The sequence below is a fragment of the Citrobacter sp. Ce129 genome, from assembly GCF_030334545.1.
Taxonomy (GTDB): Bacteria; Pseudomonadota; Gammaproteobacteria; order Enterobacterales; family Enterobacteriaceae; genus Citrobacter; species Citrobacter europaeus.
The window spans coordinates 1-56,633 of the sequence record NZ_JAOWDS010000072.1; the positions used below are offsets into that span (position 1 = coordinate 1).

Here is a 56,633-nt window from a genome sequence, read left to right on the forward strand (position 1 = left end):
CATGATATTAACGTCGACAGCAACGGCAAGGCCAGCGCGGGCGAGCGCGTTCTGCCAGAAACGCTGCCGGCAAATCCGCATCCGATACTGAAAGAGTTCTTCGATTACTATCGCATGCCGCGCGGCTTCCACGAGCGTTCCGTTAACTCGACCGGGGCGTGGACGGCAACGATGCCACTGTCGTTTATGAATATGCCGCTGCTGAGCTACGCCAGTGAAATCACCATCCCAACGCTTATTGTGACCGGTGAGAAAGCGCATTCACGCTATTTTGCTGAAGATGCTTTCAAGGCGATTGGCAGTAAAGACAAAGAACTGGTAGTGGTGCCAGGGGCAAATCATGTGGACCTCTACGATAACGTGGCCGGAAAAATACCTTTCGCGAAGTTCGAACAATTTTTCCAGACCAAACTGAAATAAACCCTCTCCTGAATTGATGCAAAGCCACCGGCCTCTGGCGGGTGGCTTTTATCCTGATCTTCGTGAAATTTCACTATGTCGACGCTAAACCAAACACCATCATCTCATCATCAGCGCGCATACTGGGGCGGTATTTTTGCCATGACCCTGTGCGTGTTTGTGCTGATTGCTTCTGAATTTATGCCCGTCAGCCTGCTCACGCCGATTGCCCGCGATTTAGGCGTGACGGAGGGGCTGGCAGGGCAGGGGATTGCCATCTCCGGCGCGCTGGCGGTCCTGACCAGCCTGACGCTTTCGACGCTTGCCGGAAATGCGAATCGTAAGTCCCTGCTGCTGGGGATGACGATTCTGATGGCTGTGTCGGGGCTTATTATTGCGCTGGCTTCCAGTTATCTGGTGTATATGGTCGGTCGTGCGATGATTGGTGTGGCCATTGGCGGATTCTGGTCGATGTCTGCGGCAACGGCGATTCGTCTGGTGCCGCAGCATCAGGTCACGCGTGCGCTGGCGATTTTCAACGGCGGTAATGCGCTGGCGACGGTTGTGGCAGCTCCGCTGGGAAGCTATCTTGGGGCCACGGTCGGATGGCGAGGCGCTTTCTTGTGCCTGGTCCCCATCGCGGTTGTCGCCTTTATCTGGCAGTGCGTCAGCCTGCCCAGTATGGATGCTCATAAAATCCGCACGCCACGTGGCGCTGTATTCCATTTACTTAGTCGCCGCAGAGTTGCGGTTGGCATGCTGGCTTGTGGCCTGTTCTTTATGGGCCAGTTTGCGTTATTTACCTATGTACGCCCGTTCCTGGAGTCGGTGACGCGGGTTGACTCTTCAGGTTTGTCGTTGATTTTACTGGTTATCGGCGTGGCCGGTTTTATTGGCACGCTGGCTGTCTCGACGTTTCTTAACCGAAAATTCTATCCCACGCTGATGACCATACCCGGACTGATGGCCGTTATTGCCATCAGTCTGATGCTTACCGGGCATCACGTCTGGACGGTTTCTCTGCTGTTAGGCCTCTGGGGCATGCTGGCAACCGCCGCGCCAACCGGGTGGTGGGCATGGATTGCGCGTACGCTGCCCGACAACGCGGAAGCCGGAGGCGGGCTAATGGGCGCGGTGATTCAGCTCTCAATCGCCCTTGGGTCAACGGCAGGAGGCATCGTGTTTGACCACCTCGGCTGGCAGAGCGCGTTTGCCATGAGCAGCGTACTGCTCTTTTGCGCCGGGATACTGACCTTTTTCACCGCACGCCAGAAGGCCGGTGTGCTTTAGTCCGGTGAAGGTCCGCGCTCCAGAAACGTGGAAAGTGCGATATCGCCGCAGACGGATCATACGCCTTCAAGGCTCTGAAAATATGGGCGCTTTTTTTGCGGCATAACGCTTTCCCTGCGCTATTTAAAAATATAACTCGCAGAATTCTCATATATCATACATCTGGCTCTTATTGGAAACCTCTTACATTTTCTTCTGAAAGCGACTTTTCAGTGCATGTCTATATTAAAATTCTAAATAAAATACTACAGAACATATATTAACAACTATGTGCTAACAATAAAATATCCTTGCAAGCGAATTTATAATGTTAACTATTTCATGTTGTTATAGTTGATTAAGGTTAGGGTTTAGAGTATCTTTAATCTAATCTTACATTCTTAAGTAAAAGCAGATAATGACAATATGAAAGCCAGACTCTATAATTTTTCAGAAGATGCAAATGATACTTTTGTTTTTAGATGGACCAGAAAACATTATGAGTTTTGCATGGATAACAATATCTTTTTAAATCACAGGGGGAAGAAAGTTTATAAAGAAAGGAATTTGCTACTATTATCTAAAGGTGACAAAATTAGAATTGAAGCTGATGTTATTGTTGAGCAATATTCAACAATGCCAGTAAAAAGTTTTTCCAGCGTAGGCGCATTTTCATTTCCAACCTGTCAATTGCCGGGTAATGTACGAATCGGCAGATTTTGTAGCATTGCATCAAATGTAAAAATCATGGGTGGGAACCATCCAATGAATCGTTTTACTACTCATATGCTTACTTATAATGGCGAGTTTGATAAATATGCTGCCAGCGAGTTTGGACAAAACTGGACGTTGAAACCATTTATCACAAAACCTAAGGATTTAACGATTGGCAATGATGTCTGGATTGGTAATGATGTTGTTTTAAAGGGGGGGATTTCAATTGGCGATGGCGCTGTTGTTGCTGCAAATTCTGTGGTTACTAAAGATGTGCCTCCATATGCTATTGTCGCAGGGGTTCCAGCAAAAATTATCAAATACAGATTTGAGTCAGGTATTATCGAAGAGTTGTTAAAAATAAAATGGTGGAACTATAATTACACCGATTTGCCTGATAACAGCAAATGCGACGATATCATAAATTTCGTCACTGAAATGAATAAGTTGATATCAAATGGTAGTATTCAACAAAAGATATATAAAAAATTCAATCTTACCGAAACATTCACAACTCTTTAGTTTACTATGCGATTGTTGGCGTTGAGCGTCTTACCATTGACAGCATACGCAGCAACGATCGGACCAGGCAGCCCGGCACCGGGTGTGTTATGCGACAAAACTTTCTGTGCCGACGAGCACGGACTGTCGCTGGCGTTAACCACAAAGTATCCTGGGAAGAGGCAAGGGGGCAGGCAGGCTGCTGCCGGAGAGTTTGACTCCACTGCCTTTACCTTTCGTGGCGACTCGTTTGGCGACACCACCGAGCGCCAGTATCGGAACGATCGCTATTTCGCACCAGATGGTAAGTGTAGCGGCAAAGTGAATACGCGTTACACCGTACTGTTGTTCGGGCAGAAGGATAACTTCTGACAGCCCCGGCGTTTTCCCTGTCTGCGCGGCGGGGATGCCGTTTTCCTCTTACCTGCACCACTAACTCTCAAAATTGAGAGGCCGATCCTCTGAGCAGGACTTTTGTCCTCAATCCTCTGCAAACGTCTGGTTACAATCCCTGCATATCTTCAATACCCATAATTCAGGAATTGTTATGACTGCACATATTAATGCCAAAGCGGGTGATTTTGCGCCAACCGTAATTATGCCGGGCGATCCGCTCCGTGCTAAGTTTATTGCCGAAAATTATCTTATTGATTACCGCGAAGTCACCAATGTACGCAATATGCTGGGCTATACCGGTTTATATTTTGGGCAACCTGTTTCGGTGATGGGACACGGAATGGGCATTCCTTCAATGACGCTTTATGCCCATGAGCTGGTACATGATTTTGGTGTGCAGAGAATTATTCGTGTTGGTAGCCTGGGGGCAACACAACATCATGTCAAAATGCGAGATATTATTCTTGCCGTCGCCGCTGGAACCGATTCTGTCACGAATTTAAAACGTAGCGCGGGCTACGCAATGGCGGCATCTGCTCATTTTCCATTATTGCAGCAGGCGTGGACATTGGCACAGAAGGCTGGCATCGATATTAAAGTCGGCAATGTCTTCAGTGGTGATCTTTATTACGATCCTGACGAAAATTTAATACCGGCACTGGAAAAGTTTGGTGTGCTGGGTGTGGATATGGAAGTGGCAGGGTTATACGCTTTAGCGCATCAGTTTAATATTGAAGCGTTGGCTATATTAACCGTATCCGATCATTGCCTGACAGGAGAAGAAACGACGGCAGAAGAACGGCAGTTAACGTTTAAAAATATGATAGAGCTGGCGCTAAATACAGCTGTTACGGCTTAGCATCAGCATTTAGATGAACCAATCAGAGATGGCATTATATGAAGAATAAAATAGCACTTACGCTGATTAGTTTTCTGGCAAATTTTATTATGGCGGGGTTTGCCAGTCAGTTTGGCATGCTGATTGAACCGATTGCACTACGCTACAGTGCCGATGTGAATACCGTTGCTTCGATATTTTCGTTGCTTAACGGTGGAGCATTAGCCGGAACCGTCGCCGCCTTTTTCTTGATTGAGAAAATCGGTGTTAAGCGTATGACGTTCATTATCTATTCGATAGTGTTCCTCTGCGCTCTGGCAATGCACTTAAGCCCAGGATTATGGCCGGTGATGGTCGCCATGACCCTGGTGGGTTTCTGCGGCGGGATTGGTCTGTGCGTAGCGGGAACGATCGTGGTATCAGTTTGGCAGGATCGCATTCAAAGTACGATGCTGGTGGTGCAGGATGCCACCTTTAACGTTGCGGGCGTAGTTTTTCCGCTGATCACTACCTTCGCCCTGACGCACAATATGTCGTGGAGTTATAGCTATCTGAGCGTAGGTATGGTGGCTCTACTCACGCTGGGCGTTGTGGCTCTCACCCGTTTTTCCGCCTGTGAAACGGCTCCTGCAGCGGATAGCGCGGACGTGGCGAAATCGGAGTGGAACCCAGGGATTATCAGCGGCGGTATAGGTCTGTTTTTAGGCATGCTGGCGCTGTATACCTTCCTGACCTGGGCACCATTGTTTGTGAAGAACAAATTTGGTATTCCCTTTGAAGAAGCAGGAAATATTATTACGCAATATTGGGGGGCTGCGCTGGTCGGCGCGTTAGTCTCAACCGTTATTGTTTCCCGAGTGAAAATACATTATTTCCTGCTAAGTATTATTCTGCTGGCTTGCGTAATTACAACCATTATTGTCACGAAGGAAAAAATCTCCGGGCTTGATTATCTGGCTTACAGTTACGGATTTGTCTGCGCAGCATTGTATAACTCCTTTATTGCCTACGGTGTTTCTTTCGTGAAGCGCGCGAGTAGCCAGAACGTATCTTATATTTTAATTAGCGGCAGTGCCGGGGCGATGTTTAGTCCGGCGATCAGTGCGCTAATGGAAAAAACTATGGGATTACAGAAAATTATGTACGCAATACCGGTGTTGTATTTAATCATCTTTATCATGTTGATGGGTACATTGAAACTTAAACGTAATTAAACACAGTAATAACGCTTACCTTTTTAATTAGATAGCCAGTCGTCACGCCATTTATTTGGTGGGGCGACACTCAACCTTGCTCAAAGGAATTGAAAATGCTGAAGAAAAATAAATCAATGATGAAAAAAACAGTTCTGGGTGCGGTAATTGCGATGTGCTGTACGCAAGCGCTTGCGGCTGATTATACCGATGGCAACATCCGCAAAAATGATTTTAACTGGATGCAGATGAACTTAATGCAAAGTGTGGATGCGAAAGTGCCTTATGGCATTCGTAATGACACCTATCTGGAACTGGAGTTTGGCGCGCGTTCCGGAATTATCGATCTGTACGGTTATGTGGATTTCTTTGATATTTTGGATCGCGAGCAGGACGATCGTCATGGTGGTGATAACTTTTTTGCCAAGATATCTCCGCGTTTTTCCCTGGACGCCATTTTTAATAAAGATTTATCCGTTGGTCCGTTTAATGAATTCTATATCGCAACGGTAAATAACATTGGTGACCGGGAATTATTTGAGCATTACGTCGGTCTGGGCACGGATGTTAAGGTGCCGTGGTTTGGTCTGGTGGGAATGAACATCTATGCGCACTATGTTCGTGAAAACTACGGTGCGGATAACGAAGGCAAGTGGGATGGCTACATGTTCTCGACCAACTGGTCGACGCCGTTCTATACCTTTTCCAACGGCAGTTACTTGAACTATCAGGGTTACTTTGACTACCAGTTCGCCGCTAATAAGATTGCTAATCAACCGTTATACAGCAATAACGCGATTGAATGGTATAACGGCATCTACTGGCATTCAGAGCATTATGCGGTAGGTTATGGCTTGAAGTACTTCCGCAACATGGCACTGATGGAAAACCACGGCGGAGCAGGGCGTACCACCGGGCTAGGCCACTATTTCAACCTCACCTACAAGTTCTGATTGCACCGAAATGACACACCAATGCTCTGTTTGCGAGAGTTGGTGTGTCAGTCAATGATGTCGTTGCCGAGAAATTTACGCAGCCCATCCAGATCCTTAATTTCCAGTCCTTGCTTCGTACGCGTTACCAGCCCGGCATCCGTCAGCGCTTTAACTGCCCGCCGATAAACCCGGTCAGTGGTGCCGAATCGCTCAGCTTCCTGGTATTTTTTATCAAAACCATCCATTGGCTGCTTGTTCTGATGCTGGCGATACAGGTCATACGCCACGTTATGAACGATAGGGTAGAGCATCCGGTGCAGGAAGATTTCTAGCATATCCTGATAATCAACGGCCATTGCGCTGGCGAAAAATATCGCCAGCCTGGGATGCTGGTTCAGCGCTTCTTCCAGACGATCACAGGTGCACACCGCCACGGTAAGCGGTTCTTCAGCTACGATGTCAAGCTGGCAGCGATACCCGGTAAAAAACTCCATTTCACCAAACAATTGCTCATCACATTCCATTGCGCCCAACTGAAAACGGCGACCATTCTCCGCGCTATACCGTAGAGAAATTCGCCCTGATTGCACCATAATCAGTCGATCGACTACCTGTCCCTGACGGTATAGATACTCATCTTCCTGGATAATCTGCGTTTCAGAGAGTAGCTCCTGAAATATCTTCTCAATTAAGGCATCATCCTGTTGCCAGATATTGTGAAAACGACCTTTAGTGAGGGGCTTAAGCTGCATGGCTCAACGTCTTATTGTTTGAGAAAATTCCTATCGCTGACTGTATGCCATCTGCTGAGCAATGTCATTAAGAGCGGGTTGGAGATAATAAAAGGACCAGCACGCTGCTGGCCCTGTCACACTAAGGATGGCTGATAAAGCGAGACAGCCGCTGGCGCAGCAGGCGGTTTTCCTGTCGTAAATGTGCATTCTCATCCAGCAACGTTAGCGCAACGGCAATTCCCGGCCAGTCAAGTTCCAGCTCCTGACGCAGGCGCACCGCGCGACGCATTACGGTCAGCGCATGGTCGTCAAACGTCTTGTCTTCATGAGGCTCAATTACCCCTAAGCCGACAATCTCATGGAGCTCCTCTTCTGATACACCGGTGTACAGACAAAATTCGGTAATGGTAAAGGTGACGGTGACGTTAGCCATTATGCTTTCCCCCACTCTTTGCGCGGATCAAAGGTCTTATGTGCATCCGCCAGCTGTTGCCACAGGGCGGCGCTGGCATCGTCAGGTTTCGGCGGCATGACTATTTTGATCACCGCATACAAATCGCCGGTATGTTTTTTACTTACCAGACCCTTGCCCTTAATGCGTAGTCGCTGTCCGGCCTGGCTTCCCGCGGGAATGGTCAGCAGGATGCTCTCTTTTAGCGTCGGAACGGTGACTTTCGCCCCTAACGCGGCTTCCCATGGTGCCAGGGGAACGACCACTTCCAGATCCTGATTAACGATATCGAACAGTGGATGCGGCGCAATATGAATCACCAGCCACAAATCACCGTTCGGCCCACCGTTTTCGCCGGGGGTGCCCTGGCCTTTCAGACGGATACGCTGACCGTTACCGACGCCAGCCGGAATTTTCACATTCAGTGTTTTGGGAATTTCACGTTCAACCATGCCGAATGCATTGTAGACCGGCAGGTTGTAACTGATCGTTCGGCTATGCTCAGTAAGCGTTTCTTCGAGGAATACGGCAACTTCAATTTCGATGTCGTGCCCGCGGCTGGCAGGGCGCTGGCGCGACTGGTGCGCACGCTGACCAAAAATGGAAGAGAAGATATCGTCGAAATCTTCGGCGCTGTAGCTTTGATTCTCTCCTTGCTGGAATTGACGACTGAACTGTGGATCGTTGCGGTGCTGCCACAGCTGGTCGTACTCGGCGCGTCGCTGCTCATCACTCAGTACTTCCCAGGCTTCAGCAACCTCTTTAAACCGGGCCTCCGCGTCAGTCTCTTTACTGACATCAGGATGGTATTTACGGGCGAGTCGACGATAGGCGGTCTTGATTGTCTTGAGATCGTCTGTCGGTTTCACGCCCATAATGGCGTAATAATCCTTTAATTCCATAGCGTTCTCTCGTGTAAATCAACACTTGCAGAAGGTGAACCGTGACAACTGGTATCACCGCTTAGTTTAGGGTAATCCTGATAACGGCGAATGCCAACCGTGAAGGAGGGATATTGCTATAAACGATGCGGTTGCGCACCACCAACAGCGCTTTTGACGTTATGGCGTCTGTTGTGTGGTGCGAATAGTGAGATTAGCTGAACATCAGGATTTGGTTATCAGGAAGCGGACCGTATCAGCATAGTTTTGCACGAACGCGTTAAGATCATCAGATTTCAGTCCTTTCGGATTGATCATATATTTACCGTTGATAAAAATGGCGGGTACGCCGGTTAAATCTACCGCTTTAGCCATTTCTTGCTGTTTGGCAGTCAATGATTTCACAGCAAAACTATTCCATGCGGCATCATAATCACTGGCGCTGACGCCTGCGCTGATAAATACATTACGAATATCGTCCGCTGTTTTAATGGTTTGTTTTTTCTGAACAGCATCAAAAAGCATCGGTTTAACTTTATCTTGTACGTTCAACAGCATGGCGACGGACCAGGCGTGCGTCATGTCCTGCCCCAGAGGGCCTAAAAAGTCGACGTGGTATTCCGTGAGTTTGACATCAGCAGGCAAGACTTTTTTTACGTTATCAGTGATTTCAAAAACTTCATCGTACTGATAACAGGAAGGGCAATAGAATGAGAAAAACTTCAGCGCCGCCGGGGCTGAAACGACGGGTTTTTCCAGCGAGATATACTCTTTGCCGTCGGTAAATGATGCTGCCTGAGCGCTAACTGTAAAAAGTAACCCAATCAGGGGTAATAAATATTTTTTCATTTCCATATACTCTAAATAACATTTAATAAACAAATTAACTGCTAATGAATACGCCATGCACTGCGTCAGTCTATAATACGATAATCCCATTAAAATGCGCTGACACTTACTTTCATTTACGCAGTAATACGTGTTGGGACGTTATTTATGTAGTGTCACGGAAATATCTTTTGGCACTCTTCGTAAATAGCGAATGATAACTTCCGTGATATTTCCTCGTTTATTTCGGCAATGTTATATTGTAATAACCAAACATAAAAATATGATTAATTCTCATTTCGTTTATAAAGGTGAGCTGCAAGACGATGCGCTATGTTCTGCCAACGTCCTCTACAATTTTCTTTCTCTTGTCGCGCGTGAACGAATAGGGCAACTGTCAGACAAAACGGTGCGACGGGACCCATTCGCTCGGTTTATGTCAGGGAGCCCGACCTCAATCTGATTAAAATCGCGGTATACCCAGCAGATAGCAGGACATAACTTTACAGCGGAAAGGTTGCCAAAACCCGGCGAGTGGTTAAGATAACTCGCATCAATTAGCGAGGGTGTAATGGCGAAACGTCAACGGATGGGATGGTGGTTCCTCTGTCTGGCATGTGTTGTGGTGATGGTTTGTACCGCACAACGCATGGCGGGCCTGCACGCGTTGCAAATGGACACCGTTGCCACAAGCGTTGTTGTCAGCGCACAAGCGCAGACCGACGAGACTTCACCCGTTACCCCTTGTGAACTGAGCGCAAAGTCATTACTGGCCGCGCCTCCTGTACTGTTTGAAGGCGCTATTCTGGTTCTGTGTCTGCTGCTGTCGCTGTTGGCGCCAGTGCGGGCGTTTCGTTTGCCTTTTTTCCCTCCGCGAGCCATCTCGCCGCCCACTCTCAGGGTACATCTGCGATTTTGCGTCTTCCGTGAATGACAGAACAGCCGTTGCTGACTGTTAAATAATTATTCACGGAGAAAAACTATGATGACTGTTTTCAGACAGGCGCTGCTCTGTCTGTTATTGCTATGGCTGCCCGTATCCTGGGCGGTTCAACCCGGCTGGCTACGTTCACCCGATAACGATCACGCCAGCGTGCGGCTACGCGCAGATACGTCCACAGGCGGTGAAACGCGTCTGTTACTGGATGTCAAACTGGAGGACGGCTGGAAAACCTACTGGCGTTCGCCGGGCGAGGGCGGCGTCGCGCCTGCTATCGCCTGGAAAGACGAAATGCCAACGGTCGACTGGTTTTGGCCAACCCCTGCGCGCTTTGAGGTCGCCAATATCTCTACCCAGGGTTATCACGATAAGGTGACGTTCCCGATGGTTGTGCGCGGTAGATCGCCGGCCACGCTTAGTGGCGTTTTGACGCTATCCACCTGTAGCAACGTTTGCCTGTTGACGGATTTTCCTTTTTCCGTGACGCCCACAGCTCAGGATCCGACTTTTGCGCATGACTATGCTCAGGCGATGGGGCAGATCCCGCTTGCCAGCGGTCTGACCGATACTCTGCACGCCGGAGCGAGGGCCGGAGAGTTGGTCGTCGAGGCTCACCGCGCGGGAGGCTGGAATGCACCAGGGCTATATCTGGACGCCGTTAATGATGCGGATTTTGGCATGCCGCAAATTCACGTTGCAGGAGAGACGTTACGCGCCACGGTACCTGTTCATGATGGTTGGGGGGAAGGCGCGCCGGATTTACGCGGGAAGTCGGTCACGCTGGTGCTGGCAGATAACGGCGTTGCCCAGGAAAGTCGTCTTGTGATTGGCGAAGCCCCGGTTATTGAAAACGCCTCGCTCCCGTTGTGGCAGGTGGTGCTAATGGCGCTGTTGGGCGGCTTAATCCTCAATCTGATGCCCTGTGTGTTACCGGTTCTGGGTATGAAGCTGGGCTCTATTTTGCTGGTCGAGGAAAAAAAACGTCACCAGATCCGCCGTCAGTTCCTCGCATCGGTAGCCGGAATTCTGGTCTCGTTTATGGCCCTGGCGCTATTGATGACGGTGCTGCGTTTAACTAATCAGGCACTTGGCTGGGGGATTCAGTTTCAGAATCCGTGGTTTATTGGCGTCATGGTGTTGGTGATGCTGACGTTCAGCGCCAGCTTGTTCGGGTGGTTCGAATTCCGTCTGCCGTCGGCGATGACCACCACGCTGGCGACTCACGGCGGCAATGGTTTGTCGGGACATTTCTGGCAAGGCGCATTTGCGACTTTGCTTGCTACGCCGTGCAGCGCCCCGTTTCTGGGCACGGCGGTGGCGGTGGCATTGACCGCTTCGCTGCCGACATTGTGGGGGCTATTTTTCGCCCTTGGGCTGGGGATGAGCTTGCCGTGGCTGCTGGTGGCTCTGCGTCCCGGTCTGGCGCTGCGTTTGCCGCGTCCAGGACGCTGGATGAATATTTTGCGGCGTCTTCTCGGCATGATGATGCTGGGGTCGGCTATCTGGCTTGCGACGTTGCTGCTCCCACATATAGGGCTTGGTGGACAAGGTAGCGCGAAAGAAAGCGTGAACTGGCAACCGCTCAGCGAGCAGGCGATTGAGGATGCGCTGGCGCAACATAAGCGTGTATTCATTGACGTCACTGCTGACTGGTGCATCACCTGTAAAGTAAATAAATACAACGTATTGCATAAAGATGACGTCCAGGCCGCTTTGCAACAGCCGGACGTGGTGGCGTTACGCGGCGACTGGACGCTGCCATCTGAAGCTATCACCGAATTTCTGAAAAAACGCGGCCAGGTTGCTGTGCCGTATAACCAAATTTATGGCCCCGGTCTGCCGGAAGGTCAGGCGTTGCCCACGTTGTTAACCCGCGATGCGGTACTGCAAATGTTGAACGATGCCAAAGGAGTCACCCCATGAAGATGATGATTGTTCTGCTGTTAACCCTGTTTTCAGCCGTCAGCGTAGCGAAAGAGCCTGCACCGTTTACCCCGGAACAGGAAAAGCAAATTGAAGCATTAATTCAGGAAGCCCTGTTTAACGATCCCAATAGCCCGCGGATTGGCGCCAGGCAGGCGAAACTGACCCTGATAAACTTCACTGATTACAACTGTCCATACTGTAAACAGTTAGATCCCATGCTGGAAAAAATAGTGCAGAAATATCCCGATGTGGCGGTGGTGATTAAACCGCTGCCGTTTAAAGGGGAAAGTTCGGAACTGGCGGCGCGGACCGTGCTGACCACCTGGCATCAGCATCCGCAGCAGTTTCTGGCGCTACATGAAAAACTGATGCAGAAGAAGGGGTATCATACCGACGTCAGTATTAAACAGGCGCAGGAAAAATCGGGGGCCAGTCCGGTTACGCTGGACGCCCAAAGTGCTGAAACGCTGAGCACTAACCTGCAACTGGCGAGACTGGTGGGAGTGCAGGGAACCCCCGCAACGATTATTGGTGATGAACTTATTCCTGGTGCGGTGCCGTGGGAAACCCTTGAGGAAGTGGTAAAAGAAAAACTGGCGGCGGCCAATGCTCAGTAAATTGCGCCGCTGGCTGCGCGAAGGACTGATCTTACTGGCGCTGTTAGCGGGGGTGATGCTGCTGATGGATGCCTGGCGCGCGCCGCAGCTACCTGCCTCTTTTGACAGCACGCCTTTACAAACGCTGGATGGTGAAACCGTCACGCTGGCAGCACTCAGCAAAGACGAGCCGGTGCTGCTTTATTTCTGGGCAAGCTGGTGCGGCGTATGCCGCTTCACGACGCCGGAAGTCGCCAGGCTGCGCTCGGAAGGGCAAAACGTGATGACCATTGCGCTACGCTCCGGGAGTGAAGCGGAAGTCTCGCACTGGCTGTCGCGTAAAGGCGTGGACTTTCCGGTCATCAATGATGCTAACGGGGCAATCTCCCGTAGTTGGGCGATCAGCGTTACGCCCACGTTGGTGGTGATGTCCCAGGGCCGGGTGGTATCAACAACCAGCGGCTGGACCAGCTACTGGGGCATGAAACTTCGGCTGTGGTGGGCAACAACGTTCTGATATTTATGCCGGGGGAACCCGGCATTTTCTTACGATAAAAAGGTAATAAAAACAGGTTGTTCTGATATTAAATCCCTAAACCATATACTAATGGCTATATATTTTTGATTTTTTCTGTAGTTGCAAATCTACAAAGGTAATGGCATATCTGATGGTGTTTTAAATATCTTATTTCTTACAGGGATTATAGAATAATGGGCAAGGGTAAAATTATTGTTGCATCAATGATGGTGTTTTGTGTCCTTATTTTTATTGCTGCTATTGCCTTTTTTATGATGTATCAGGGGGAACTAACTGAACCAACCAGTGAAGAGAAACATGCTGCTATTCTGCATGCCGCGGGTCTGCTGAAATCAGACGTGCAGGATGAAAAAACAATAAAAAATTTATTTCAACGTTATATTTTGTCGCGTAAGGTAAATCTGGATTCTGGTGAATGGGTGGCAGACGATGCCGTGACGCAGGAATGTAAAAAGCTCGCTCCGGAACATGATCCCGCGAAGATTTATCAGCGCTGTGCAATTGCAGATGTTTATCTGGTCAAGAATAAAAACAATAAAATTCAACAAATTATACTACCCATTTTCGGTAAGGGCGCGAAGTCGATGATGCATGCCTTTCTGGTCCTTGACCCAGACGGACGTACGGTTAAAAACCTGTATTACTACCAACAGCGGGAAACTCCATTTTTGGGTGCCAGAGTGGAAGATGAGAGCTGGCGTAAGCAGTGGCCGGGTAAAAAAGTGGTTGATAATAACGGGAAGCCAGTGCTGAGAATAACTCAGGAAAAATCGGGAAATATCGATGAATATACGGTAGATGGTATTTCTGGTGCAACTCTGACATCGATGGGGGTAGAGAACAGTATCAACTACTGGACAGGTGAGCAGGGCTATGGCCGTTTTCTGCAACGGATTACTCGTGATCCTGATATAATAGCGCCCTAATTATTTTTTGTATTAAATAATATTTGTCCTCATGCTCGCTGTCGACTTCATTTGCGTCAGCGAGTATTGGGCGAGTTCTATTCCTTAGAGTCTATAAATACTCCTGTCTTAACGTCTGCATCAATAAATCCAGACTGTCTCAATTCTGTATTCATCACATTTTCATGAAATAAATTTACATAACTTGTCACCTGTTGACATTTTTATGATCCAGGTCATGTACAGCACAATCAAAAATCGGTAATGATAATAATTATCATTTGTATTTTACGGGATGCGTGCCGTGCGTAAGTTCAGTTTTTTCCTGCTGACCACTTTCTGTAGCTTGTTTGTAAGCCTTCACGTATGGGCTGCTACAAACTATGCGCCGTTTATTGAGGATATTGAGCAACGTCTTGATAAAACGGCAGAACTTTACTCTCAACAGCAAACAGATGAGGCGCGACGCACGGTGCAAATGGCCTACTTTGAGGTATTTGAAAACCTTGAAGGTCCTATTCGAATCAACATTTCCGCCAGCAAAAGTTATGAGATGGAAAGCGCTTTTGGTGAGATCCGACGCATGATTGGCGAAAAAAAATCTTTCTCAGACGTGCAGGCCAAAATTGACTGGCTTAAAGCTTCGTTGCGTGAAGTTGAACCCGTGTTAGATGGCGGGCATCGTCTGGTTGCCGAAGAGCAGCACAATGCGTTTTCCAGAACGGATATCGCCGTACACTGGCAAGAGAGTTTTCGCATTATCGACGATTTGCTGGCCCAGGCGGTAAATAACTATCAGGCTGGGAATTTAAGCGTAGCCAGCCAGAACGTCCAGCAAGCTCACTATCAGGGTTTCAAAAACTCAGAGATGGAAATGTCGGTCAGACAGAATCGATCGGCAAAAGACGCAGCTGCGATCAATCAGCAATTTTCTGCGCTGATTGCGCTCACCGCGCAGCCGGATCGCCTGAATGATGTTTCATATCAGGTCACTACTTTGTTACAGGATATTGAGGATCTTCTGCCAGGTCTGCCCACTACCCGTGACGAACAGCAGGTTACAGCGGAACAAAATACGGGAAGTGCTCCAGTGGCTGAGGATGACAAAGCTCGCGCAGACTGGACTGCCGTGTCTTTAGGTATCCATCAAAGTATTCAGGACGCGATTGCCCGCTATCAGCAGGGCGATGCGAAGAATGCCATTCTGGATGTTCAAGATAGTTATTTTGACCGCTTTGAAGCCAGCGGTATGGAAAACAAGATTGGTTCTCGCGATTTGGCGTTTAAGACCTCGCTGGAGGCTTACTTTACGCGTCTGGTTAGTCTGATGAAAGCTGGTCAGCCAGTGGAAAGACTCAACGCCGAAGCCAGCGCGCTGGAGCAGGACTTACAAAAAGCGGTGGCGATGTTGGGGGAAGGAGAAGAGACCCAGTGGAGTCTGCTGCTCTATAGCCTGATGATCATTGTCCGCGAAGGTCTGGAGGCACTGCTTATCGTGGCGGCCATCGTAGCTTATATGGTGAAAAACAATCACCAGGATAAGTTGCCGCTGATTCGCCAGTCGGTGGTTGTCGCACTAATCGCAAGCGTCATTACCGCTGCGATATTCCAGCTCCTGTTCACTAATTCCGGTGCCAGTCGTGAATTGCTGGAAGGCGTAACGATGCTGATTGCCGTCGTTATGCTGTTCTTTATGAGCTACTGGTTACTGTCAAAAGTCGAGGCACGCCATTGGAAAGCCTGGCTGGAAGGAAAGCTGTCTCACTCACTTTCCCGCGGTTCACTGGTTGGACTCTGGCTGACAAGCTTCCTGGCTGTTTACCGTGAAGGGGCGGAGACGGTGCTGTTTTACTATGCCCTGGTCGGGGACGCGAATGATATTTCTGGCCATATGGCGATTGCAGCAGGTTTTGTTATCGGCTGTGTTGTCCTGCTGGCCGCCTGGCTCCTCATGCGCTACTCGGTCGTACGTCTGCCGTTGAAGCCATTCTTTATGTTTACCGGCAGTTTTATGTACCTGATGGCTTTTGTATTTGCGGGCAAAGGGGTTCTGGAACTGGTGGAAGGCAAACTGTTCCAGCCAACGTTGATTAACGGCATGCCTGAAATCAGCTGGTTGGGAATTTATCCCTACGTGGAAACGTTATTACCGCAGATTGTATTACTGCTTGCGGCGCTGGTGGCGCTGTGGGTGATGCGGCGGAAAAGCTCTGTTCCAGGGGAAACGATAAAAAATAATCTATAGCTGTTATTTAAGACGAGAGGATATGTCTGATGACCATGAAGAAAACCCTGATTGCCAGTGCAGTGATGGCGGGTATTTTCACTGCTCCGGCCGCGTTTGCCTTTAAGGAGTATCCGGCGGGCGAGCCTGTCACCATGAATGAGATGGAACTGGCCGCTGTGTATCTGCAGCCAATCGATATGGAACCGCGCGGCATGGGGTTACCGGCAGCAAAAGCCGATATTCACCTTGAGGCGGATATTCATGCAGTAGAAGGCAGTAAAAATGGTTTTGGCGCAGGCGAGTGGATCCCTTATCTGACCATCAGTTACACCTTAATTAACAGTGATACAGGTGAAAAACAAGAAGGTACTTTCATGCCGATGGTCGCCAGCGATGGCCCTCATTACGGCGCTAACATCAAGATGATGGGGGTGGGTAACTATAAAGTGACCTACCACATCGAGCCGCCGTCAAAAGCGGGAATGCATCGTCATACAGACAGTGAAACAGGCGTTGGCCGCTGGTGGAAACCATTTGATGTGAGCTATGAATTTAAATACGTCGGCCTGAACTAAGCGCTTTTTCCATCAGGCTGCTTTATTTGCCATGTTGGGCCGGGCAGTGCTCCCAATCCTATGTACGAGGTGTACCTATGATTTGTTTTGCGCTGCCCACATCCCACCTGACTGCAAACTATTCCCTCTGATGGGCAGGCTCTAAATTATCGATATATCTGGATAGTTACATCATTCAATCCGCCGTACAGAGTCGATGTTATGAGTTATTTTTTTGTCACGACACTACAGGTTTTTTTCTGCGTTGCGTTGCTCTCCGGGGGTCTCTGGAGTCGCAACGATCCCCCTTCTTTGCGCCCACTTGTCTGGACCTTACTCACAGGCTTAATCGTTGGTGTGTTGGTGGGGCTCACCCTCCGTGGTTCGCAGCCAGTGCAATTACTGCTGGTCGGTACAGAAGTGATGATTACGCTGTTGTTTGTGTTGAGCTTCTGGTGGGTATCAAACCGCATTCGCTACCTGTGGCAGGGGATTCTGGTGTTTGGCGCTGCCCGACACTGGGCACTGGATCCTAATCTCGGCGGATTAACCAGCACCCATGTACTCAATACCGATCTGCTGTTGAATTTGACGGCAATGCTATTGGCATTTGCGATTCTCTGCCTGGCGGGAGTGCTTTGCGCCATGCTATTGCGTCGGATTCGTGGACTTTACTGGCCGTTAACCCTGATTCTGATGGTAATGATTTGGCTGCCCTTAAGCGGCAATCTGTTGCTGTTATTAATGAAACTGCAGGTACTGCCGCTGGCGAAATCGCTATTGAGCTTCGTGGCCAAAGTGACAAACAACGCGGCGATGTATAACTGGTTGGGGGCCGCTCTGTTACTTGTTCTGGCGCTGTGTTGGATACCGGCGTTGCTTCGCGCTATCCGACAGACGCGTGAAGCCGATGAGCCGATAGCACATCGACTGGCGTTGGCGCATCGTCGAAATGCGTTTCGTCTTTGGCTGGTGGCGTTAGGGTGTGCGGGGGTCGTGATCGCCGGACAGCTTTGGTGGGAAAAAGTCGCCTCTCAGCCTCCGCAATTGTCAGAGGCAATTCCGGTACAACTTGCCAGTGATGGCATGGTTCATCTGCCAATAGAACAACTCCGTGATGGCAAATTGCACCGCTTTGTCTGGGTAGCAGATGATGGTAAAGCTGTACGTTTTTTCGTGATTAACCGTTATCCCGACAAGTTGCGTTTGGGTGTGGTTTTTGATGCCTGTTTGCTGTGTGGCGATCAGGGCTACGTGATGGAAGGGAATCAGGTTATTTGCGTGGCCTGCGGGGTACACATTTTCATTCCTTCGATTGGTAAACCTGGTGGTTGCAATCCGGTGCCGATTGAAAACTGGCGTAATGATGAGAAAGAGCTGGTGATCCCGGGTAAAGAACTGGCTGCTGGCGTGAATTATTTCTCGACGGTAATGACCATCAAGGTGACCGACCCGGTTGACGGCTCCACGTTGACAAATACCTCTGCTGACTACAAATACAGCTATGGCGGCAAAACCTGGTTCTTCTCATCTGAGGCAAATTACGACCGCTTCCGTAAAACACCGGAACAGTTCGTTCCTGCCGAATTGAGGGAGGAGTAACAATGTTGTGGCGAATGTTACGACAATCCTGGGGGCGCAATCTCCGGCGCAAGGGGCTGGCTATTGTAACCGTCTTTCTTGCTTCCAGCCTGATCTCCGCACTGCTGGCGGTGTCGATTGATATTGGCGATAAAATGTCCAGAGAGCTGAAGTCTTATGGTGCCAATATTTTGATTGAACCAGCCGGGCAGGCGGCACTGCCTGCGCTTTTCAGTGAAAACAGTAATCCACTCTCAGAACAGGATTTCCTGGATGAAGTGGAACTACCAAACATCAAGGATATTTTCTGGCGTAACAACATTGTCGGCTTTGCTCCTATGCTCGGCGGTGATATCGACATCGACGGCAAAAAAATACGTATTCTTGGCACCTTCTTCAGTCAGCCGGTGGATATTCCAGATGAAGAAGGGTTTGAAACGGGGCAGAAAACGGTAAGCCCGTTCTGGCAGGTTACTGGCCAATGGCCACAGGAGCCTGTTGGTGATGTCCCTCAAACATTGGTTGGCCATGCGTTGGCACGACAAACGGGCTGGAAGCCAGGCGATCAACTGGTAATTCGTACCAGTAAAACAGCGTTGAACGTGACCGTCAGCGGAATCCTCTCTAGCGGCGGGGATGAGGATAACCAACTGGTTATGCCGTTGCGCACGGCGCAAGCGCTGCTTGGTTTACCCGGTAAAGTGCAGGCTATTCGTGTCTCGGCGCTGACGGTACCGGAAAATGAGCTGTCGCGCCGGGCGCGTGAAAATCTTGACGCATTGAATGCTGAAGAATACGACCTTTGGTACTGCACGGCCTATGTCTCGTCCATTGCACATCAACTGGAGGAGGCTATTTCTGGTGCAGAAGTCCGTCCAGTGTGGCAGGTTGCTGCATCCGAAGGGGTCGTTATCGATAAAATTCAGTTGCTGATGGCGGTCGTGACCGTCGCAGCACTGGCGGCTTCGGCGATGGGAATTGCGTCCCTGATGACCAGCACCATTATGGAACGCGCTAAAGAGATCGGCCTGATGAAGGCGCTTGGCGCGCATCAATGGCAAATCATGCTGCTGTTCTATCTTGAAGCCGCTTCCAGTGGACTGGCCGGGGGAGCATTGGGATGTATAGCTGGTTGGGGAATGGCGAAAGCGATTGGCTTGATGCTATTTGCTGCACCACTGAATTTTGCCTGGATTGTGGTGCCATGTGTACTGGTGATTGCGGTCCTGATTGCCCTGATTGGCACCTGGTTCCCGGCTCGGCGTATTGCCCGCCTGTATCCTGTGGAGGTGCTGTATGGCCGCTAAACGGACAATGCTCTGGTTACTGGTATGGCGGGCGCTGCGTCTGCGCTTTCAGCGGGTTAGCGTGGTATTTGCCGCATTGATGGTGGGGGCGACCATTGTGACCGCGCTGTCAGCGGTGTGGTTCGACATCAATACCAAAATGAGTGAGGAATTACGAACTTTTGGCGCAAATTTCTATATCGGGCCAAGCCATGGCTCCAGTATGCCGCAGCAAGAGCTGCAGACCATTTTAGATCAGGCGCCACAAGGCCTGGTTCATGGAGCCAGCCCATGGCTATACGGTATGGCGCGCACCGAGCTGGAAAAGGTGGTGATTGTCGGCGTGTGGTTTGAATCCTTACAAAAGCTGGTGCCGTACTGGCAGGTTCAAGGGAGTTGGATTGGCGTCAGTTTCGACGATCGCAATGCGATGATAGGCGTCAAACTGGCAGAGCGCCTTAATGTCCAGCCGGGCGATAGCATTATTCTGGTGGATCACAATCAGCGTAAAAACTTACAGATTAAAGGCATTGTTGAAGCCGGTGATGCGACAGATAACATGTTGATTGTGAGTCTTGATGTGGCGCAGGCGTGGCTGCATCAGCCCGATAAAATCAGCCATGGACTCATGAGTGTCAGTAATGATGTCGGCCAGGTGGAAAACTTTGCCAGCCGTTTACAGGTTCAATACCCGGACCTGGAAATACGCCCAATCCGGAAAGTCTCTGCTTCAGAAGGACAGGTGCTGGATAAGATAAAAGGCTTAATGGGGCTGGTTTCGGTCGTGATCCTTGCACTGTCATCTTTGTGTGTGAATACCACGTTGATGGCCATTGTTGGTGAGCGAGCCCGGGAGTTTGCGCTGCAAAAAGCGTTGGGAGCCAGCAACGGCGATATTGTCCGGCAAATCCTTCTGGAAACCTGCATTATCGCGCTGGCAGCAGTGGTTTGTGGGTGGTTATTAGGGTACGTGTTAGCCCAATTGCTTGGGCTGACCGTATTTAATGCCGCTATTTCACTACGCTGGCCAGTGCTGCCGGTCACCCTGACATTATCTTTACTGGTCGCCATTCTGGCGGCGATTGTCCCGGTCCGTCGTGCGGTCAGCGTCGAACCCGCAAAAGTGTTGAAAGGAGAGTAACGCCATGTCCGTTATGCAGACCCCGTCAATGGCAATAGAAACCCGCCATTTATATAAACGGTTCGGCGATGTTACCGCCTTAGATAATATCAACCTGCAAATAGTGCAGGGCGAGTTTGTCGCTATTATGGGCGCCTCAGGTTCAGGGAAAACGACACTGATGAATATTCTGACTTGCCTGGATACTGCAACAGAAGGTCAGGTATTTTTAGATGGGATAGATGCTGCCGCACTGGATGAAGAGGGGCGCCGCCGTTTTCGCGCAGAAAAAATAGGGCTGGTGTTCCAGCAGTTTCATCTGATCCCGTTTTTAACCGCGCTGGAGAATATCATGTTGGCACAGCACTACCACAGCGTTGTGGATGAAGCTGCTGCCAGAAAGGTTCTGGAACAGGTGGGGCTTGGACACCGGGTAACGCACCTGCCGAGTCAACTTTCCGGAGGGGAACAGCAACGGGTGTGCATTGCCCGGGCTCTGGTCAATGAACCGCCGGTAATTTTTGCCGATGAACCCACGGGTAACCTTGATGAAGAGAATGAACAGCGGGTGCTCGATCTACTCACAGATCTGCATCGTCAGGGGCGTACGATTGTGATGGTGACACATAACCCGGCGCTTGGGTTGTTTGCCGATCGTATTATCCGTCTGCAACATGGCAAATATTTGGGTGAGGAGGCTAATCAAAATGCGCTGGATTAACATATTAACTCTCGCCACTTTGGTTCTGATTAGTGGATGTAAGGAAGAGAAGTTGGCGGTTGGACAGCAAGCCCCGGCGCTGGCAACATTCGACTTGCAGGGCGGAGAGGCCGGGCTTGAACGCTGGCGTGGAAAGGCTGTTTATCTAAACTTTTGGTCGGCGAGTTGCGGTGGCTGTCTTGCCGAATTGGACGCGCTGGAAGCGCTAAGTAAAAAGTGGGGTGATAAGGTTGTGGTGGTGGCAGTGAATACCGATCCGGCGACGGTTAAAATAGATGGCTTACTGGCGAAACATCAGGTTTCTTACCCGGTACTTCGCGATCAGCTTAAGATTTCCCAGGAGCGCTATCAGGTCATCGGTACGCCAACCTCTGTGTTGATTGACAGGGAAGGTCGCGTGCTGGAATTACACCAGGGGATGCGGAAATCATCTGAGTTAGATGCGACGTTTGCGCGCATGGCCGCCCGATGAACGCGATACAGAGAGAAACGCTATATGGCATTCCGGTGGAATAAAGAAAGTCTGGCCGTCCTGCATGAAAATGCAGGTGTTCTTACGACGGAGCAGATTGCACTGATGCTTCGCACCAATATTACGGTTGTGCGCAATATGGCGTATCGACTGAAACTCAGCCTGCGGGTATCCGCCTACAATCAAAAACGTATTGAGCAAGTACAAACTCTCTATACGTCTTCTGAACCATTAAATCTGAAAGAGATTGCAGCAAAAACCGGACTGACATTCAGTACGGTGCAGTACATTGTATATGTGAAATTAAAAAGTAAACCGTATACCAAACGGGAATACGTTTCCTTTGAAACTGACGATGCGGTTCATTATCGGATACAACGGGAGTTCATTGATACTGAACGTTCCCTTCTGCACAACATTCCAGATAATACACGCTTTCATCAATTGTACCTGACAGACGGAACTTTATATTCTGCACGTAATATTCGCAGTGAAGTGATTATCTCCGATTAATCGGATGGCATATTTCGTTACCCGACGAAGCAAGTATTCATATTAGCGTTTAACCTGGCTTATCTTTTTTTGTGGGAAAATAAAGAATGGCCAATGTATACGCGTATGAATCCGCTCTGGTGATGATGATTACCGCCACGTTTGTCCTCGCCGGGATGGTGAAAGGCGTTACGGGTATGGGATTGCCCACCGTGGCTATGGGGATCCTGGGGTCGCTTATTTCGCCGGTTGCCGCGGCAGCCATGCTGCTGTTGCCTTCACTGATTAGCAATCTTTTTCAGTTTGGCGGTGGCGGAAATACGCGTCAATTACTCAGACGACTATGGCCAATGCTGTTGACGGTGGTGGTAGCGACACTGCTTGCCAGCGCGTGGATTACCGGTGGCGACACCACCCGTACCCAGTTTGCGCTCGGCGTGGCGTTGGTGGCTTACGCTATCTGGACGCTGGCTGGAAAGAAAATCGCGGTGGCTCCGCAGCATGAAAAATCGTTTTCCCTCGTCATTGGATTTGTGACCGGCTTATTGACTGGCGGAACCGGCGTGTTTGTAATGCCCGCCGTACCCTGGATCCAGTCATTGGGGTTTGAGAAAGATGAACTGGTACAGGCGCTCGGGATCTCTTTTACGTTTTCGACCCTGGCATTGGCGCTTGGTTTGTGGTGGCACAATGCGCTGCCCGTACAGTCGCTAAGCTTATCGGCGTTGGCCATTGTTCCTGCGCTGATTGGTCAGTGGTTAGGAACCCGTGTGCGACGGGTTATTTCTCCTGTTGTGTTTAAACGCTGTTTTCTGTTTTGTCTGGTTGGGTTGGGTATGGAGATGATGTTGCGAGCGGCGTGACCGGTGCGGTGACTTTGGGGCGCTATCATGGCATTGTTACTTCAGACATTCAGGGGCAAAGAGGTCGCTATGGCATCAGAGATGTTAAGTGAAGAAGAGGGCGCTCTGGAGTCGCGAATGGCGCTCACTGCGGCCGCTATGGCCGATAAATCGCGCTCGCGTATGCTGTGCGCCTTGATGGATGGCCGCGCCTGGACCGCAACCGAACTTAGCGCTGTGGCGGATGTATCAGCGTCGACTGCCAGCGCGCATCTGGCGCGTCTGTGCGAACAACGCTTTGTTGTGGCGCTTGCGCAGGGCAGGCATCGTTATTTTCGCCTTGCAGGTTCCGATATTGCTGAACTGCTGGAGCGTTTGATGGGGGTGGCGTGGGCGACATCAACGCCCCGCAAAATCACGACGCCGCCAGGCTTACGGCATGCACGAACCTGCTACGATCATCTCGCCGGGGAGGTGGCGGTGAGGCTGTTCGACACGCTGGTTTCCCGTCAGTGGTTAACGCCGGATGGTGAAACGCTAACGCCGCTTGGGCAGGAAAAGCTGGCCCGGATGGGGATTGTCCTGGCGACGGGTTCATCCCGGCGGAAGCTAACTTGCGGTTGTCTGGACTGGAGCGAACGACGTTTCCATCCCGGCGGCGAGCTTGGCGCATCGCTGCTACGCTGGATGACTGACCTGCGTTGGATAAAAACGGAACTCAATAGCCGACGCGTCACCTTCACTCCGCTTGGCATTCGCAAACTCGAAAGCGAGTTCGGTGTTAAAGCGACACGGTAGATGGTTCGTTTTGCGAAAGCGTTCCCGGAAATATGTCATATTTCTGTCACACTCTGTTGTGATTGATAACAACAAGAGGTCGTAGGGATGAATAAATCGTTAATCGCCACAGCCGTGGCAGGCGCTGTATTATTGTCAGCCGCCGCGCAGGCGCAGACCGCGCCGGAAGGCTATCAGCTTATGCAAGTATTGATGATGAGTCGGCATAACTTACGCGCACCTTTAGCCAACAATGGCAGCGTCCTTGAGCAGTCGACCCCAAAACAATGGCCAGAATGGGATGTCCCCGGAGGACAACTCACCACCAAAGGCGGTGTGCTGGAAATCTATATGGGCCACTACATGCGAGAGTGGCTGGCAGAACAGGGGATGGTGAAATCGGGAGAATGTCCGGCACCGGATACGGTTTATACCTATGCTAACAGCCTGCAGCGTACGGTTGCTACGGCGCAGTTTTTTGTCACCGGTGCTTTCCCGGGGTGCGATGTTCCGGTCCATCATCAGGACAAAATGGGCACCATGGATCCCACATTTAACCCAGTGATCACTGATGATTCCGCCGCTTTCAGCCAGCAGGCCGTGCAGGCAATGGAGAAAGAGCGCAGCAAAATGCAGCTCAACGACAGCTATCAGTTGCTGGAGCAAATGACTGACTACAAAGACTCACCGTCCTGCAAAGAAAAACAGCAGTGTTCCCTGACCGATGCCAAAGATACATTTAGCGCGAAATACCAACAAGAGCCTGGGGTTTCGGGGCCGCTGAAAGTAGGGAACTCTCTGGTTGATGCCTTCACGCTGCAATATTACGAAGGCTTCCCGATGGACCAGGTTGCCTGGGGGGAGATTAAATCCGATCAGCAGTGGAAGGTTCTGTCGAAGCTGAAAAACGGCTATCAGGACAGCCTGTTCACCTCCCCAGAAGTGGCGCAGAACGTGGCTAAACCGCTGGTGAAATATATTGATAATGCGCTGGTTACTGAACGCGCGAAAGCGCCGAAAATAACGGTGCTGGTGGGGCATGACTCCAACATCGCATCGCTGCTCACCGCGCTGGATTTCAAACCATACCAGCTTCATGACCAGAACGAGCGTACGCCGATTGGCGGAAAGATTGTCTTCCAGCGCTGGCATGACAGCAACGCAAATCGTGATCTGATGAAAATCGAGTACGTGTATCAGAGCTCGCAGCAGTTGCGTAATGCAGACGTTCTGACGCTGAAATCCCCGGCGCAGCGCGTAACGCTGGAGCTGAAAGGGTGTCCGATAGATGCGGATGGTTTTTGCCCGATAGATAAGTTCGACAGCGTGCTGAATGAGGCGGCTAAGTAAAAGAAAAACTCCCCCGTGTTCGCGGGGGAGTCTGAGCGCTAAACGTTTTTACGTTCGATAGTCTGTTCACCCCAAAAGAGCGAATCTTTGTCTGTTTTCTCAAAGGCTTTGATGAGTACCTCGTCGCTACCTTCTTCCCAAATTTTTTCCGCCAGCTTCTCGTCATAATGCGCGACTTCAAAAATGGCTTCGGCTATTTCCGGCGATGTATTGCGCAGACTTGCCCATTCGCCGACGCGATGGGCTTTCGCTTCTTGAGTTGGCATTCGAATCCTCCTGTTGAAGATTAGCCGTTGAGTTTTACTGCCAGACCAGCGACATATTCACCCTGATAGCGGGCGATAGATAACTCTTCCTGACTTGGCTGGCGAGAGCCGTCGCCTCCGGCGATAGTGGTTGCGCCGTAAGGGGTACCGCCGCGAACTTGAGAGACATCAAACAGCTCTTGCGCTGCGTAACCGATAGGCACGATTACCATCCCATGGTGGGCAAGCGTAGTCCAGGTTGATGTAATGGTTTGTTCCTGACCGCCGCCGGTCCCTGTCGAGCTGAATACGCTGGCGAGCTTGCCGTACAAGCCGCCTGACGCCCACAGCCCGCCTGTCTGATCGAGGAAGGTGCGCATCTGACCGGACATATTGCCAAAGCGTGTAGGGGTACCAAAAATAATAGCGTCGTAATCAGCCAGTTCTTGCGGGGTTGCGACTGGTGCGTTTTGTGTTTTGCCACCAGCCTTAAGGAATATCTCAGGCTGCATGGTCTCTGGTACGCGCTTAATAATCACTTCCGCGCCATCTACCTTATTTGCGCCTTCTGCGACTGCATGGGCCATAGTTTCAATGTGTCCGTACATGGAATAATAAAGCACCAGAACTTTTGCCATTTTACACTACTCCTCGAGTTAACCGTGTCCGTAGCGACTCGCTACCTACCTTTAAAGATATGACGTACTGTCAGGAGTGCAAATTTCACAATCACTTCTTTGATTTATAACAATTTTTATAACAACCTCTCTTGTTGCAAAATGATACATATTTAACCGGGTAAAATTCGGTAGTCATAAGAAAGACTTATTGATTTCTCAGTGTGACTATTTCTTGAACATCATCAATCCTGTTGCAGGATATTACAGTTAGCGGCCGCCCAGGCCACGCTTCACTATGCTTAATCCCACGCAGTTATTTTCAGGGCATAGCCCATAACGCTGCGTGAGGTATCACTCCTCAGTACCTATGCAATATGATGTCTAATCAATGACGGAGGTCAGTAATGGCAAACCATCGGGGCGGTTCCGGTAATTTTGCGGAAGACCGCGAAAGAGCATCAGAAGCAGGTCGAAAAGGTGGCCAGCACAGCGGGGGCAACTTTAAGAATGACCCGCAACGCGCTTCAGAGGCAGGTAAAAAAGGGGGCAAAAATAGCCACGGCAACAACAAATCGTAATTGTCGGGCTATCTGTCAGATATGTCGTGACGGCTGAAGTTCAGAGCCAGACGTTACGTAGCCACCTACCGCCGCCGGTTTGTTCCGGCGGTTTTTTTTGTCTGCAAGGTTGAACTGTAACAAAACGCAACGCAGACTAATGACATTCAGTTACTCGGGTGTCTCATGTCATTACTATCTCGTTATTCCTTCTCTGTTAAACCTCAGGAAGCGATCCTCATTGTGATCACCATGTTCTGGGGTGGCACGTTTCTGGCGGTGCAATATGCCGTTACCCTGAGCGGGCCTTTTTTCTTTGTTGGTGTCCGTTTTGCCACCGCCGCGCTGGCGGTCGCGCTTTTGTCTTTACGCACATTGCATAAGCTGACGTGGCTGGAAGTTAAAGCAGGCGTTGCGATCGGTATCGCAATTGCGCTGGGCTATAGTTTGCAAACCTGGGGGCTACAGTTTATTCCCAGTAGCAAATCGGCTTTTATTACCGCGATGTACGTGCCGTTGGTACCGCTTTTACAATGGCTGTGTCTGGGACGTATCCCCGGACTGATGCCGTGTGTCGGCATTGTGCTGGCCTTTATCGGGTTGATTTTTCTCGCCGGACCGGGAGGCAATTTGCTGGCTTTAGGCGAAGGCGAGTGGATAACACTTGCTGGCGCGGTGGCGATTGCGGCTGAAATTATCCTGATTAGCGCGTGGGCGGGAAAAGTGGATGTACGTCGGGTAACGGTAGTGCAACTGGCGACCGCTTCGATAGTGGCGTTTATTGCGATGGGCCCGGCCAAAGAGACCGTACCGCCAATGTCTACCGGATTGCTGGTTGTGGCGCTGGGGCTCGGAATTTTCAGCGCGATTATTCAGGTCACCATGAACTGGGCGCAGCGCAGCGTTTCGCCGACGCGAGCGACGGTAATTTATACCGGTGAGCCGGTGTGGGCCGGGATTTTTGGTCGTCTGGCGGGTGAACGCTTACCTTTACTTGCCTTGCTTGGCGCGGCATTCATTATTGTTGGTGTGCTGGTCAGTGAGCTGAAGTTCAAAAAGAAAAAAGCGCAGCCGCAAGAGGCGCCGCCGGAATCGCTTTAATTTAACCATACACCGCATGATTTGGTATGCTGACGCCCTCACAAGAAGGAGAGGGCGCATGGTCCAACGCGCAGAGAAAAAAACAGGTAAGCGCTCGCAGGCCGTCAGTGCAAAACGCCAGGCCATATTAACCGCGGCATTAAATATCTTCTCCCAATATGGGATCCACGGCACGCGTCTTGAACAGGTTGCTGAGCAGGCGGGCGTATCAAAAACCAATCTGCTTTATTACTACCCGTCAAAAGAGGTGCTTTATATCGCTGTTTTACGGCAAATCCTCGACATCTGGCTGGCTCCGTTGAAGGCTTTTCGCGAAGACTTTGCGCCGCTGGTGGCCATTAAAGAATACATTCGCCTTAAGCTGGAAGTATCGCGCGATTACCCGCAGGCCTCACGGCTGTTTTGTATGGAGATGCTGGCTGGGGCGCCTTTATTGATGGCTGAACTGGAGGGGGATCTTAAAACGCTGATTGACGAGAAATCCGCGCTGATTGCCGGTTGGATAAAAAGCGGAAAACTGGCTCCGGTCGATCCGCATCATCTGATTTTTATGATTTGGGCTTCAACCCAACACTACGCCGACTTTGCCCCGCAGGTCGAGGCGGTGACGGGCGCAACGCTGCGTGATGAAGCCTTTTTTAACCAAACGGTGGAGAACGTACAGCGGATGATTATTGAAGGGATCCGCGTACGTTAACTGGCTGGCGGCAACGGGCAGCTTAAATCACCCTCTTCACACTGTAACAGTGAGGCGAGAAACGCTTCGCGCTCGTTGGTTTTATCGGTCAGGCACTGGCTGGATATCATCGCCTGGGCGCTACCGCCTTCGGTGCCAGAACTGATTAACGCGCAGTCTGCATCGCGCAGGGTTATCCATGAGGTTTGCGCTTTTTTCAGTAAATCTCGCTGGGTTGGGGCGGCGCGCTTCAGCGCATTCTGATACGTTTCATTAAGTTTAGCGTCGGCCACCTTATATTGCTCTGCTGCACAGGTGTTCATCTCAATCTGCGTGTTCGCGTTGGCGCAGTCATCCGCCAGCGCCTGGCCGCTCAGCAGCAGCGCTGCACATGTCAGTACGATTCGTTTCATGCTTCCCTCTGACTTCATAAAAAAAGGCCCCGTTACCGGAGCCTTAATTAACCACAACCTTAGCCGATTGTCATCAGGCTGGCGTTACCCCCAGCCGCGGCGGTATTGACACTCAGGGAGCGTTCAATGTACAGCCTCTCTAGCAGAATATTGCTTTCGCCGCGGGCAAAGCCCTGGACCGACACGATCGCCCCTTCGCGGGCCGCCACGGCTTCGCACAGTGCGCGAAGCTGATCGGAATCGCCGTGGAAAATAACCGCATCAAACGGCTGGGTAGTGATGTTGTCCGCTTTGGCAAACTGAATGCGCCCGGAAACCGCGGCTGGCAAACGTTTTGCCAGGTCACGATGGAACGCATCATCTGGCCACAGGATTAAGCTCCCTACGGAAGCCACCGCAGCAAGCTGTACCAGCGCGTCCTGTTCATCATCAGCGATACACAGCACGCGTTCGCGCGGCAACAGTGTCCAGGTATTGCGTTCACCGGTTGGCCCTGGCAGCAGACGTTGGGTTCCGGCCTGCGCCAGTTCGCCATACTGCTGGCAGAGAGCACGCAGCGATGGACGGTCGGTTGCCCATTCGCTGAGCGCTTCCAGCGGCTGAACAAGTGCAGCCTTAAGCTGCGCATCGACCGGATAGTCCGCATCCTGACGGGCAAGCGTAATGCCTAACGCATTTTCCGGACGGTTTGCCAGCAGGCGGTACAGATACAGCGGTCCACCCGCTTTTGGTCCGGTTCCTGACAAGCCTTCGCCACCGAATGGCTGCACCCCGACGACGGCGCCAACCATATTGCGGTTAACATACAGGTTCCCCACGTGTGCCGAGCCTGTAACCTGGGCGATGGTTTCATCGATTCGGGTGTGTACGCCCAGCGTCAGGCCGTAGCCGGAGGCATTGATTTGTTCAATCAGGTTGCCCAGATTGTTACGGGTGTAACGCACAACGTGCAGTACCGGGCCGAACACCTCTTTTTGTAATTCGTCGAAGCTTTCCAGCTCGATAAGCGTCGGCGCGATAAAGGTACCGGTTTGCCATTCACGCGCATCGTCGCTGTTTTCGCGCGCGGCCTGGAACACCGGGCGTCCTTTGGCGCGCATGGCCTGAATATGGCGCTCAATATTGGCTTTGGCTTCTTCATCGATAACCGGCCCAATATCGGTGGTCAGGCGACCCGGGTTGCCCATACGGCATTCCGCCATCGCACCGCGCAGCATTTTCAGCGTATGATCGGCTATATCATCCTGCAGACACAGGACGCGTAGTGCGGAACAGCGCTGCCCGGCGCTGTCAAAAGCAGAAGCCAGAACGTCGACCACGACCTGTTCCGTCAATGCGGAAGAGTCGACAATCATGGCGTTCATCCCACCGGTTTCGGCGATAAGCGGGATTGGACGCCCCTGCGCATCAAGGCGGGTCGCAATATTGCGTTGCAACAGCGTGGCGACTTCCGTTGAGCCGGTAAACATGACGCCGCGTACGCGCTCATCGGAAGTGAGCTGTGACCCGACGGTTTCACCCTGACCTGGCAGCAGTTGTACCACGCCCGGCGGTACACCCGCTTCGAGTAAAATAGCGATACCCTGGGCGGCAATCAGCGGAGTTTGTTCCGCAGGTTTTGCCAGCACGCTATTACCTGCCGCCAACGCGGCGGCAATCTGCCCGGTGAAAATAGCCAGCGGGAAGTTCCATGGGCTGATACAGACCACCGGCCCTAACGGACGATGGGTTTCATTATCGAAGTCATCGCGGACCTGACCAGCATAATAGTGCAGGAAGTCGACCGCTTCGCGCACTTCCGCAATGGCGTTGCTGAAGGTTTTACCGGCTTCGCGCACCAGGATGCCAATCAACTGCTGCATCTGACCTTCCATCACAACGGCGGCGCGATGCAAAATAGCGGCGCGCTCTTGTGGTGGGGTGGCGAACCAGATCGGCGCGTTATTTACCGCGTTCTGCAGCGCCTGTTCCACTTCGTTGTGAGTCGCTTCACGCACGTAACCGACAATGTCTTTCGGTTCGGCCGGGTTGACGACTGGCGTCATTTCACCGTCAGCAACCGGATGTTCGAGCATCGGTTTAGCGTGCCATTTTTGCAGCGCGCTGTTGAGCAGGGCGGAGGACAGTGAGGCCAGACGATGTTCGTTCGCTAAATCCAGCCCGCCTGAGTTTTCGCGGCCTTTACCGTACAGGTCACGCGGCAGGGCAATCTTCGGATGCGGCAGACCGGCCTGGCCTTCCTGCTGCGCCAGTTTTTCAACGGCTTCGACCGGATCGGCCACCAGTTCATCCAGCGGCAGGGTAGTGTCTGCAATGCGGTTGACGAACGAGGTGTTGGCGCCGTTTTCCAGCAGACGACGCACCAGGTATGCCAGCAGCGTTTCGTGCGTGCCGACCGGCGCATAAATGCGACATGGACGGTTCAGTTTGCCATCGGCAACTTTGCCGGTGACCTGCTCATACAGCGGTTCGCCCATGCCGTGCAGACACTGGAACTCATACTGACCCGGATAGTAGTTCTGACCAGCTAACTGATAAATTGCCGCCAGCGTATGGGCGTTGTGGGTAGCGAACTGCGGGTAGATCAGATTCGGTACGGCAAGCAGTTTTTTCGCACAGGCCAGATAGGAAACATCGGTGTACACCTTACGGGTGTAGACCGGATAGCCTTCCAGACCGTCCATTTGCGCACGTTTGATTTCGCTGTCCCAGTAGGCGCCCTTAACCAGACGGATCATCAGGCGACGGCGGCTGCGCGTGGCGAGGTCAATCAGGTAGTCGATAACATACGGGCAGCGCTTCTGATAGGCCTGGATAACAAAGCCGATACCGTTCCAGCCCGCCAGTTCAGGTTCAAAGCACAATTTTTCCAGCAGATCGAGGGAGATCTCCAGTCGGTCGGCCTCTTCGGCGTCAATGTTGATGCCGATGTCGTACTGGCGCGCCAGCAGTGTAAGCGACTTCAGACGAGGATAGAGTTCATCCATTACGCGATCGTACTGCGCACGACTGTAACGCGGATGCAGCGCCGACAGCTTGATAGAAATGCCAGGCCCTTCATAGATACCGCGGCCATTAGAGGCTTTACCAATGGCGTGGATCGCCTGCTGGTACGAAACCATATAAGCCTGGGCATCGGCGGCGGTCAGAGCCGCTTCGCCCAGCATGTCGTAAGAGTAGCGGAAACCTTTTTCTTCCAGTTTACGCGCGTTAGCCAGCGCTTCGGCGATAGTCTCTCCGGTGACGAACTGCTCGCCCATCAGGCGCATTGCCATGTCGACGCCTTTACGCACCAGTGGTTCACCGCTCTTGCCGATAATACGGTTGAGTGAGCGTGAGAGGCTGGCTTCGTTATGCGTAGAAACCAGACGACCGGTAAACAACAGCCCCCAGGTCGCCGCGTTGACGAACAGGGAGGGGCTGCGTCCAATGTGCGACTGCCAGTTGCCGTTGCTAATTTTGTCGCGGATTAACGCATCGCGGGTTGCCTTATCGGGAATACGCAGCAGGGCTTCCGCCAGACACATCAGCGCGACGCCTTCCTGTGAAGAAAGGGAGAATTCCTGCAATAAACCTTGTACCATCCCGGCGCGGCCGCTGGCGGTCTTCTGGTTACGCAGTTTGTCGGCCAGATCGTACGCCAGTTTATGCGCTTGCTCGGCGATGGGTTGCGGCAGACGTGCCTGCTCCATCAGCATCGGCACTGCGTCGGTTTCGGCGCGGCGGTACGCGGCGGTAATTGCCGCGCGCGAAACTGACTGCGGCAGGATCTGTTCGGCAAATTCCAGGAAAGGCTGATGCGCTTCATTCTGCGGCGTGGTTGACTCCTCACCCTCATTCGCGGCACCCGCCAGCAGGGCTGGCAGCTCAGGAAGCGCGTCGTCATTTTCCAGTCTTTCGAGATAATTAAAGATGGCTTGTTTGATCAGCCAATGTGGCGTGCGATCGATTCGTGATGCTGCTGTTTTAATACGCTCGCGAGTGGCGTCATCCAGCTTAACCCCCATCGTGGTGGTTCCCATGCCGTTTACTCCTGTTGTACTTAAATACGGGGCTGATAGTTACCGAGAAATATCTACTATGTTGCAACTTTGTGCAACCATGTTAAATGTGACTTGGTTTGCAAGCTTGGAAATGAATGAAATGTTAATAAATATGAGCGTTATGAAAGAGGCTGTAATAATTGCCGAATCTTTTTCTCTGCGGTAGTTAACACTTTTAAAAGGTGCAACCGTAAAAAGTGTGAGAGAGTGCAACCTACAGAAAAATGCTATCTACTCTGGATCAAATTTGATGTAAATGATGTGTTAAATCGATTGTGAATAACCATCGCTTCCGGCAGGATACGGTCGCCCTGGTAAACATAGATATCTTTGCCACGTTCCGGCAGGGTAATAAAACGGCAAGCCACGGCATTGCTGATACATAATTTTGGAGAGTTTTGATGGCTATTAGCACACCGATGTTAGTGACATTCTGTGTCTATATTTTCGGCATGATATTGATAGGGTTTATTGCATGGCGTTCGACCAAAAACTTTGACGATTACATTCTTGGTGGACGCAGTCTGGGTCCATTCGTGACCGCGTTATCCGCCGGGGCATCTGACATGAGCGGCTGGTTGCTGATGGGTTTGCCTGGCGCGATTTTCCTGTCGGGCATTTCAGAAAGCTGGATCGCCATCGGCCTTATTTTGGGCGCATGGATCAACTGGAAGTTGGTGGCCGGACGTTTACGCGTACATACCGAATACAATAACAATGCGCTGACGTTACCGGATTACTTTACCGGTCGCTTTGAAGATAAAAGCCGAATTCTGCGTATTATCTCCGCGTTGGTTATTCTGCTGTTTTTCACCATCTATTGTGCTTCAGGGATTGTGGCAGGGGCGCGTCTGTTTGAAAGCACCTTTGGCATGAGCTACGAAACAGCGCTGTGGGCGGGCGCGGCCGCGACGATCATTTATACCTTTATTGGTGGTTTCCTGGCGGTAAGCTGGACAGATACCGTCCAGGCCAGCCTGATGATCTTTGCTCTCATCCTGACGCCGGTAATGGTCATTATTGGGGTAGGTGGATTTGAAGATTCGCTGGAAGTGATTAAACAAAAGAGCATTGAGAACGTGGACATGTTCAAAGGGCTGAATTTTGTTGCCATCATTTCCCTGATGGGCTGGGGTCTGGGTTACTTTGGCCAGCCGCATATTCTGGCGCGCTTTATGGCGGCAGATTCCCACCATAGCATCGTTCATGCTCGCCGTATCAGTATGACCTGGATGATCCTGTGTCTGGCAGGTGCCGTGGCCGTAGGCTTCTTTGGTATTGCTTACTTTAACAACAACCCACAGCTTGCCGGTGCCGTTAACCAGAACGCCGAGCGTGTGTTTATTGAACTGGCGCAAATACTGTTTAACCCATGGATTGCCGGTATTCTGCTGTCTGCGATCCTCGCTGCGGTTATGTCGACTCTGAGCTGCCAGTTGCTGGTGTGTTCCAGCGCAATCACCGAAGATTTGTACAAAGCGTTCCTGCGTAAAAATGCCAGCCAGAAAGAGCTGGTATGGATTGGCCGCATCATGGTGCTGGTCGTGGCGTTGGTGTCCATCGCGCTGGCGGCGAATCCGGAGAACCGCGTACTTGGTCTGGTAAGCTATGCCTGGGCCGGCTTCGGCGCGGCGTTTGGTCCGGTAGTCCTGTTCTCCGTAATGTGGTCGCGTATGACCCGCAACGGCGCGCTGGCGGGGATGATCATTGGTGCGGTGACGGTAATCGTCTGGAAGCAGTTTGCCTGGTTGGGTCTGTATGAAATCATCCCGGGCTTTGTTTTCGGCAGCATCGGTATTGTGGTCTTCAGCCTGCTGGGTAAAGCGCCATCAACGGCTATGCAGCAACGTTTTGCCGAGGCTAATGCGCATTATCACTCAGCTCCGCCATCGCGTTTACAGGCAGAATAATCTGCCTTTGTCCTCAGGCTCGCTGTGTGCGCAATACCGTTCGGTTAAGCATGTATGGAGAACGTTTTACCCTGAATTAGTTTCCGTTCACCTTATGTGCATTGCTTCTCTGATATCGCTATACCTGTGAACGTGCAAGGGAGGCTCACCGCCGCCTCCCTTGCATCCCAGGCTCCCGGCGGGAAAATCGTCGCTGCGCGAGCTATTCGTCTTATGCCGTCTGCCTGTCGGGTCGGGGCCGAGCCTGCGTCCCTGCAGGCCGTCCCCTCTGTCCGCATCCCTGCGGACAGACCCTGTCAGCCGTCAACGCCTCATCGATTTTCAGCCGGACCGGGGTCATCGCTTCAACGCTCTGACTTTCAGCTAAATCTTTTTTGCTGTTCAAATATATTCAAATAAAAGTGCAGGAGGTCAGGTGTGGCTGGTCCGGCTGAAAATTGCCGACGTGTTTCCGTAAGGCCGGGAGAGCCAGCATGGATGCTGGCTCAGGGCGCGCTTTGCAGGGATGCTACCTCGCGCCCGGCCCGGTCGCCTGGAGGAATAAACGGAGGGGACCGCGGAGCGGCAATTTTCCCGCCGGGACCCGGGATTGTAAAGGGCGTGGCGGAGAACGCCCTTTACACGTTCACAGGAATCGGTGCTTCAGAGAAACGATGTACATGAGGTGAACGGAATCCTTTCTCTGAAATAGCATGTTCATTACCTTCGCGAATACAGGTTGATGCTTTCTGATACACAGGCGTTAACTTAATGACATTGCCGCATGTGGGGGCTTTTATTACCTACGCTGCAAGCTCGCTATAACCGTTACCCGCCTAACTGTTTACATTAAGTCATCATTCTCACAACATTCTGCTTGAGTTTTTCTTTACTGTAATGATAATCACTATCACTGTAATTTACTTTTCTTTTCATCAGTTGACCGAGAATAACGTTTAAGGGTTCTTCGCATGTTTGTTCCATTTCTAATTATGTTGCGCGAAGGGTTAGAGGCCGCGCTGATTGTCAGCCTGATTGCCAGCTACCTGAAACGGACTCAGCGTGGTCGATGGATTGGTGTGATGTGGATTGGTGTTCTGCTGGCGGCGGCATTATGCCTGGCGTTAGGAGTTTTCATCAACGAAACCACCGGTGAATTTCCGCAAAAAGAACAGGAGCTGTTTGAAGGCATCGTGGCGGTCATTGCCGTGGTGATCCTCACCTGGATGGTGTTCTGGATGCGTAAAGTTTCGCGCAACGTCAAAGTCCAGCTTGAACAGGCTGTCGATAACGCGTTGCAGCGTGGCAACCATCACGGCTGGGCGCTGGTGATGATGGTCTTTTTTGCCGTTGCCCGTGAAGGGCTGGAGTCGGTGTTCTTCCTGCTGGCCGCATTCCAGCAGGATGTAGGTATCTGGCCGCCGTTAGGCGCGATGCTGGGACTGGCTACCGCAGTGGTACTGGGATACCTGATTTACCTCGGCGGCATTCGCCTCAACCTCGGGGCATTCTTTAAATGGACCAGCCTGTTCATTTTGCTGGTGGCTGCCGGTCTTGCCGCTGGGGCGATCCGCGCTTTCCACGAAGCCGGTTTGTGGAATCATTTTCAGGATGTGGCGTTTGACCTGAGCAGTGTGCTGTCGACGCATTCGCTGTTTGGCACATTGATGGAAGGCATTTTCGGCTATCAGGAAGCGCCAAGCGTGAGTGAAGTCGCTGTCTGGTTTATCTACCTGATTCCGGCGTTGATTATGTTTGCGCTACCGCCGCGTTCAGGCACTACGGCATCGCGTACCGCACCTTGATCAAAACGCGATGCAGAATATCTTTTAGTTACAACATACTTATTTATAGGGCCAGGTTATGACGTTTAATTTTCGCAGTAGTGCGCTGCAGTTGGGTATTGCCGCGCTGTTTGCCTCCGCTTTTACTGCACAAGCCGCCGATATTCCGCAGGTGAAAGTCACGGTTAACGACAAACAATGTGAGCCGATGACGATCACGGTTAATGCCGGGAAAACGCAGTTCATCATCCAGAACCACAGCCAGAAAGCGCTGGAGTGGGAAATTCTTAAAGGCGTTATGGTGGTTGAAGAGCGCGAAAACATTGCACCAGGCTTTAGCCAGAAAATGACGGCTAACCTGCAGCCCGGTGAATATGATATGACCTGCGGTCTGTTGACTAACCCGAAAGGTAAACTGATCGTAAAAGGCAGTGCAACAGCGGATGCCGCACAAAGCGATGCTCTGCTGAGTCTGAGCGGCGCGATTACCGAATACAAAACCTATGTGACAGCCGAAACCGCGCAATTGGTTGCGGGGACCAAAGCCTTCACCGATGCGATTAAAGCCGGCGATCTGGAAAAAGCGAAATCGCTGTACGCGCCAACCCGTCAGCATTATGAGCGTATTGAACCGATTGCTGAATTGTTCTCCGATCTCGACGGCAGCATCGATGCGCGTGAAGATGATTATGAGCAAAAAGCCGCCGATCCCAAATTCACCGGCTTCCACCGCCTGGAGAAAGCGCTGTTTGGCGACAATACCACTCAAGGTATGGACAAGTATGCCGACCAATTAAACAGCGATGTTCTTGACCTGCAAACGCGTATTAGCGAGCTGGCTTTCCCACCGTCTAAAGTGGTTGGTGGGGCAGCAGGGCTGATTGAAGAGGTCGCTGCCAGCAAAATCAGCGGGGAAGAAGATCGCTACAGCCATACCGATTTGTGGGATTTCCAGGCCAACGTCGATGGTGCGCAGAAAATTGTCGATCTCCTGCGTCCTCAGTTACAAAAATCCAATGCTGAGCTGTTGGCGAAGGTGGACGCGAACTTCAAAAAAGTCGATACCATTCTGAGCAAATATCGTACCAAAGACGGCTTTGAAACCTATGACAAACTGACCGAAGCCGATCGAAATGCGCTGAAAGGGCCAATCACGACGCTGGCGGAAGACTTGTCGCAATTACGCGGTGTTTTGGGGCTGGATTAAGCACTATGCAGCAAGATAATGAAAACGGCGTGAGCGAACCGTCACGCCGACGTTTACTGAAAGGGATGGGCGCCCTGGGTGGCGCGCTTGCGCTTGCCGGGGGATGTCCGGTTGCCCACGCGCAAAAACCGCAAAGTGCACCGGGAACGCTGTCCCCTGATGCACGTAGTGAAGCGCAACCGTTTTATGGCCAGCATCAGGCGGGCATCCTGACGCCGCAGCAGGCATCGATGATGCTGGTGGCGTTTGATGTTCTCGCCAGCGATAAGGCCGATCTCGAACGTTTGTTTCGGTTGTTGACCAGCCGGTTTGCGTTTCTGACCACCGGCGGACCGGCTCCGGATACGCCGAATCCGCGTCTTCCCCCTATGGATTCAGGTATCCTCGGCGCATACATTGCGCCAGACAACCTGACGATGACGTTGTCAGTCGGCTCCTTGCTGTTCGATGAACGCTATGGCCTGAAATCGCAGATGCCAAAAAAGCTGCAAAAAATGACCCGCTTCCCGAATGATTCACTGGACGCGGCGCTGTGCCATGGCGATATGCTGCTGCAGATTTGTGCCAACACGCAAGACACTGTCATCCACGCGCTGCGCGATATCATTAAACATACGCCCGATCTCCTCAGCGTGCGCTGGAAACGTGAAGGGTTTATTTCCGATCATGCCGCGCGTAGCAAAGGTAAAGAGACCCCGGTTAATTTGCTTGGCTTTAAAGACGGCACCGCGAATCCGGACGCTACGGATGCGAAGTTGATGCAAGACGTGGTGTGGGTTACGGATGGGCAGGGCGAACCTGCCTGGGCGCAAGGCGGAAGCTATCAGGCCGTCAGGCTCATTCAGTTCCGCGTTGAGTTCTGGGATCGTACGCCGCTGAAAGAGCAGCAAACGATTTTTGGTCGCGATAAACACACCGGCGCGCCGCTGGGTATGCAGCATGAGCACGATGTACCTGACTATGCCAGCGATCCCGAGGGTGAGGTGATTGCGCTCGACAGCCATATTCGCCTGGCGAATCCGCGCACGAAAGAGACCGACTCCAGCCTGATGATGCGCCGTGGCTACAGCTATTCGCTCGGTGTGACCAATTCCGGTCAACTGGATATGGGACTGTTGTTTGTCTGCTATCAACACGATCTGGAAAAAGGCTTTTTGACGGTGCAGAAACGCCTGAACGGCGAAGCGCTGGAAGAGTATGTCAAACCGATTGGTGGGGGATACTTCTTTGCTTTGCCGGGTGTCAAAACTGCAGATCGCTATCTGGGACAGTCTTTGCTCGAAGCCTGATAATTATGCCCCGTTGTACAGCGGGGCTTTTCCTGACATCTTGATGAATCAACAAATTATTTTTCATGATCGGTATGGAACTGAAATAATTCTGTCATCTCTGGGCAAGAAACTGTCTCTGGTGATAAGATAGAATTTAAGTTAACAACAAGTAAAAATATTGTTGCATTAACGAAAGGTTATGATGTAATTATAAGTAATAGCGGTAGTTCCCGGCGGTGATAGTCGTTCACTATGGAGATCGCGAATGGAAAAGTCCTGTATTGGACACGTTTTTCACAGTAGTCGCAGTACTTTACGCGGACGTTTCTCTTCCGGTAGCCTCCTCGTCACCGCTAAATCTCTCTCTCATTCACTTCTTATCCTTGTTACTGACGCCCTGTACGGTGCGCGTAGCTGTGCGTGGCGTCTTATCCGAAAGCAAGCAATGGCTTACAAGGAAGCCAACCCTCAGATGTTCGTGCGCATAATCGTGCCGCCAACGGCGCGTGTGATGTATACCTACAACTCAAGGTGCTATCCATGGGAAGACAAAAAGCAGTGATCAAAGCTCGTCGTGAAGCAAAACGTGTGCTGAGGCGGGATTCGCGTAGCCATAAGCAACGTGAAGATGAATCGGTCACCTCGCTTGTGCAGATGGGCGGCGTAGAAGCGATTGGTATGGCGCGTGACAGTCGTGACGCCACGCCAATCACGGCGCGAAATGAAGCTCAGGCGCACTACCTGAATGCTATTGAGAGTAAACAGCTGATCTTCGCCACCGGTGAAGCCGGGTGTGGTAAAACCTGGATCAGCGCGGCAAAAGCAGCAGAGGCTCTGATCCACAAAGACGTGGACAGGATCATTGTAACCCGTCCAGTTCTGCAAGCTGATGAAGACCTTGGCTTCTTACCTGGGGATGTTTCCGAGAAGTTTGCTCCCTATTTTCGTCCAGTGTATGACGTGCTGGTGAAACGTCTGGGAGCCTCCTTCATGCAATATTGCCTGCGACCTGAGATTGGTAAGGTGGAAATCGCGCCGTTCGCCTATATGCGTGGACGTACATTTGAAAATGCAGTGGTTATTCTTGACGAGGCTCAGAACGTCACTGCTGCGCAAATGAAGATGTTTTTAACCCGCCTCGGGGAGAATGTGACGGTGATTGTGAATGGGGATGTGACCCAGTGCGATCTACCAGCCCACGTTCGCTCAGGGCTTAGCGATGCGCTGGCCCGTTTCGAAGAAGATGATATGGTTGGGATTGTTCGTTTCAATAAAGACGATTGCGTCCGCTCTGCGCTCTGTCAGCGGACGCTTAACGCTTACAATTGATAAGTACGCCGTCTTCAAGGCCCGGGAAACCGGGCTTTGTTATTTGACGTTAACACATGACTTTTTTTTGCTACTCCAGTCGTTGGCACAGGCCTGGTAAAACAACTACTGTTTAGGCCGAATAAGGCTCTTGCCATTCGCTACTTGCGCTCTTTATTACCAGAATTGAGAGTATTTAAAATGCTGTGCGCAGTTCCTCCAACACATTGTATTCCTCATCAACTAAATACAGGGCTTTCCATTTATCAAAGGTCAGGCAGGGGTGGGACGTGCCAAAAACAATAATGTCACCAACCTGGATGTTGCAGCCTGGCGCCAGAGATAGCATACAGTGTTGATCCATTATTCCTGTACTGGTGATTGCACCGGATTGAAATGGCAGCGCTTTGCCATTGCGATACAGGGCTACCGGTTGGGGTAATCCTGCATCAAAAGCTGCATCACGTTTGCCAAAATTGACCACGGCAAGTGAAGGTTCCGGTACCGACTGCACCATAGCCATCAGTTCAAGGGCGGGGGCTAAATCGCCGCCCAGATGGCTGGCAATGCTGTCGCGTGCCATTAATTCCTTTTGCGCCTGCTGGTAAATACCATTGTCATGCGTAATGTAACAACCCGGACGAATAACTATCCGGCAATGGGAGGGGGTCTTTGCTGCCAGCCAGATGTTACATACCACGTCATACCAGACGGTACCTGCGCCAGTGAGCACAAACTCGCCGTCGACATATTTTTCCATCTGACACGCCAGCAGCGCGGCGTCGCAAAGCAGCGTTTCAATTTGCGGCTGGGGATCGTGGCTGTGCAGCACGCCTTCATATAGTTCCAGTCCACGCAGGCGCAAACCTGACATCTGTGAAATTTCGGCGGTAAGCGCGAGCGCTTCTGCGGTCGTGCGGCATCCGCTGCGCCCGCCAGAAACGCCCAACTCGACCAACACATCCAGCGTTTGCTGATGCTCGTTAAAGAATCTGGCCAGCGTTCTGGCATTGTCCAGGCTGTCGACCAGACAGAGATAATCAGCGTCCGGATATGTGTTTTTTAACTGTGAGACCAACAGCATGTTGGCTTTGCCCACCAGTTGGTTGGCCATCAGCACCCGCTGGATACCACATGCCATGGCTGCCTGCGCCTGCCAGGCGCTCCCTACGCCAATTGCCCATGCGCCCGCTTGCTGCTGCTGACGGAATATCCATGGAGTCATGGATGTTTTCCCGTGGGGAGCCAACGATACGCCTCGGGTATCTGCGTAACGCTGCATCCACAAAATATTGTTCTCCAGCGCCTGGGCCTTTATCACCGCGGCGGGCAAACAAACATCCTCATTCAGCACGCAGGCCCGGGCGGAAGAGGGGGTCAGCATAATGGCTGATTTATGTGCGGCAACTGTCATTCTGCGCTCCTTACGGGCGTTGCGTCCGAACGTGGCGTATGGCTGGTATTTTCACGTTCATCAGTGATCATTTTTAGCACCTCTTCACGGGAGAGCTTATTCTGCGGCGTCAGCAACGTTACCACCACGGCGGCAACCAGGCTGACAGACAGCGCAGGAATCACCGGATTACCTAATGCTTTTGACCATACCGGTGAAAGGATCACCGCCAGCGAGGTCAGGCTTCCTCCCAGCAACGCGGCGATGCAGCCCTGCCAGTTAAAACGCAGCCAGAATTTGCCCAGTAATACGGTGACGCACATACCGGACATGATCATCGAGATCATTTTGGTGATGTAGCCAATGATATCGTTCGAGGTCAGGGCAAAAACCAGTGCCAGCGCGATGACGCACAGCAGGAAAATACGTGACAGGTTAATTGCTTTTTCCGGCGGCGGCATTTTGCCTGTCACCATGGTGTATATATCACGCAGAATAATGGAAACCCCGGCGATGGCATCCGAGCTGCCGGATGACAGGTTAGCGGACATCCCTGCTATTAACACCACCATGGCCAGAACATACGGGAGCGAGTTTGTCGCGTAGAGGAATGCAAAACTCGGATTTTCAAGACCAGGATCCATCACATGGGTAGCCATACCGATAATCGCGGGAAGGAAAGAGAATCCCATGTAAAGCAGACCCGTTATCACAAACGATTGACGAATCGCGCGGGTCGAGGCCGCAGAGTATATGCGCTGGCGGTATGATGGCGTTGCCAGCACGCCAATGCCAATAACGATCGACAGCGAAATGGCGGGGAGAAGTCCCAGTTTGCCGATCCCAAACAGCGTGAATGCCTGTGGATCGGTCTTTGCGACCACGACATCCCAACCGCCGACGTAGCTGACGGACATTGCTGCTAACATGATAAACCCAAGGAACAGAACAATGGATTGCAGCGTGTCGATCCAAGAGACGGCTTTGTATCCGCCAATTCCGACGTAGAAAATAAAACCCACGGCGATAATAATTTTTGCTGTGGTGATATCGATGTTCGCTGCCCATGCTAAATACAGGCCGCCGCCGAGGATATGCGCGCCCAACCAGCCAATCGATGCGAGAAAAATCAACAGTGCCACCAGATTTTTGACGATTCGGCTACCACCTGTGTAATAGCAGATCTCCTCGCTCATGGTCATGAAGCGCATTTTGCGAACGGGCGCAAATAGCCAGGCTGTCAGCAGGATCCCCGTCGCGCCGCCAATACCGTACAACATTCCCGCCCAGCCGTTACTGTAGCCAAAGCTGACAGCGCCGATGCTGGAACCTGTGCCAACCATTGTACCGACGGTCGAACCCAGGGTTAACAGCATGGGTAACTTTCGCCCGCCGAGAATAAAATCCTCCCCGGTTTTTTGATGGCGAGTCACGTACCAGCCAACAAACATCATGGCGAAGGCGTAGATCAAAAACCACATCAGGAAATTTTCGTGTAGCATAATAGATCCTTGTTACTGAAGAGTGATCGTCAACAGTCAGCTTTTGAATTTTGAGTTGAAGCAGGTGATGTCTACTTCGACCATACAGTCGACGACCAGGTCGGCAACGCAGCACACGCGAGCCGGTGGATGTTCGGCAAAGAAGCTTTTAAAGACCTTGTTGAACGACTGGAAGTAACGGGCATCGGTAAGAAACACCTTCATATGCACAATATCTTCTTTACCGAACCCGGCTTCAGTCATGATGTCGAGGCAGTTCTGAATGGCCTGCGTTGACTGCGCAACGATGCCGCCATCGATGATTTCACCATCGACCATTGGCGTTTGGCCTGAGACATACAACCAGCCGTCGGCAGCAACCGCTCTGGAAAAGGGTAATGCTTGTCCGCCAGTCCCTTCAGAGCCTTCAGTTCCGTATCGTTTAATCATTTTTATCTCCCGTTATTGTTCTTTTCTGCTTAAGAATTTGCCTGCGCGCAGGCCTGTCATTTGCTTATGGCTCCAGGTAAGGACGCCGTTAACGAACACGTGTTCAATCCCGTCGGCTGTCTGCTTAGGGTTCTGGAAGGTGCCGGTTTCGTTGATTTTCTGTGGATCAAAAATGACAAGGTCAGCGAAATTACCTTCCCGGACCAGTCCACGTCCCGTCAGGCCAAAACGCCAGGCGGACATGCCTGTCATCTTGTGAATGGCCGTGGTGAGTGGAAAGAGCTTCTCGTCGCGACTGTAGTGGCCGAGAACGCGTGGAAAGGTTCCCCATAAACGTGGATGTGGGTTGGGGTCGCACGGCAGACCGTCTGAGCCCACCATTGATGAGGGGTGTTGTAAAACCCGGCGAACATCGTCCTCGTGCATCTGAAAATAGATTGCGCCAGCAGGCTGCAACCGGGCGGCTGCGTGGTGAATATCTGTCTCCCACTGTTGCGCTATCTGTTGCAGTGTTTTACCGGACATCTCCGGATACGGTGTGGACCACGTGATCAGGATGTCGTAGTCCTCAGTGACTTGTTTCAGGTCGAGGTTGGAAGAGCCAGCTCGGTAAGGATAGACATCGCAGTTGATCTCCTGGCGTTGCTGATATTTCTCGATCAACGCAAGCGTTTCAGTGGTTCGTCCCCAGTTCTTGGCACCTGCGCATTTATGATGGGAGATCTGAACGGGAACCTGGCCATGACGACCGACCTGGAATGCTTCCAGCATGGCATCGATAATACCGTCGTATTCTGTGCGCATATGGGTGGTATAAAGGCCCTGATGTTCAGCGAGTAGTTCGGCGAGCGCGCAGATCTCTTCTGTAGAAGCATTAACGGCATTGCCATACGAAAGACCTGTACTCAAACCCAAGGCACCCTGCTGCAGGGCCTGATTAAGCGTCTCGCGCATACTGTTGATATTGTTTTCGTTGGCGGGTTCAAGCAGTGATTCCACGCAGTTATTGCGCAGCGTGGTATGACCAATCAGCGTGGCAACATTCACTGAAGGAGTTACAGCATTGATGCGCTCACGATAACGGGCAACGTCCGGGTAGTGAAACTCGTCCAGTTCACCCAGCAAATTGATTGGGTCTGGCACCTCATCTTTTAGGGTTGCGCAGGCGGCGCTGATACCGCAATTTCCGACAATAATGCTGGTGACGCCCTGGGACGTCTTCTCGATATAGTCTGGTTTTCTGATGACAACCAGATCGTCATGGGTATGGACATCAATGAACCCTGGGGACAGCACTAACCCGCGACAATCAATAATATTTTCTGCAGCGGTGGTGATGGATGGCGCGATAAGGACAATCCGATCCCCTTCAACCGCGACATCAGCCTGGTATTCCGTATTTCCTGAACCATCAACGACGGTGGCGTTTTTGAACAACCAGTTAATCTTCATATGTGCTCCATAGTTCGGGAGGATTGGGTAATAAAATGCTGATAGGCGGCGATAAAAGCCTGCGCCTGTTGCTGGGTGCGAGTGGGGGATTGTCCGGCACGATAGAGATCGCTGCCGAGCCCGGCTCCAGCACAGCCTGCGTCAAGATAGAGTTGAATGTTGTCTGGCGTGATCCCGCCAACCGCATACAGCGCGGTATGTGAGGGCAGGACAGATTTCAGTGCCCGTACATAATCCGGTCCAAACTGGCTGGTGGGGAAAAGCTTGATTTGCTGAGCGCCGGCATCAATGGCACTGAATGCTTCCGTTGGCGTCGCGCAGCCCGGCAGAACCTGCATCCGATGTTCCAGTGCCCGGCGAATCACATCGGGTCTGGTATTCGGGGTGACAATCAGCTGGCAACCTAATTGCGCCAGGCGGTCCACATTTTCTACGTTGAGGACAGTACCCGCCCCGATTGTGGCCTGCTCGCTATATGTATGAACGGCCTGCGCGATGCTGACTTCCCATTGTGGAGAATTCAGCGGAATTTCAATCGCGCGGAAACCAGCCGCAATCAGTAAAGGAATATGGGTATCAATTTCTTCAGGCCGTATGCCGCGCAAAATAGCGACAAGAGGGGCGATGTTATGGTTATTCATGTTGGAATTCCCTGATGTAGGACACTGGAAAATGGCGGCTGGCTAACGGTGTGGCGGCAGAGAATTGTTTCCATAAGGGCGAGGGCGCCAACACCAGATAGAGGGCGCTGAGGATCGTCGTCTGCCTGTACAATGCTGCCGGTAAAAAAAGAATCGGTAGAAATCAGCGATGCCAGCGCTTCTTTAAGCACCTGTTTACCGCTGATGATGATGTTTGTTTCAGGTGAGAGATTCAGGGCCATACTCTGCTTTATCGCCTGCAGGTCAGAGTAAAGTGTTGCCCCCAATAAATAGCTGGCTCTCTGGTTATGCGTGGACTGAGTAAACAGATCGAGCAGTCGCACGGTGAAGCAACTGCGCGCCAGCCCTACCCGGCGGCAGGATGCAGCCCCTTTTTGCAGGTAGTCGTTGTCCAGTTTGGTGACAAACTGGCCGTCGAGTGAATTCGCCAAAATGGTCTGATGAGTGAGGACATCCAAAAGTTCTCCTGCCATTGTGGTAACGCAACTGACGATCTGCTTTTTTTCATCCGTCAGAATAAACTTGGAGTGGGAACCGGGAAGCACGATCAGTGCCGGCCCTTTAACGTTGTGTTGCATCAGCAGACCAAATGTTTCAACTTCTTCGCCACGCATAACGTCCATGGCATCAATGTTTTCGACATCTACCGTAGCCACCGCATTTTTAACGCCAGGAATAAACCAGATGGGTTGTGCTGAAACTTCTGGGATTGTATGCGCAACGGTTCCCTCAACCAGGTCGTTGAATGAGACAGGTACGCTGAGGTGCGGGACGCAATAGAGTCCAACGTCTGACGTGATCATCCCTGACGCCACAATCTCATAAGGTTCGCTGATACCTGCCAAAGCGCGATCCAGGGCTTTTTTTACACCGTTAATCAGCTTGTTTCGATTTCCGGTTATCGCCGTATCACGCACTCCGACGGACTCACTGGTATCTGAAATTACCCGGCTATCCTTCCAGACACGGACTCGTGTGTTGGTCGTACCGGCGTCGATAGTGACAATAAGCATGCCGTTTCCCCTGCGTGAATTTTGTTTGGAATGACGTTCCGTTTATTTGAGGTTATTGATCAATTAACGGAATGTCATTCCGTATTTTTTGATTTGGTGATAGGATTCACAGAATACGAGGACGGTTAACTGCGTCGTAGATCGCAAATTACATGGTTAAAAAAGAGGTAACTGTCTAAAAATGAATGTGTTTTGCGGGTTATGGCATTACAGTTACAATAACGGAACTTTTTTATTGGGGATGAATGAATGTCAAACGGTGAAAATGCAAATTCCTCCGGTGTTGACAAGGTTCTGACGATCCTGGAAGAGATTAGCGAGCATTCCGACGGTATATCTCTGGCGGAGTTAGTCAAACGAACCGGGATCGCAAAGACCACAGTATTTCGTACGCTGGAGACGCTCAAGGAACGACAGTACGTTATGCAGGATAACGGAACTGAGCGTTATCATTTGGATCTGAAAAGTCTTGAGTTGGGAATCAAAGGATTGATGAACGTGAATCTGGTAGAGGTATCTATTCCTTACCTGAAAACGCTCTCAGCAAAAACCGCAGAAACCTGTTTTCTGGGGGTCTATAACAGCGGTCATGTTGTGTATTTGTATAAGAGTGAGGGAACGCTTTCTATACAGACTAATGCCCGTCTTGGTGCCAGATTGCCTGCATACTGTACAGGGATTGGCAAAGCGTTATTGGCTTTTCAGCCGTTGGAAGAGATTGATCGGGTGCTGAGTGAGCCGCTTATCCCATTTACTGAGAAGACGGTTGTTGATCGTGTTTCGTTGTATGAAACTCTGGCCGATATTCGGTTGAAGGGGTTCTCGCTGGATAATGAGGAAAATGAAGAAGGGTTAACGTGTGTCGCCCGGCCTGTGTTTAATTATACCGGTACCGTCATTGGCGCACTCAGCGTGGCAGGCCCCACGCACCGAATGCAGCGTAAAATTGATGATGTTAATGATGAACTGGAGCTGGTCTGTTCACTCATTTCTCGACGGTTGGGTTTTATTAACCGCTAACACAACACGCTTTTATGTAAAAGCCTGCTGTTATGTAACATACAGGCCGGATAAGGCGCTAATGCCGCATCCGGCAAATGAAATACGCGAAAAAAAAAGCCCGTACTTGCGTACGAGCTCTTCTTTAAATATGGCGGTGAGGCGGGGATTCGAACCCCGGATACGTTGCCGTATACACACTTTCCAGGCGTGCTCCTTCAGCCACTCGGACACCTCACCATATTGTTGTTCCTGTGCTACCGGAACGGGCGCTAATTTAGGGAAATACCGCTCCGGCGTCAATCAACTTTTTGAAAAAAACGTGCATTTACACAAACTTCAATCAATATGCAGCTTAAATAAGCGGGAATTGTTTTTTTTGCCAGCATCCTAAAATTTGTTACTCTGATGTTCCCTCGGAAAATGATGATAATAAGTGCGAGAAAGTTCCGCATAACAATGTTCAGGAGACTCTATGGATATAATTTTCTATCACCCAACATTCGATACGAGCTGGTGGCTTAATGCGCTGACAAAGGCCATACCTGGCGCGAACGTCCGTGAGTGGAAAACGGGTGATAATGCGCATGCTGACTACGCGCTGGTCTGGCATCCTCCGGTTGAAATGCTCGCCGGAAGAAAATTAAAAGCCGTATTCGCGCTGGGGGCGGGCGTTGATTCTATTCTTAGTAAACTGAACGCTCATCCGGAAATGTTGGATGCTTCGATCCCACTTTTCCGTCTGGAAGATACGGGTATGGGCCTGCAAATGCAGGAATATGCGGTCAGTCAGGTACTGCACTGGTTTCGCCGCTTTGATGATTATCAGGCATTAAAAAACCAGGCGAAATGGCAGCCGTTGCCAGAATATTCCCGCAATGAGTTTAGCGTCGGGATCATGGGGGCAGGGGTATTGGGCGCAAAAGTTGCAGAAAGTCTGCAAGCATGGGGGTTCCCGCTACGCTGCTGGAGCCGCACGCGTAAATCCTGGTCTGGTGTGGAAAGCTTTGCCGGTACCGAGGAACTGGGCGCGTTTTTGAGCCAAACTCGGGTGCTTATCAACCTCCTTCCCAATACAGCAGAAACCGTAGGCATTATTAACGCGAGTTTACTCAACCAATTGCAGGACGGAGCCTATGTGCTGAACCTGGCGCGTGGTGTTCATCTCAATGAAGACGATCTTCTGGCATCACTGGACAGCGGCAAAGTGAAAGGCGCTATGCTGGATGTCTACAGCCGCGAACCGCTGCCGGAAACCAGCCCGCTATGGAAACATCCGCGTGTGGCAATGACGCCGCATATTGCCGCGGTAACGCGCCCGGCAGAGGCGGTGGACTATATCTCCCGTACGATTATGGGCCTGGAAAGTGGCAAATCCGTCACCGGTCAGGTCGATCGCGTGCGGGGATACTGATGGTAACCCGGCAAGTGCCGGGTTTCAGCTAAACTACCCGTCATACTTCAAGCTGCATGTGCGTTGGCTACGTTTGTTCCCCCGCAACACTTACTGCAGTAAGTGATGCGGGTGTCACTCCCTTGCCGCCTGTCTGCAACTCGCATTATTTAGGGTATTAATGCCGGCGATACCTGCTATCCTTGACGGAAAATGACTACAGGAGAGAGTTATGTATCCCGTTGACCTGCATATGCATACCGTCGCCAGCACCCACGCCTACAGCACCTTAAGCGATTACATCGCTGAAGCCCGTCGCAAAGGTATCAAGCTGTTTGCCATTACCGATCATGGACCGGACATGGCGGATGCGCCTCATCACTGGCACTTTATTAATATGCGCATTTGGCCTCGTATTGTGGACGGCGTAGGGATCCTGCGCGGCATTGAGGCGAATATTAAGAATATTGAAGGCGAAATTGACTGCTCAGGTCCTATGTTTACCTCCCTGGATCTGATCATTGCGGGCTTCCATGAGCCGGTTTTTGCACCTCACGATAAAGACACTAATACCCAGGCGATGATCGCCACGATGGCCAGTGGTCATGTGCACATCATCAGCCATCCGGGAAATCCAAAGTATCCCGTTGATATCACGGCGATTGCGCAGGCGGCGGCAAAATATCAGGTCGCGTTGGAAATCAATAACTCCTCGTTTTTGCATTCACGTAAGGGCAGTGAAGACAATTGCCGCGCGGTCGCTGCGGCTGTGCGTGATGCCGGGGGCTGGGTGGCGTTAGGATCGGATTCACATACCGCTTTCACATTGGGAGAATTTGGCGAATGCCGTAAAATTCTCGATGATGTGAATTTCCCGGAAGACAGAATTTTAAACGTCACACCCAAACGCCTGCTGGCGTTTCTGGAATCGCGAGGCATGGAGCCGATCGCGGAATTTGCTGAACTGTAATTGTTACTAACTGGAATAAATGAATGAACGAGTTTTCTATCCTGTGTCGTGTACTGGGCTCGCTGTTTTACCGCCAGCCTCAGGATCCTTTACTGGTTCCCCTGTTTACCCTGATTAGCGAAGGTAAACTCTCCGCCAACTGGCCGCTGGAACAAGACGAATTACTTACTCGCCTGCAGAAAAACTGCGATATGCCTCAGTTGGCTGCGGATTACAACGCGCTTTTTGTCGGCGACGAGTGTGCGGTGCCGCCTTATCGTAGCGCCTGGGTAGAAGGGGCGAAAGAATCCGATGTTCGTGCATTTCTTTCTACCCGCGGCATGCCGCTGGCAGATACGCCTGCAGATCATATTGGTACGCTGTTGCTGGCGGCTTCATGGCTTGAAGACCAGTCTGCGGAAGATGAAAGTGAAGCACTAGAAACCTTGTTTGTGGAGTACCTGTTGCCCTGGTGTGGTTCGTTCCTTGGCAAAGTTGAAGCGCACGCAAACACGCCATTCTGGCGTACCATGGCACCGTTAACGCGTGATGCTATTGGCGCGATGTGGGATGAATTGCAGGAAGATACGGAAGAATAAATGTGATGTAAGTCACTTTAAACTGCAACACAATTCATCACTTGCATAAATTGTGTGCACGATCTCATTCCTATGCCGTTTTTCTGCTAAGATACGCGGCATGAACATACTTCTCTCAATTGCAATCACAACGGGCATTCTCTCTGGGATCTGGGGATGGGTGGCCGTTTCTCTTGGCTTACTCAGTTGGGCTGGCTTTCTGGGCTGCACGGCCTATTTCGCCTGTCCGCAGGGTGGGCTGAAAGGGCTGTGGATCTCGGCGTGTACGCTGCTAAGCGGTGTGGTGTGGGCGTTGGTGATTATTAACGGTAGCGCGCTTGCCCCACATATGGACGTTATTGGTTATGTCATAACGGGAATCGTCGCGTTTCTGATGTGTATCCAGGCAAAGCAATGGTTGCTTTCATTTGTGCCAGGCACGTTTATTGGCGCATGTGCAACGTTTGCAGGGCAGGGGGACTGGCAGTTGGTCGTGCCGTCTCTGGCGCTAGGTCTGGTATTCGGCTATGCGATGAAAAACAGCGGGCTGTGGCTGGCGTCTCGCCGTGAAAATCGACTATCGTCTACGCTGACCAGTAAATAAAAAAGCGTGAGGGGTTCCTCACGCTTTTTATGCCAGAGAGAGCACTCAGGATTCCGGAGGTACCGACATATGGCGGTATTTAACCAGAATGTCATTATCAACCTGTTTCTTGTCCTGCAAATCCCACAATCCGCGATCAATCCCATCATTAATCAGGAAGATAACACCGGTTTCGATTGCTGACATCAGACACAGCATGACCGGTTCGTTAGAGGTGTAACCAATTTCACCTTCCAACAGTCGCTGGTAGTCAATGAAACGGAATACCCCAGCCTGTACTTCATAAGATAAAATAGTTTTGCTGGTATTCACCGATGAGAGAATTTCGCCGGTGCTGACGTTAACCACGCGCAGGTTCACCGCTATCTGGTCGAGCTGGTATTGCGTATCGGCGCCAATACCGAAATAGCGCGCACCAACACCTCCCGATTTAACGTTGCTTTCATAACCAATAATTGACCCCTCTACCATGACGTTTGCTGCGGTCAAAGATTGCAAAGGGATGCGGTTATTAATGGCAACAGTGCCGTTTTCCTGAGCCGCACGAATGATTTTTCGTTCGTTAAGCAGGTTCTGTAACCCCTGACGTTCCAGTGGGACGAACCAACGAGAATCCTTCAACGCGGTGACTAGCATAGCCGTTGCGCTTTGCGGGACGGCGGTTGAGAAGTTACTCGCAGGGTAAGGTTTAAACTGACCCGTTTCATCCTGGATATTGTAAACCGACACAAAGATCTTACCTGTAGGCATGGGCAGATGCGTCAAGTCTTTATAGCTTTGGGCTCGGGGCATTAATGTCGGCTTAGCGGCTTCTTGCGGCGGGGCTGTTAGACATCCGCTGAGTAAAATTACTGCCACCATGATAAGTAAGCGCTGCATGATTTTTTCCTTTCGTGGCTATAATTTAGAAATCGGTCGACTGATTTTGTAAACCCGACACTTCGATAGTCGACGTTCTCCCCGTTTTCCTGTCCGTGACATTAAGTTGCAGTTGCCCATCCCGGTTGGCGATATCAATGATAAAATCATTGGTTACCATCCTCCCCGGCTTACCGGTATTGATATTGGTGAGTAAGCCACCGAGTATTTGCGACTGTATCGCCTGGGTAAAGTTATCCAGCGCAGATGGCGTTTCAATCCCGAAATCATCGCCACTCGGATCTTTATACGAGTTTTGTGCCTGGGCGCTGTTGAGTAAAAAAGAACCGTTGTTTGGGTTGCCACCAAAGTTAGGGTTGCGGAACTGGAACGTCATATTTCCGGCCCAACTTAATGGTGAAATCAGCATGAGCAAAACCACTGCATGTTTGACACGCATGAAAGCCTCCGGACAAAATCATGTTTTAGAATTCATCGCGCGCTAAATCGCTCGTGCTTAATAGTGTTTGATCTATTTGCCGACGATTTAATGCTTCCTCAGTTTCTGCCAATGCAAAGACCACAATTTTGTCGAAGTCTCTTTTCGTCGGGAATAAAAAAGTCTGGAAGATAACGTCCTGATTGACCGTTATGGTGATCCAACTTCCCCAACGTGCACTGGGTCTTTCATTAATGGTTAAGTTTCCTGTGTACTCGCTTTCCCACTTGTCACTAAAGGCCCGGTAGAAATCATGGCCAATGGAAGAGACCGTGTGGTCAGTTAACAGTCCGGGAACCTCCACCTCTACAGCCGCGTGTAGATTCCCGGCAGCAAAGAGCAAATTTGCTGCCACAATCCAGGTCAAATAGCGTTTCATGGCTTTATCGCCTGAGGTTATCATTGGCCCACGAGACCGCCTGCGTACGATTTTTGACAGCTATCTTTTTGAAAAGATTATAAAGATGTGTTTTCACCGTATTTTCACTAATAAATAGTGAACGTGCGATTTCAATATTTGAGGCACCGATACGCAGTTTATTAAGGATCTCTTTTTCACGGTGAGTAAGTAATGCCGACTCCGTGCTGTTATAGCGGTAGTTCCCGGAATGCGTGATTAGGTAGCTGGCTAGCTTTTGCGAGAAGTAACATTCGCCACGCAAGACCCCTTGCAATCCGCTGACTACACGCTGTTCATCTTCAGTTGCGTAGAATACGCCATTGATGTGCGGCCAGTTTTCAATATCCCGGTAAGGATAATCATCTGGGGTATTCAACAATAAAGTCTTTATATTGTTGTTTTTTCTGCTCAAATTATCTTGCCAGTAATGGATCAGTTTTTTATCTGCCTCCATCATATCCAGTAAAACAATGCAGCTGGAGGAAATATCATCCAGAGAACGTTGAATATTATGTAGTTTTCCGGTTAACGCCAGCGACTGCTTTAAATGCTGTAATAACGCAGTTGCCTGCAGGGATGGTTTAGTGATCAACAATAATGTATGACCATGAATACTATGGACTTCATTAAACATGATGAAACTCCACTTTTTAGTCGCACACCTGACAGCTGTCTCTACTAAAATAGAGGCACCAGAAGTACTGACAGATGTTGCACTGCTGTGTAGAAATAAAATATCGACCCAATGGGGTGAAAATATTAAAACAAATGGACTTCAACTGATTTCAATCTAGCTATTACAAATCTTAAAGCAAGTGTTAAACATGTAACTGGATGTAAATTTATATATTAAATTGTGATTTTTTGGTTTTTGTGTAGTTTAGATTTGATAGTAAAGTTGTACATTTTAGCGTTATTGCATAGATTTAAAAAATCATACAAATTATAATATGTTGTTGATTTTTAATGGTTAAAACTATGATTAGATGGTTTTAGATTTCTAATTAATTCTGATCTTTTTGTCTCACTTTAAGTTGAACAATTTTAGATGGAAAAAAATGATGCTTGTCACGACTTGTACCGAACACTATCCCGGAACCACCTGCAAGGCCCAGAAAACGCGGGAGAGGCGTTTTTTTGTTACTGCATAGAAATTCAATCTTCAGATTACAGAAGAAATAAAAAACAGCGCAGTAACGGTGTTCTCTGCTGTTAATTAGTACTTTGGTGTGAATCTGGATATAAAAATACAACTGGCGGGTGAGTTATTTAAAATGTTTCAACGGACATACTCTTCATCGTAACGTGGCGTTAACAAATGTAAGTCACGTTAACAACAATTTGAGTGGTAAATAATTTAACCTTATGTACGACCAGGTCCAGGGTGACAACATGAAAAACAAGTTGTTATTTATGATGTTTACAATGCTGGGTGTGCCTGGGATTGCATCCGCAACAAGTTATGACTTGGCTAATTCAGAATATAACTTTGCGGTAAATGAATTAAGTAAGTCTTCATTTAATCAGGCAGCCATTATTGGTCAGGTTGGCACTGCGAACAGTGCAAATATTCGCCAGGGGGGCTCGAAGTTATTGTCGGTTATTTCGCAAGAAGGTTCTGGTAACCGAGCGAAAACAGACCAGACGGGATCATATAACTTTGCATATATTGATCAAACGGGTAGTTCCAATGATGCGAGTATTAAACAAGGGTCATACGGTAATACGGCGGTGATTATCCAGAAAGGCTCTGGTAATAAAGCCAATATTACTCAGTACGGTACACAAAAAACAGCAGTTGTGGTGCAGAGACAGTCGCAAATGGCAATTCGCGTTACTCAACGCTAATCCATTAACGACGTTTAAATCAATCCGATGGGGGTTTACCATGAAACTTTTAAAAGTGGCAGCATTCGCAGCAATCGTAGTTTCTGGCAGTGCTCTGGCTGGTGTTGTTCCGCAATGGGGCGGCAATCATCATGGTGGCGGTAGTAACTATGGCCCGGACTCTTCAATGAGTATCTACCAATATGGGACTGGCAACGTAGCGAATGCTCTGCAAAGTGATGCACGTAAATCAGATGTCACCATCACACAAAACGGGCGTGGCAACGGGGCTGTAGTGGGTCAGGGCGCTGATGACAGTACCATTAACCTGAAACAGACTGGCTTCCAGAACAGCGCTACTATCGATCAGTGGAATGCTAAAAATGCTGATATTAGTGTAACCCAGTTCGGTGGCCGTAACGGTGCGCTGGTTAATCAGACTGCGTCTGACTCCAACGTTCTGATCCGCCAGGTTGGATTTGGCAACAACGCCACAGCTAACCAACACTAATTCAGTTTTATGACTGATAATAAACAGGGCGTGAGCCCTGTTTTTTTTTCGGGAGAATAAGATGCATACGTTATTACTCATTGCCGCGCTGGCAAATCAAATAACATTTAATACAACTCAGCAAGGTGATATGTACACCATTATTCCTCAGGTGACGTTAACTCAACCTTGCGTATGTGAGGTACAAGTCCTTGCCATACGCAAAGGGCAGGGGGGGCAAAGCCAATCGCAGCAGAAAACAAGCCTTTCGGTCCCTGCTAATCGGCCGATTGAATTAACCAAACTGAGCTTTAATATTTCACCTGAAGATTCAGTCAAAATTATCGTTACCGTTTCAGATGGGCAGTCTCTGCATCTATCACAACAATGGCCTGACTCAAACAGTCATCCATAATTTTTTGCTTTATTTGCATTAAGGGTGTGGCTGGGAATGCGGTGCTGTTCTATGAATATAGAAACGTGTGAACGTTTGTATTTGATCGTTAATCGCAGCGGTGAAGGATCATTTCGATCCCTCAAGGATGGCTAATCATTGAGGAACCCTTATGTGTACATTATTAAAGCGTATTTTAAGTGCCAGTTTGTGTACTTTTTCTCTTTTGACCCTCCCCACAATGGCGCAGCAAATCACAACCGGCGGGGTTATTCATTTTCGCGGTGCAATCGTTGAATCGCCTTGCGACGTGAACACCCAGCAGCAGCAAATTGAATTATCATGTATGCGTGACGGCACTACCCGGAATAGCCTCTACAATCAACAACAGCTCGCGACAACCTCTCAGAACGTGCAACAAATTGCCACAGTCAAAATGCACTACCTCAATGAACAAAAAAACATGGCAATTCTTAATATTGAATATAAATGAGTCGCTGTGGCGTAGATATGCACACTTGCGGTTAAAAAGTGAGATTTCAAGGAAAACCCTGCTGTACACTTAACGAATAGTGTTTTGTCAGGGGGTACTTATGCAATCGCGTGTTCAT

59 protein-coding genes, 1 tRNA gene and 1 pseudogene (1 of these 61 running past the window's edge) are annotated in these 56,633 nt (G+C 50.6%); 42 read left to right on the forward strand and 19 right to left on the reverse strand.

Going from position 1 to position 56,633, the window contains the following annotated elements:
* The 7 genes from OGV77_RS18910 to OGV77_RS18940 form a co-directional block, all read left to right on the forward strand.
* Positions 1–420, forward strand: a 420-nt coding sequence (locus tag OGV77_RS18910; protein WP_141110927.1) for an alpha/beta hydrolase, incomplete at its 5' end; no start/stop codon positions are given.
* Between the two features lie 141 nt (positions 421–561).
* Entirely contained in the window at positions 562–1,689 is a 1,128-nt protein-coding gene (locus OGV77_RS18915; RefSeq protein WP_286502964.1) for an MFS transporter, read from the forward strand.
* A 405-nt stretch (positions 1,690–2,094) separates the two neighbouring features.
* Positions 2,095–2,904, forward strand: coding sequence for a CatB-related O-acetyltransferase (locus OGV77_RS18920; RefSeq protein ID WP_087050896.1), 810 nt, complete (start codon positions 2,095–2,097; stop codon positions 2,902–2,904).
* A gap of 6 nt (positions 2,905–2,910) precedes the next feature.
* Complete coding sequence (locus OGV77_RS18925) at positions 2,911–3,255, forward strand: YcgJ family protein (protein ID WP_087050895.1); 345 nt, start codon at positions 2,911–2,913, stop codon at positions 3,253–3,255.
* A gap of 175 nt (positions 3,256–3,430) precedes the next feature.
* Positions 3,431–4,138 carry a purine-nucleoside phosphorylase gene (gene deoD, locus OGV77_RS18930; protein ID WP_087050894.1) on the forward strand — a complete coding sequence of 236 codons (708 nt, stop codon included), beginning with the start codon at positions 3,431–3,433 and terminating at the stop codon, positions 4,136–4,138.
* A 38-nt stretch (positions 4,139–4,176) separates the two neighbouring features.
* A complete protein-coding gene (gene tsgA / locus OGV77_RS18935) occupies positions 4,177–5,331 on the forward strand; it encodes an MFS transporter TsgA (RefSeq protein ID WP_043015836.1) in 1,155 nt (384 codons plus the stop codon).
* Positions 5,332–5,426: 95 nt separating this feature from the next.
* Positions 5,427–6,263: an outer membrane protein OmpK gene (locus OGV77_RS18940; RefSeq protein ID WP_047412218.1), complete on the forward strand. Its 837-nt coding sequence runs from the start codon at positions 5,427–5,429 to the stop codon at positions 6,261–6,263.
* Positions 6,264–6,310: 47 nt separating this feature from the next.
* Here the strand turns inward: OGV77_RS18940 and OGV77_RS18945 are convergent, their stop codons facing one another.
* The 4 genes from OGV77_RS18945 to dsbA form a co-directional block, all read right to left on the reverse strand.
* The gene (locus OGV77_RS18945; protein ID WP_043015838.1) at positions 6,311–6,997 is read right to left on the reverse strand and encodes a Crp/Fnr family transcriptional regulator; all 687 of its coding nucleotides are present in this window, start codon (positions 6,995–6,997) and stop codon (positions 6,311–6,313) included.
* Positions 6,998–7,118: 121 nt separating this feature from the next.
* Positions 7,119–7,412 carry a chaperone modulator CbpM gene (cbpM, locus tag OGV77_RS18950; protein WP_087050893.1) on the reverse strand — a complete coding sequence of 98 codons (294 nt, stop codon included), beginning with the start codon at positions 7,410–7,412 and terminating at the stop codon, positions 7,119–7,121.
* Positions 7,412–8,332 carry a curved DNA-binding protein gene (gene cbpA / locus OGV77_RS18955; protein WP_043015840.1) on the reverse strand — a complete coding sequence of 307 codons (921 nt, stop codon included), beginning with the start codon at positions 8,330–8,332 and terminating at the stop codon, positions 7,412–7,414. Before cbpA ends, cbpM begins: the two co-directional genes overlap by 1 nt.
* A 204-nt stretch (positions 8,333–8,536) precedes the next feature.
* Positions 8,537–9,160 (reverse strand): thiol:disulfide interchange protein DsbA, encoded by a 624-nt coding sequence (dsbA, locus tag OGV77_RS18960; protein ID WP_043017878.1) that lies wholly within the window; start codon positions 9,158–9,160, stop codon positions 8,537–8,539.
* Between the two features lie 375 nt (positions 9,161–9,535).
* Here dsbA and OGV77_RS24760 point away from each other — a divergent pair.
* The 17 genes and pseudogenes from OGV77_RS24760 to agp form a co-directional block, all read left to right on the forward strand.
* Positions 9,536–9,640: pseudogene (locus OGV77_RS24760) on the forward strand (VOC family protein); the annotation flags it as partial.
* Positions 9,641–9,710: 70 nt separating this feature from the next.
* Positions 9,711–10,073, forward strand: coding sequence for a hypothetical protein (locus OGV77_RS18965; RefSeq protein ID WP_043015841.1), 363 nt, complete (start codon positions 9,711–9,713; stop codon positions 10,071–10,073).
* A 48-nt stretch (positions 10,074–10,121) separates the two neighbouring features.
* Positions 10,122–12,002: a cytochrome c biogenesis protein CcdA gene (locus OGV77_RS18970; RefSeq protein ID WP_087050892.1), complete on the forward strand. Its 1,881-nt coding sequence runs from the start codon at positions 10,122–10,124 to the stop codon at positions 12,000–12,002.
* Entirely contained in the window at positions 11,999–12,622 is a 624-nt protein-coding gene (locus tag OGV77_RS18975) for a DsbA family protein (RefSeq protein WP_043015843.1), read from the forward strand. The genes OGV77_RS18970 and OGV77_RS18975 overlap by 4 nt, the downstream gene beginning before the upstream one ends.
* Positions 12,612–13,118: a protein disulfide oxidoreductase gene (locus tag OGV77_RS18980; protein ID WP_087050891.1), complete on the forward strand. Its 507-nt coding sequence runs from the start codon at positions 12,612–12,614 to the stop codon at positions 13,116–13,118. Before OGV77_RS18975 ends, OGV77_RS18980 begins: the two co-directional genes overlap by 11 nt.
* Positions 13,119–13,312: 194 nt before the next feature.
* On the forward strand, positions 13,313–14,065 hold the full coding sequence (nqrC, locus tag OGV77_RS18985) for an NADH:ubiquinone reductase (Na(+)-transporting) subunit C (protein WP_087050890.1): 753 nt from the start codon (positions 13,313–13,315) through the stop codon (positions 14,063–14,065).
* Positions 14,066–14,339: 274 nt separating this feature from the next.
* A complete protein-coding gene (locus OGV77_RS18990; RefSeq protein WP_226791853.1) occupies positions 14,340–16,289 on the forward strand; it encodes an FTR1 family iron permease in 1,950 nt (649 codons plus the stop codon).
* Positions 16,290–16,318: 29 nt separating this feature from the next.
* Positions 16,319–16,846: an iron transporter gene (locus OGV77_RS18995; protein WP_003035987.1), complete on the forward strand. Its 528-nt coding sequence runs from the start codon at positions 16,319–16,321 to the stop codon at positions 16,844–16,846.
* Positions 16,847–17,047: 201 nt separating this feature from the next.
* On the forward strand, positions 17,048–18,427 hold the full coding sequence (locus tag OGV77_RS19000; protein WP_087050888.1) for a Fe-S-containing protein: 1,380 nt from the start codon (positions 17,048–17,050) through the stop codon (positions 18,425–18,427).
* 2 nt (positions 18,428–18,429) lie between these two features.
* Positions 18,430–19,713, forward strand: a complete 1,284-nt coding sequence (locus OGV77_RS19005; protein ID WP_043015848.1) for an ABC transporter permease — start codon at positions 18,430–18,432, stop codon at positions 19,711–19,713.
* Positions 19,703–20,833 (forward strand): ABC transporter permease, encoded by a 1,131-nt coding sequence (locus OGV77_RS19010; protein WP_141110901.1) that lies wholly within the window; start codon positions 19,703–19,705, stop codon positions 20,831–20,833. Before OGV77_RS19005 ends, OGV77_RS19010 begins: the two co-directional genes overlap by 11 nt.
* Positions 20,834–20,837: 4 nt before the next feature.
* Positions 20,838–21,533 carry an ABC transporter ATP-binding protein gene (locus OGV77_RS19015; RefSeq protein ID WP_043015850.1) on the forward strand — a complete coding sequence of 232 codons (696 nt, stop codon included), beginning with the start codon at positions 20,838–20,840 and terminating at the stop codon, positions 21,531–21,533.
* On the forward strand, positions 21,520–22,005 hold the full coding sequence (locus tag OGV77_RS19020) for a TlpA family protein disulfide reductase (protein ID WP_141110900.1): 486 nt from the start codon (positions 21,520–21,522) through the stop codon (positions 22,003–22,005). Before OGV77_RS19015 ends, OGV77_RS19020 begins: the two co-directional genes overlap by 14 nt.
* Positions 22,006–22,029: 24 nt before the next feature.
* Positions 22,030–22,518: a hypothetical protein gene (locus OGV77_RS19025; protein WP_043015852.1), complete on the forward strand. Its 489-nt coding sequence runs from the start codon at positions 22,030–22,032 to the stop codon at positions 22,516–22,518.
* A gap of 86 nt (positions 22,519–22,604) precedes the next feature.
* Positions 22,605–23,360 (forward strand): sulfite exporter TauE/SafE family protein, encoded by a 756-nt coding sequence (locus OGV77_RS19030; protein ID WP_043015853.1) that lies wholly within the window; start codon positions 22,605–22,607, stop codon positions 23,358–23,360.
* 69 nt (positions 23,361–23,429) lie between these two features.
* The gene (locus tag OGV77_RS19035; RefSeq protein WP_087050885.1) at positions 23,430–24,137 is read left to right on the forward strand and encodes an ArsR/SmtB family transcription factor; all 708 of its coding nucleotides are present in this window, start codon (positions 23,430–23,432) and stop codon (positions 24,135–24,137) included.
* A gap of 87 nt (positions 24,138–24,224) precedes the next feature.
* Positions 24,225–25,466, forward strand: coding sequence for a bifunctional glucose-1-phosphatase/inositol phosphatase (gene agp / locus OGV77_RS19040; RefSeq protein ID WP_043015855.1), 1,242 nt, complete (start codon positions 24,225–24,227; stop codon positions 25,464–25,466).
* 38 nt (positions 25,467–25,504) lie between these two features.
* Here the strand turns inward: agp and OGV77_RS19045 are convergent, their stop codons facing one another.
* Together OGV77_RS19045 and wrbA are read right to left on the reverse strand one after the other, a co-directional pair.
* Positions 25,505–25,732 (reverse strand): YccJ family protein, encoded by a 228-nt coding sequence (locus tag OGV77_RS19045; RefSeq protein WP_003036015.1) that lies wholly within the window; start codon positions 25,730–25,732, stop codon positions 25,505–25,507.
* Positions 25,733–25,752: 20 nt separating this feature from the next.
* Entirely contained in the window at positions 25,753–26,349 is a 597-nt protein-coding gene (gene wrbA, locus OGV77_RS19050; RefSeq protein ID WP_003832057.1) for an NAD(P)H:quinone oxidoreductase, read from the reverse strand.
* A 386-nt stretch (positions 26,350–26,735) separates the two neighbouring features.
* On the opposite strand from wrbA, the gene OGV77_RS19055 reads away from it, so the two are divergent.
* From OGV77_RS19055 to rutR, 3 genes are all read left to right on the forward strand, one after another.
* On the forward strand, positions 26,736–26,909 hold the full coding sequence (locus OGV77_RS19055; RefSeq protein WP_003036022.1) for a con-10 family general stress protein: 174 nt from the start codon (positions 26,736–26,738) through the stop codon (positions 26,907–26,909).
* A 165-nt stretch (positions 26,910–27,074) separates the two neighbouring features.
* Complete coding sequence (locus OGV77_RS19060; RefSeq protein WP_043015856.1) at positions 27,075–27,989, forward strand: DMT family transporter; 915 nt, start codon at positions 27,075–27,077, stop codon at positions 27,987–27,989.
* 58 nt (positions 27,990–28,047) lie between these two features.
* Entirely contained in the window at positions 28,048–28,686 is a 639-nt protein-coding gene (gene rutR / locus OGV77_RS19065; protein ID WP_043015857.1) for an HTH-type transcriptional regulator RutR, read from the forward strand.
* Here the strand turns inward: rutR and OGV77_RS19070 are convergent.
* Together OGV77_RS19070 and putA are read right to left on the reverse strand one after the other, a co-directional pair.
* Complete coding sequence (locus tag OGV77_RS19070) at positions 28,683–29,078, reverse strand: lysozyme inhibitor LprI family protein (protein ID WP_043015858.1); 396 nt, start codon at positions 29,076–29,078, stop codon at positions 28,683–28,685. The genes rutR and OGV77_RS19070 overlap by 4 nt on opposite strands.
* 59 nt (positions 29,079–29,137) lie before the next feature.
* Positions 29,138–33,100 (reverse strand): trifunctional transcriptional regulator/proline dehydrogenase/L-glutamate gamma-semialdehyde dehydrogenase, encoded by a 3,963-nt coding sequence (gene putA / locus OGV77_RS19075; RefSeq protein WP_087050884.1) that lies wholly within the window; start codon positions 33,098–33,100, stop codon positions 29,138–29,140.
* Between the two features lie 422 nt (positions 33,101–33,522).
* Here putA and putP point away from each other — a divergent pair, with 422 nt between their 5' ends.
* The 5 genes from putP to phoH all read left to right on the forward strand — a co-directional run bounded on the left by putP (position 33,523) and on the right by phoH (position 40,601).
* Positions 33,523–35,031 carry a sodium/proline symporter PutP gene (gene putP, locus OGV77_RS19080; RefSeq protein ID WP_286502960.1) on the forward strand — a complete coding sequence of 503 codons (1,509 nt, stop codon included), beginning with the start codon at positions 33,523–33,525 and terminating at the stop codon, positions 35,029–35,031.
* 950 nt (positions 35,032–35,981) lie between these two features.
* The gene (efeU, locus tag OGV77_RS19085; protein ID WP_043015860.1) at positions 35,982–36,815 is read left to right on the forward strand and encodes an iron uptake transporter permease EfeU; all 834 of its coding nucleotides are present in this window, start codon (positions 35,982–35,984) and stop codon (positions 36,813–36,815) included.
* Between the two features lie 58 nt (positions 36,816–36,873).
* Positions 36,874–38,001, forward strand: a complete 1,128-nt coding sequence (gene efeO / locus OGV77_RS19090) for an iron uptake system protein EfeO (RefSeq protein WP_087050882.1) — start codon at positions 36,874–36,876, stop codon at positions 37,999–38,001.
* Between the two features lie 5 nt (positions 38,002–38,006).
* The gene (gene efeB, locus OGV77_RS19095; protein WP_087050881.1) at positions 38,007–39,290 is read left to right on the forward strand and encodes an iron uptake transporter deferrochelatase/peroxidase subunit; all 1,284 of its coding nucleotides are present in this window, start codon (positions 38,007–38,009) and stop codon (positions 39,288–39,290) included.
* Between the two features lie 522 nt (positions 39,291–39,812).
* Complete coding sequence (gene phoH / locus OGV77_RS19100) at positions 39,813–40,601, forward strand: phosphate starvation-inducible protein PhoH (RefSeq protein ID WP_003036052.1); 789 nt, start codon at positions 39,813–39,815, stop codon at positions 40,599–40,601.
* Between the two features lie 175 nt (positions 40,602–40,776).
* Here the strand turns inward: phoH and OGV77_RS19105 are convergent, their stop codons facing one another.
* The 6 genes from OGV77_RS19105 to OGV77_RS19130 are packed head-to-tail and all read right to left on the reverse strand — an operon-like array spanning position 40,777 to position 47,031.
* The gene (locus tag OGV77_RS19105) at positions 40,777–41,994 is read right to left on the reverse strand and encodes an amino acid deaminase (protein WP_087050880.1); all 1,218 of its coding nucleotides are present in this window, start codon (positions 41,992–41,994) and stop codon (positions 40,777–40,779) included.
* The gene (locus OGV77_RS19110) at positions 41,991–43,475 is read right to left on the reverse strand and encodes a sodium:solute symporter family protein (protein WP_043015864.1); all 1,485 of its coding nucleotides are present in this window, start codon (positions 43,473–43,475) and stop codon (positions 41,991–41,993) included. Before OGV77_RS19110 ends, OGV77_RS19105 begins: the two co-directional genes overlap by 4 nt.
* Before the next feature lie 36 nt (positions 43,476–43,511).
* On the reverse strand, positions 43,512–43,904 hold the full coding sequence (locus tag OGV77_RS19115; RefSeq protein WP_043015865.1) for a RidA family protein: 393 nt from the start codon (positions 43,902–43,904) through the stop codon (positions 43,512–43,514).
* A 12-nt stretch (positions 43,905–43,916) separates the two neighbouring features.
* On the reverse strand, positions 43,917–45,356 hold the full coding sequence (locus OGV77_RS19120) for an N-acyl-D-amino-acid deacylase family protein (protein WP_087050879.1): 1,440 nt from the start codon (positions 45,354–45,356) through the stop codon (positions 43,917–43,919).
* The gene (locus OGV77_RS19125) at positions 45,353–45,997 is read right to left on the reverse strand and encodes a 2-dehydro-3-deoxy-6-phosphogalactonate aldolase (protein WP_087050878.1); all 645 of its coding nucleotides are present in this window, start codon (positions 45,995–45,997) and stop codon (positions 45,353–45,355) included. The genes OGV77_RS19120 and OGV77_RS19125 overlap by 4 nt, the downstream gene beginning before the upstream one ends.
* Positions 45,994–47,031 (reverse strand): 2-dehydro-3-deoxygalactonokinase, encoded by a 1,038-nt coding sequence (locus OGV77_RS19130; protein WP_087050877.1) that lies wholly within the window; start codon positions 47,029–47,031, stop codon positions 45,994–45,996. The genes OGV77_RS19125 and OGV77_RS19130 overlap by 4 nt, the downstream gene beginning before the upstream one ends.
* Positions 47,032–47,280: 249 nt before the next feature.
* Here OGV77_RS19130 and OGV77_RS19135 point away from each other — a divergent pair, with 249 nt between their 5' ends.
* On the forward strand, positions 47,281–48,051 hold the full coding sequence (locus OGV77_RS19135; RefSeq protein ID WP_043015867.1) for an IclR family transcriptional regulator: 771 nt from the start codon (positions 47,281–47,283) through the stop codon (positions 48,049–48,051).
* 131 nt (positions 48,052–48,182) lie between these two features.
* Here the strand turns inward: OGV77_RS19135 and OGV77_RS19140 are convergent.
* Positions 48,183–48,270, reverse strand: a tRNA-Ser gene (locus OGV77_RS19140).
* 235 nt (positions 48,271–48,505) lie between these two features.
* On the opposite strand from OGV77_RS19140, the gene ghrA reads away from it, so the two are divergent.
* The 4 genes from ghrA (at position 48,506) to OGV77_RS19160 (ending at position 51,554) form a co-directional block, all read left to right on the forward strand.
* The gene (gene ghrA / locus OGV77_RS19145) at positions 48,506–49,444 is read left to right on the forward strand and encodes a glyoxylate/hydroxypyruvate reductase GhrA (protein ID WP_047412167.1); all 939 of its coding nucleotides are present in this window, start codon (positions 48,506–48,508) and stop codon (positions 49,442–49,444) included.
* A 211-nt stretch (positions 49,445–49,655) separates the two neighbouring features.
* Positions 49,656–50,393, forward strand: coding sequence for a phosphatase (locus OGV77_RS19150; protein ID WP_043015869.1), 738 nt, complete (start codon positions 49,656–49,658; stop codon positions 50,391–50,393).
* A 23-nt stretch (positions 50,394–50,416) separates the two neighbouring features.
* Positions 50,417–50,971 (forward strand): TorD/DmsD family molecular chaperone, encoded by a 555-nt coding sequence (locus tag OGV77_RS19155; protein WP_047412164.1) that lies wholly within the window; start codon positions 50,417–50,419, stop codon positions 50,969–50,971.
* A gap of 100 nt (positions 50,972–51,071) precedes the next feature.
* Positions 51,072–51,554 (forward strand): DUF1097 domain-containing protein, encoded by a 483-nt coding sequence (locus OGV77_RS19160; protein ID WP_047412162.1) that lies wholly within the window; start codon positions 51,072–51,074, stop codon positions 51,552–51,554.
* Between the two features lie 45 nt (positions 51,555–51,599).
* Here OGV77_RS19160 and csgG read toward each other — a convergent pair whose 3' ends face one another.
* Genes csgG through csgD form a run of 4 tightly spaced genes read right to left on the reverse strand, consistent with a single transcriptional unit; the run spans position 51,600 to position 53,945 of the window.
* Positions 51,600–52,433 (reverse strand): curli production assembly/transport protein CsgG, encoded by an 834-nt coding sequence (csgG, locus tag OGV77_RS19165; protein ID WP_003036082.1) that lies wholly within the window; start codon positions 52,431–52,433, stop codon positions 51,600–51,602.
* 25 nt (positions 52,434–52,458) lie between these two features.
* Positions 52,459–52,872: a curli production assembly/transport protein CsgF gene (csgF, locus tag OGV77_RS19170; RefSeq protein ID WP_043015872.1), complete on the reverse strand. Its 414-nt coding sequence runs from the start codon at positions 52,870–52,872 to the stop codon at positions 52,459–52,461.
* A 25-nt stretch (positions 52,873–52,897) separates the two neighbouring features.
* Entirely contained in the window at positions 52,898–53,290 is a 393-nt protein-coding gene (gene csgE / locus OGV77_RS19175; protein ID WP_043015873.1) for a curli production assembly/transport protein CsgE, read from the reverse strand.
* Positions 53,291–53,294: 4 nt separating this feature from the next.
* Positions 53,295–53,945, reverse strand: coding sequence for a biofilm master transcriptional regulator CsgD (csgD, locus tag OGV77_RS19180; RefSeq protein ID WP_003036091.1), 651 nt, complete (start codon positions 53,943–53,945; stop codon positions 53,295–53,297).
* Positions 53,946–54,703: 758 nt separating this feature from the next.
* Between csgD and csgB the strand changes: the two genes are divergently transcribed.
* The 5 genes from csgB to ymdB form a co-directional block, all read left to right on the forward strand.
* Positions 54,704–55,159 carry a curli minor subunit CsgB gene (gene csgB / locus OGV77_RS19185; protein WP_043015874.1) on the forward strand — a complete coding sequence of 152 codons (456 nt, stop codon included), beginning with the start codon at positions 54,704–54,706 and terminating at the stop codon, positions 55,157–55,159.
* A gap of 40 nt (positions 55,160–55,199) precedes the next feature.
* Positions 55,200–55,649, forward strand: a complete 450-nt coding sequence (gene csgA, locus OGV77_RS19190) for a curli major subunit CsgA (RefSeq protein WP_043015875.1) — start codon at positions 55,200–55,202, stop codon at positions 55,647–55,649.
* Between the two features lie 61 nt (positions 55,650–55,710).
* Positions 55,711–56,043, forward strand: coding sequence for a curli assembly chaperone CsgC (gene csgC, locus OGV77_RS19195; protein WP_047412156.1), 333 nt, complete (start codon positions 55,711–55,713; stop codon positions 56,041–56,043).
* 151 nt (positions 56,044–56,194) lie between these two features.
* Positions 56,195–56,515 carry a YmdA family protein gene (locus OGV77_RS19200; protein ID WP_043015877.1) on the forward strand — a complete coding sequence of 107 codons (321 nt, stop codon included), beginning with the start codon at positions 56,195–56,197 and terminating at the stop codon, positions 56,513–56,515.
* 100 nt (positions 56,516–56,615) lie between these two features.
* Positions 56,616–56,633, forward strand: the start of a protein-coding gene (ymdB, locus tag OGV77_RS19205) for an O-acetyl-ADP-ribose deacetylase (RefSeq protein ID WP_047412151.1). It continues 525 nt past the right edge of the window; 18 of the gene's 543 nt are visible here — the first part of the coding sequence; the start codon lies at positions 56,616–56,618; its stop codon lies off the right edge, out of view.

Bases quoted from the DNA above. Each gene is read 5' to 3' on its own strand.
- OGV77_RS19000 (WP_087050888.1), top strand. From the start codon at position 17,048: ATGAGTTATTTTTTTGTCACGACACTACAGGTTTTTTTCTGCGTTGCG.
- OGV77_RS19125 (WP_087050878.1), bottom strand. From the start codon at position 45,997: ATGAATAACCATAACATCGCCCCTCTTGTCGCTATTTTGCGCGGCATA.
- OGV77_RS18915 (WP_286502964.1), top strand. From the start codon at position 562: ATGACCCTGTGCGTGTTTGTGCTGATTGCTTCTGAATTTATGCCCGTC.
- OGV77_RS19030 (WP_043015853.1), top strand. From the start codon at position 22,605: ATGGCCAATGTATACGCGTATGAATCCGCTCTGGTGATGATGATTACC.
- OGV77_RS19150 (WP_043015869.1), top strand. From the start codon at position 49,656: ATGTATCCCGTTGACCTGCATATGCATACCGTCGCCAGCACCCACGCC.
- rutR (WP_043015857.1), top strand. From the start codon at position 28,048: ATGGTCCAACGCGCAGAGAAAAAAACAGGTAAGCGCTCGCAGGCCGTC.
- OGV77_RS18965 (WP_043015841.1), top strand. From the start codon at position 9,711: ATGGCGAAACGTCAACGGATGGGATGGTGGTTCCTCTGTCTGGCATGT.
- tsgA (WP_043015836.1), top strand. From the start codon at position 4,177: ATGAAGAATAAAATAGCACTTACGCTGATTAGTTTTCTGGCAAATTTT.
- efeU (WP_043015860.1), top strand. From the start codon at position 35,982: ATGTTTGTTCCATTTCTAATTATGTTGCGCGAAGGGTTAGAGGCCGCG.
- phoH (WP_003036052.1), top strand. From the start codon at position 39,813: ATGGGAAGACAAAAAGCAGTGATCAAAGCTCGTCGTGAAGCAAAACGT.
- OGV77_RS19025 (WP_043015852.1), top strand. From the start codon at position 22,030: ATGGCATTCCGGTGGAATAAAGAAAGTCTGGCCGTCCTGCATGAAAAT.
- OGV77_RS19070 (WP_043015858.1), bottom strand. From the start codon at position 29,078: ATGAAACGAATCGTACTGACATGTGCAGCGCTGCTGCTGAGCGGCCAG.
- OGV77_RS19020 (WP_141110900.1), top strand. From the start codon at position 21,520: ATGCGCTGGATTAACATATTAACTCTCGCCACTTTGGTTCTGATTAGT.
- ghrA (WP_047412167.1), top strand. From the start codon at position 48,506: ATGGATATAATTTTCTATCACCCAACATTCGATACGAGCTGGTGGCTT.
- csgD (WP_003036091.1), bottom strand. From the start codon at position 53,945: ATGTTTAATGAAGTCCATAGTATTCATGGTCATACATTATTGTTGATC.
- OGV77_RS18980 (WP_087050891.1), top strand. From the start codon at position 12,612: ATGCTCAGTAAATTGCGCCGCTGGCTGCGCGAAGGACTGATCTTACTG.
- csgB (WP_043015874.1), top strand. From the start codon at position 54,704: ATGAAAAACAAGTTGTTATTTATGATGTTTACAATGCTGGGTGTGCCT.
- OGV77_RS19105 (WP_087050880.1), bottom strand. From the start codon at position 41,994: ATGACAGTTGCCGCACATAAATCAGCCATTATGCTGACCCCCTCTTCC.
- agp (WP_043015855.1), top strand. From the start codon at position 24,225: ATGAATAAATCGTTAATCGCCACAGCCGTGGCAGGCGCTGTATTATTG.
- OGV77_RS18945 (WP_043015838.1), bottom strand. From the start codon at position 6,997: ATGCAGCTTAAGCCCCTCACTAAAGGTCGTTTTCACAATATCTGGCAA.
- OGV77_RS19060 (WP_043015856.1), top strand. From the start codon at position 27,075: ATGTCATTACTATCTCGTTATTCCTTCTCTGTTAAACCTCAGGAAGCG.
- OGV77_RS19130 (WP_087050877.1), bottom strand. From the start codon at position 47,031: ATGCTTATTGTCACTATCGACGCCGGTACGACCAACACACGAGTCCGT.
- OGV77_RS18990 (WP_226791853.1), top strand. From the start codon at position 14,340: ATGCGTGCCGTGCGTAAGTTCAGTTTTTTCCTGCTGACCACTTTCTGT.
- dsbA (WP_043017878.1), bottom strand. From the start codon at position 9,160: ATGAAAAAATATTTATTACCCCTGATTGGGTTACTTTTTACAGTTAGC.
- OGV77_RS18975 (WP_043015843.1), top strand. From the start codon at position 11,999: ATGAAGATGATGATTGTTCTGCTGTTAACCCTGTTTTCAGCCGTCAGC.
- wrbA (WP_003832057.1), bottom strand. From the start codon at position 26,349: ATGGCAAAAGTTCTGGTGCTTTATTATTCCATGTACGGACACATTGAA.
- OGV77_RS19110 (WP_043015864.1), bottom strand. From the start codon at position 43,475: ATGCTACACGAAAATTTCCTGATGTGGTTTTTGATCTACGCCTTCGCC.
- OGV77_RS19035 (WP_087050885.1), top strand. From the start codon at position 23,430: ATGGCATCAGAGATGTTAAGTGAAGAAGAGGGCGCTCTGGAGTCGCGA.
- OGV77_RS18920 (WP_087050896.1), top strand. From the start codon at position 2,095: ATGAAAGCCAGACTCTATAATTTTTCAGAAGATGCAAATGATACTTTT.
- efeB (WP_087050881.1), top strand. From the start codon at position 38,007: ATGCAGCAAGATAATGAAAACGGCGTGAGCGAACCGTCACGCCGACGT.
- OGV77_RS19010 (WP_141110901.1), top strand. From the start codon at position 19,703: ATGGCCGCTAAACGGACAATGCTCTGGTTACTGGTATGGCGGGCGCTG.
- nqrC (WP_087050890.1), top strand. From the start codon at position 13,313: ATGGGCAAGGGTAAAATTATTGTTGCATCAATGATGGTGTTTTGTGTC.
- putP (WP_286502960.1), top strand. From the start codon at position 33,523: ATGGCTATTAGCACACCGATGTTAGTGACATTCTGTGTCTATATTTTC.
- OGV77_RS19155 (WP_047412164.1), top strand. From the start codon at position 50,417: ATGAACGAGTTTTCTATCCTGTGTCGTGTACTGGGCTCGCTGTTTTAC.
- OGV77_RS19045 (WP_003036015.1), bottom strand. From the start codon at position 25,732: ATGCCAACTCAAGAAGCGAAAGCCCATCGCGTCGGCGAATGGGCAAGT.
- OGV77_RS18995 (WP_003035987.1), top strand. From the start codon at position 16,319: ATGACCATGAAGAAAACCCTGATTGCCAGTGCAGTGATGGCGGGTATT.
- cbpA (WP_043015840.1), bottom strand. From the start codon at position 8,332: ATGGAATTAAAGGATTATTACGCCATTATGGGCGTGAAACCGACAGAC.
- OGV77_RS19160 (WP_047412162.1), top strand. From the start codon at position 51,072: ATGAACATACTTCTCTCAATTGCAATCACAACGGGCATTCTCTCTGGG.
- OGV77_RS19005 (WP_043015848.1), top strand. From the start codon at position 18,430: ATGTTGTGGCGAATGTTACGACAATCCTGGGGGCGCAATCTCCGGCGC.
- efeO (WP_087050882.1), top strand. From the start codon at position 36,874: ATGACGTTTAATTTTCGCAGTAGTGCGCTGCAGTTGGGTATTGCCGCG.
- csgA (WP_043015875.1), top strand. From the start codon at position 55,200: ATGAAACTTTTAAAAGTGGCAGCATTCGCAGCAATCGTAGTTTCTGGC.
- cbpM (WP_087050893.1), bottom strand. From the start codon at position 7,412: ATGGCTAACGTCACCGTCACCTTTACCATTACCGAATTTTGTCTGTAC.
- deoD (WP_087050894.1), top strand. From the start codon at position 3,431: ATGACTGCACATATTAATGCCAAAGCGGGTGATTTTGCGCCAACCGTA.
- OGV77_RS18940 (WP_047412218.1), top strand. From the start codon at position 5,427: ATGCTGAAGAAAAATAAATCAATGATGAAAAAAACAGTTCTGGGTGCG.
- OGV77_RS19200 (WP_043015877.1), top strand. From the start codon at position 56,195: ATGTGTACATTATTAAAGCGTATTTTAAGTGCCAGTTTGTGTACTTTT.
- OGV77_RS19055 (WP_003036022.1), top strand. From the start codon at position 26,736: ATGGCAAACCATCGGGGCGGTTCCGGTAATTTTGCGGAAGACCGCGAA.
- OGV77_RS18925 (WP_087050895.1), top strand. From the start codon at position 2,911: ATGCGATTGTTGGCGTTGAGCGTCTTACCATTGACAGCATACGCAGCA.
- csgC (WP_047412156.1), top strand. From the start codon at position 55,711: ATGCATACGTTATTACTCATTGCCGCGCTGGCAAATCAAATAACATTT.
- OGV77_RS18970 (WP_087050892.1), top strand. From the start codon at position 10,122: ATGATGACTGTTTTCAGACAGGCGCTGCTCTGTCTGTTATTGCTATGG.
- putA (WP_087050884.1), bottom strand. From the start codon at position 33,100: ATGGGAACCACCACGATGGGGGTTAAGCTGGATGACGCCACTCGCGAG.
- csgE (WP_043015873.1), bottom strand. From the start codon at position 53,290: ATGAAACGCTATTTGACCTGGATTGTGGCAGCAAATTTGCTCTTTGCT.
- OGV77_RS19015 (WP_043015850.1), top strand. From the start codon at position 20,838: ATGTCCGTTATGCAGACCCCGTCAATGGCAATAGAAACCCGCCATTTA.
- csgF (WP_043015872.1), bottom strand. From the start codon at position 52,872: ATGCGTGTCAAACATGCAGTGGTTTTGCTCATGCTGATTTCACCATTA.
- OGV77_RS19120 (WP_087050879.1), bottom strand. From the start codon at position 45,356: ATGAAGATTAACTGGTTGTTCAAAAACGCCACCGTCGTTGATGGTTCA.
- OGV77_RS19135 (WP_043015867.1), top strand. From the start codon at position 47,281: ATGTCAAACGGTGAAAATGCAAATTCCTCCGGTGTTGACAAGGTTCTG.
- csgG (WP_003036082.1), bottom strand. From the start codon at position 52,433: ATGCAGCGCTTACTTATCATGGTGGCAGTAATTTTACTCAGCGGATGT.
- OGV77_RS19115 (WP_043015865.1), bottom strand. From the start codon at position 43,904: ATGATTAAACGATACGGAACTGAAGGCTCTGAAGGGACTGGCGGACAA.